Source organism: Hymenobacter guriensis (assembly GCF_015773195.1).
GTDB lineage: Bacteria > Bacteroidota > Bacteroidia > Cytophagales > Hymenobacteraceae > Hymenobacter > Hymenobacter guriensis.
In genome coordinates this window covers 112310-168886 of the sequence record NZ_JADWYK010000004.1, presented here as the reverse complement: position 1 = coordinate 168886, position 56577 = coordinate 112310, and the positions used below count along the sequence as shown (strand labels likewise).

At 60.3% G+C, this 56577-nt stretch carries 53 protein-coding genes (2 of these 53 only partly in view); 22 read left to right on the top strand and 31 right to left on the bottom strand.

What is annotated here, in order from left to right:
* Window positions 1–39, bottom strand: the beginning of a protein-coding gene (locus I5L79_RS08735) for a peptidylprolyl isomerase (RefSeq protein ID WP_196954654.1). It extends 420 nt beyond the left edge of the window; only the first 39 of its 459 coding nucleotides appear in the window; the start codon lies at window positions 37–39; the stop codon falls past the left edge of the window.
* A 186-nt stretch (window positions 40–225) separates the two neighbouring features.
* On the opposite strand from I5L79_RS08735, the gene I5L79_RS08730 reads away from it, so the two are divergent.
* Entirely contained in the window at window positions 226–846 is a 621-nt protein-coding gene (locus I5L79_RS08730) for a fasciclin domain-containing protein (protein WP_196954653.1), read from the top strand.
* Between the two features lie 97 nt (window positions 847–943).
* On the opposite strand, the gene rsgA is transcribed toward I5L79_RS08730, so the two are convergent.
* The 7 genes from rsgA to I5L79_RS08695 form a co-directional block, all read right to left on the bottom strand.
* Window positions 944–1870, bottom strand: coding sequence for a ribosome small subunit-dependent GTPase A (gene rsgA, locus I5L79_RS08725; protein WP_196954652.1), 927 nt, complete (start codon window positions 1868–1870; stop codon window positions 944–946).
* A 101-nt stretch (window positions 1871–1971) separates the two neighbouring features.
* On the bottom strand, window positions 1972–3213 hold the full coding sequence (locus I5L79_RS08720) for a 3-deoxy-D-manno-octulosonic acid transferase (protein ID WP_196954651.1): 1242 nt from the start codon (window positions 3211–3213) through the stop codon (window positions 1972–1974).
* Between the two features lie 3 nt (window positions 3214–3216).
* Complete coding sequence (locus I5L79_RS08715) at window positions 3217–3705, bottom strand: GNAT family N-acetyltransferase (protein ID WP_196954650.1); 489 nt, start codon at window positions 3703–3705, stop codon at window positions 3217–3219.
* Between the two features lie 160 nt (window positions 3706–3865).
* Entirely contained in the window at window positions 3866–4504 is a 639-nt protein-coding gene (locus I5L79_RS08710; RefSeq protein ID WP_196954649.1) for a peroxiredoxin, read from the bottom strand.
* A 113-nt stretch (window positions 4505–4617) separates the two neighbouring features.
* The gene (locus tag I5L79_RS08705; RefSeq protein ID WP_196954648.1) at window positions 4618–5088 is read right to left on the bottom strand and encodes a Fur family transcriptional regulator; all 471 of its coding nucleotides are present in this window, start codon (window positions 5086–5088) and stop codon (window positions 4618–4620) included.
* A 135-nt stretch (window positions 5089–5223) separates the two neighbouring features.
* Window positions 5224–6009, bottom strand: coding sequence for an enoyl-CoA hydratase-related protein (locus tag I5L79_RS08700; RefSeq protein ID WP_196954647.1), 786 nt, complete (start codon window positions 6007–6009; stop codon window positions 5224–5226).
* A 145-nt stretch (window positions 6010–6154) separates the two neighbouring features.
* Complete coding sequence (locus tag I5L79_RS08695) at window positions 6155–7420, bottom strand: aspartate kinase (RefSeq protein ID WP_196954646.1); 1266 nt, start codon at window positions 7418–7420, stop codon at window positions 6155–6157.
* A gap of 147 nt (window positions 7421–7567) precedes the next feature.
* On the opposite strand from I5L79_RS08695, the gene fbp reads away from it, so the two are divergent.
* Window positions 7568–8593 carry a class 1 fructose-bisphosphatase gene (fbp, locus tag I5L79_RS08690; protein WP_196954645.1) on the top strand — a complete coding sequence of 342 codons (1026 nt, stop codon included), beginning with the start codon at window positions 7568–7570 and terminating at the stop codon, window positions 8591–8593.
* Window positions 8594–8668: 75 nt separating this feature from the next.
* Here the strand turns inward: fbp and I5L79_RS08685 are convergent, their stop codons facing one another.
* From I5L79_RS08685 to yihA, 3 genes are all read right to left on the bottom strand, one after another.
* Window positions 8669–9199, bottom strand: a complete 531-nt coding sequence (locus tag I5L79_RS08685) for a DUF5606 family protein (protein ID WP_196954644.1) — start codon at window positions 9197–9199, stop codon at window positions 8669–8671.
* 28 nt (window positions 9200–9227) lie between these two features.
* Window positions 9228–9668, bottom strand: coding sequence for an energy transducer TonB (locus I5L79_RS08680; protein ID WP_196954643.1), 441 nt, complete (start codon window positions 9666–9668; stop codon window positions 9228–9230).
* 79 nt (window positions 9669–9747) lie between these two features.
* Entirely contained in the window at window positions 9748–10365 is a 618-nt protein-coding gene (gene yihA / locus I5L79_RS08675) for a ribosome biogenesis GTP-binding protein YihA/YsxC (protein WP_196954642.1), read from the bottom strand.
* A 427-nt stretch (window positions 10366–10792) separates the two neighbouring features.
* On the opposite strand from yihA, the gene I5L79_RS08670 reads away from it, so the two are divergent.
* The 4 genes from I5L79_RS08670 (at window position 10793) to I5L79_RS08655 (ending at window position 15607) form a co-directional block, all read left to right on the top strand.
* Complete coding sequence (locus I5L79_RS08670) at window positions 10793–13183, top strand: OmpA family protein (RefSeq protein ID WP_196954641.1); 2391 nt, start codon at window positions 10793–10795, stop codon at window positions 13181–13183.
* Between the two features lie 125 nt (window positions 13184–13308).
* Window positions 13309–14037 carry a bifunctional demethylmenaquinone methyltransferase/2-methoxy-6-polyprenyl-1,4-benzoquinol methylase UbiE gene (gene ubiE / locus I5L79_RS08665; protein WP_196954640.1) on the top strand — a complete coding sequence of 243 codons (729 nt, stop codon included), beginning with the start codon at window positions 13309–13311 and terminating at the stop codon, window positions 14035–14037.
* Window positions 13986–14765: a type IX secretion/gliding motility protein PorT/SprT gene (porT, locus tag I5L79_RS08660; protein WP_196954639.1), complete on the top strand. Its 780-nt coding sequence runs from the start codon at window positions 13986–13988 to the stop codon at window positions 14763–14765. Before ubiE ends, porT begins: the two co-directional genes overlap by 52 nt.
* A gap of 92 nt (window positions 14766–14857) precedes the next feature.
* A complete protein-coding gene (locus tag I5L79_RS08655) occupies window positions 14858–15607 on the top strand; it encodes an SDR family NAD(P)-dependent oxidoreductase (RefSeq protein ID WP_196954638.1) in 750 nt (249 codons plus the stop codon).
* 81 nt (window positions 15608–15688) lie between these two features.
* On the opposite strand, the gene I5L79_RS23255 is transcribed toward I5L79_RS08655, so the two are convergent.
* The 3 genes from I5L79_RS23255 to cdd all read right to left on the bottom strand — a co-directional run bounded on the left by I5L79_RS23255 (window position 15689) and on the right by cdd (window position 17197).
* A complete protein-coding gene (locus tag I5L79_RS23255) occupies window positions 15689–16066 on the bottom strand; it encodes an alpha/beta hydrolase (protein ID WP_317191370.1) in 378 nt (125 codons plus the stop codon).
* Between the two features lie 17 nt (window positions 16067–16083).
* Entirely contained in the window at window positions 16084–16350 is a 267-nt protein-coding gene (locus I5L79_RS23250; protein ID WP_231402995.1) for a hypothetical protein, read from the bottom strand.
* 352 nt (window positions 16351–16702) lie between these two features.
* On the bottom strand, window positions 16703–17197 hold the full coding sequence (cdd, locus tag I5L79_RS08645; protein ID WP_196954637.1) for a cytidine deaminase: 495 nt from the start codon (window positions 17195–17197) through the stop codon (window positions 16703–16705).
* 213 nt (window positions 17198–17410) lie between these two features.
* Here cdd and I5L79_RS08640 point away from each other — a divergent pair, with 213 nt between their 5' ends.
* Entirely contained in the window at window positions 17411–18799 is a 1389-nt protein-coding gene (locus I5L79_RS08640; protein WP_196954636.1) for a saccharopine dehydrogenase C-terminal domain-containing protein, read from the top strand.
* Here I5L79_RS08640 and I5L79_RS08635 read toward each other — a convergent pair.
* The 5 genes from I5L79_RS08635 to aroQ form a co-directional block, all read right to left on the bottom strand.
* The gene (locus tag I5L79_RS08635; protein ID WP_317191369.1) at window positions 18762–19487 is read right to left on the bottom strand and encodes a tRNA1(Val) (adenine(37)-N6)-methyltransferase; all 726 of its coding nucleotides are present in this window, start codon (window positions 19485–19487) and stop codon (window positions 18762–18764) included. The two genes, I5L79_RS08640 and I5L79_RS08635, sit on opposite strands and share 38 nt — an antisense overlap.
* Window positions 19480–19947: a ribonuclease HI gene (gene rnhA / locus I5L79_RS08630; protein WP_196954635.1), complete on the bottom strand. Its 468-nt coding sequence runs from the start codon at window positions 19945–19947 to the stop codon at window positions 19480–19482. The genes I5L79_RS08635 and rnhA overlap by 8 nt, the downstream gene beginning before the upstream one ends.
* A gap of 119 nt (window positions 19948–20066) precedes the next feature.
* Window positions 20067–20630 (bottom strand): MarC family protein, encoded by a 564-nt coding sequence (locus tag I5L79_RS08625; RefSeq protein ID WP_196954634.1) that lies wholly within the window; start codon window positions 20628–20630, stop codon window positions 20067–20069.
* Window positions 20631–20736: 106 nt separating this feature from the next.
* Window positions 20737–21801 (bottom strand): aminotransferase class V-fold PLP-dependent enzyme, encoded by a 1065-nt coding sequence (locus tag I5L79_RS08620; protein WP_196954633.1) that lies wholly within the window; start codon window positions 21799–21801, stop codon window positions 20737–20739.
* Between the two features lie 142 nt (window positions 21802–21943).
* The gene (gene aroQ / locus I5L79_RS08615; RefSeq protein WP_196954632.1) at window positions 21944–22390 is read right to left on the bottom strand and encodes a type II 3-dehydroquinate dehydratase; all 447 of its coding nucleotides are present in this window, start codon (window positions 22388–22390) and stop codon (window positions 21944–21946) included.
* A gap of 279 nt (window positions 22391–22669) precedes the next feature.
* On the opposite strand from aroQ, the gene xerD reads away from it, so the two are divergent.
* The 9 genes from xerD (at window position 22670) to I5L79_RS08570 (ending at window position 34940) form a co-directional block, all read left to right on the top strand.
* Complete coding sequence (gene xerD, locus I5L79_RS08610; protein WP_196954631.1) at window positions 22670–23572, top strand: site-specific tyrosine recombinase XerD; 903 nt, start codon at window positions 22670–22672, stop codon at window positions 23570–23572.
* A gap of 91 nt (window positions 23573–23663) precedes the next feature.
* Complete coding sequence (locus I5L79_RS08605; RefSeq protein WP_196954630.1) at window positions 23664–25382, top strand: DUF6044 family protein; 1719 nt, start codon at window positions 23664–23666, stop codon at window positions 25380–25382.
* Window positions 25383–25485: 103 nt separating this feature from the next.
* Window positions 25486–28404 carry an FtsK/SpoIIIE family DNA translocase gene (locus I5L79_RS08600; protein ID WP_196954629.1) on the top strand — a complete coding sequence of 973 codons (2919 nt, stop codon included), beginning with the start codon at window positions 25486–25488 and terminating at the stop codon, window positions 28402–28404.
* Window positions 28405–28540: 136 nt separating this feature from the next.
* A complete protein-coding gene (locus I5L79_RS08595) occupies window positions 28541–29185 on the top strand; it encodes a LolA family protein (protein ID WP_196954628.1) in 645 nt (214 codons plus the stop codon).
* A 122-nt stretch (window positions 29186–29307) separates the two neighbouring features.
* Window positions 29308–30600, top strand: a complete 1293-nt coding sequence (locus tag I5L79_RS08590; RefSeq protein WP_196954627.1) for a DUF2851 family protein — start codon at window positions 29308–29310, stop codon at window positions 30598–30600.
* Entirely contained in the window at window positions 30597–31880 is a 1284-nt protein-coding gene (locus I5L79_RS08585) for a hypothetical protein (RefSeq protein ID WP_196954626.1), read from the top strand. The genes I5L79_RS08590 and I5L79_RS08585 overlap by 4 nt, the downstream gene beginning before the upstream one ends.
* Before the next feature lie 338 nt (window positions 31881–32218).
* Window positions 32219–32851, top strand: coding sequence for a NeuD/PglB/VioB family sugar acetyltransferase (locus tag I5L79_RS08580; protein ID WP_196954625.1), 633 nt, complete (start codon window positions 32219–32221; stop codon window positions 32849–32851).
* Between the two features lie 96 nt (window positions 32852–32947).
* Window positions 32948–33904 carry an oxygen-dependent tRNA uridine(34) hydroxylase TrhO gene (gene trhO, locus I5L79_RS08575; RefSeq protein ID WP_196954624.1) on the top strand — a complete coding sequence of 319 codons (957 nt, stop codon included), beginning with the start codon at window positions 32948–32950 and terminating at the stop codon, window positions 33902–33904.
* Window positions 33905–34067: 163 nt separating this feature from the next.
* Window positions 34068–34940 (top strand): nucleoside phosphorylase, encoded by an 873-nt coding sequence (locus I5L79_RS08570; RefSeq protein WP_196954623.1) that lies wholly within the window; start codon window positions 34068–34070, stop codon window positions 34938–34940.
* A gap of 157 nt (window positions 34941–35097) precedes the next feature.
* Here the strand turns inward: I5L79_RS08570 and I5L79_RS08565 are convergent, their stop codons facing one another.
* A complete protein-coding gene (locus I5L79_RS08565) occupies window positions 35098–35397 on the bottom strand; it encodes a hypothetical protein (protein ID WP_196954622.1) in 300 nt (99 codons plus the stop codon).
* A 260-nt stretch (window positions 35398–35657) separates the two neighbouring features.
* On the bottom strand, window positions 35658–36668 hold the full coding sequence (locus I5L79_RS08560) for an acyl-CoA reductase (RefSeq protein ID WP_196954621.1): 1011 nt from the start codon (window positions 36666–36668) through the stop codon (window positions 35658–35660).
* A 100-nt stretch (window positions 36669–36768) separates the two neighbouring features.
* Between I5L79_RS08560 and I5L79_RS08555 the strand changes: the two genes are divergently transcribed.
* On the top strand, window positions 36769–37170 hold the full coding sequence (locus I5L79_RS08555) for a 4Fe-4S dicluster domain-containing protein (protein WP_317191373.1): 402 nt from the start codon (window positions 36769–36771) through the stop codon (window positions 37168–37170).
* Between the two features lie 57 nt (window positions 37171–37227).
* On the opposite strand, the gene aat is transcribed toward I5L79_RS08555, so the two are convergent.
* Window positions 37228–37923, bottom strand: a complete 696-nt coding sequence (gene aat / locus I5L79_RS08550) for a leucyl/phenylalanyl-tRNA--protein transferase (protein ID WP_196954619.1) — start codon at window positions 37921–37923, stop codon at window positions 37228–37230.
* Window positions 37924–38141: 218 nt separating this feature from the next.
* Here aat and I5L79_RS08545 point away from each other — a divergent pair, with 218 nt between their 5' ends.
* The 4 genes from I5L79_RS08545 to I5L79_RS08530 all read left to right on the top strand — a co-directional run bounded on the left by I5L79_RS08545 (window position 38142) and on the right by I5L79_RS08530 (window position 46825).
* Window positions 38142–40826 carry a valine--tRNA ligase gene (locus I5L79_RS08545; protein WP_196954618.1) on the top strand — a complete coding sequence of 895 codons (2685 nt, stop codon included), beginning with the start codon at window positions 38142–38144 and terminating at the stop codon, window positions 40824–40826.
* A 194-nt stretch (window positions 40827–41020) separates the two neighbouring features.
* Window positions 41021–43147, top strand: coding sequence for a S9 family peptidase (locus I5L79_RS08540; RefSeq protein ID WP_394368792.1), 2127 nt, complete (start codon window positions 41021–41023; stop codon window positions 43145–43147).
* Between the two features lie 61 nt (window positions 43148–43208).
* Complete coding sequence (locus I5L79_RS08535; RefSeq protein WP_231402992.1) at window positions 43209–43694, top strand: hypothetical protein; 486 nt, start codon at window positions 43209–43211, stop codon at window positions 43692–43694.
* Between the two features lie 536 nt (window positions 43695–44230).
* Window positions 44231–46825, top strand: a complete 2595-nt coding sequence (locus tag I5L79_RS08530) for a TonB-dependent receptor domain-containing protein (protein ID WP_196954616.1) — start codon at window positions 44231–44233, stop codon at window positions 46823–46825.
* A gap of 272 nt (window positions 46826–47097) precedes the next feature.
* Here I5L79_RS08530 and I5L79_RS08525 read toward each other — a convergent pair whose 3' ends face one another.
* The 3 genes from I5L79_RS08525 to I5L79_RS08515 form a co-directional block, all read right to left on the bottom strand.
* Window positions 47098–47304 (bottom strand): hypothetical protein, encoded by a 207-nt coding sequence (locus I5L79_RS08525; RefSeq protein ID WP_196954615.1) that lies wholly within the window; start codon window positions 47302–47304, stop codon window positions 47098–47100.
* A gap of 85 nt (window positions 47305–47389) precedes the next feature.
* Window positions 47390–48793, bottom strand: coding sequence for a dihydrolipoamide acetyltransferase family protein (locus tag I5L79_RS08520; protein ID WP_196954614.1), 1404 nt, complete (start codon window positions 48791–48793; stop codon window positions 47390–47392).
* A gap of 155 nt (window positions 48794–48948) precedes the next feature.
* The gene (locus I5L79_RS08515) at window positions 48949–50205 is read right to left on the bottom strand and encodes a competence/damage-inducible protein A (protein WP_196954613.1); all 1257 of its coding nucleotides are present in this window, start codon (window positions 50203–50205) and stop codon (window positions 48949–48951) included.
* Between the two features lie 201 nt (window positions 50206–50406).
* Between I5L79_RS08515 and I5L79_RS08510 the strand changes: the two genes are divergently transcribed.
* Window positions 50407–51150 (top strand): DUF4197 domain-containing protein, encoded by a 744-nt coding sequence (locus I5L79_RS08510; RefSeq protein ID WP_196954612.1) that lies wholly within the window; start codon window positions 50407–50409, stop codon window positions 51148–51150.
* A 137-nt stretch (window positions 51151–51287) separates the two neighbouring features.
* Here I5L79_RS08510 and I5L79_RS08505 read toward each other — a convergent pair whose 3' ends face one another.
* The 6 genes from I5L79_RS08505 to I5L79_RS08480 all read right to left on the bottom strand — a co-directional run.
* Entirely contained in the window at window positions 51288–51647 is a 360-nt protein-coding gene (locus I5L79_RS08505) for a hypothetical protein (RefSeq protein WP_196954611.1), read from the bottom strand.
* 269 nt (window positions 51648–51916) lie between these two features.
* The gene (locus tag I5L79_RS08500; RefSeq protein ID WP_196954610.1) at window positions 51917–52549 is read right to left on the bottom strand and encodes an ABC transporter ATP-binding protein; all 633 of its coding nucleotides are present in this window, start codon (window positions 52547–52549) and stop codon (window positions 51917–51919) included.
* A gap of 19 nt (window positions 52550–52568) precedes the next feature.
* Entirely contained in the window at window positions 52569–53369 is an 801-nt protein-coding gene (gene lpxA, locus I5L79_RS08495; protein WP_196954609.1) for an acyl-ACP--UDP-N-acetylglucosamine O-acyltransferase, read from the bottom strand.
* Between the two features lie 118 nt (window positions 53370–53487).
* A complete protein-coding gene (locus I5L79_RS08490) occupies window positions 53488–54882 on the bottom strand; it encodes a bifunctional UDP-3-O-[3-hydroxymyristoyl] N-acetylglucosamine deacetylase/3-hydroxyacyl-ACP dehydratase (protein WP_196954608.1) in 1395 nt (464 codons plus the stop codon).
* Window positions 54883–54988: 106 nt separating this feature from the next.
* Window positions 54989–56029: a UDP-3-O-(3-hydroxymyristoyl)glucosamine N-acyltransferase gene (gene lpxD / locus I5L79_RS08485; RefSeq protein WP_196954607.1), complete on the bottom strand. Its 1041-nt coding sequence runs from the start codon at window positions 56027–56029 to the stop codon at window positions 54989–54991.
* Window positions 56030–56162: 133 nt separating this feature from the next.
* A protein-coding gene (locus tag I5L79_RS08480) for an HD domain-containing protein (RefSeq protein WP_196954606.1) crosses the window boundary here: on the bottom strand, window positions 56163–56577 show its final stretch. The gene runs 815 nt beyond the window's last position; the window shows 415 of its 1230 coding nt (coding positions 816–1230); its start codon lies beyond the right edge, outside the window; the stop codon is at window positions 56163–56165.

The following is a 56577-nucleotide window of genomic DNA, read 5'->3' as shown; positions in this document are numbered from 1 at the left end:
CATTACCCCTTTGCTGGTGTGGATTTCGGCGGTTTTCATGGTGCTTGAACTGGATGGTGGAGTGTGGGCCAGCCGGGCCGGCCACGTGGGGCAAAGGTAGCCAATTTGCCGGGGCCAACATCCGGCGCCCCGTGGTGGTTCGTAGGCAGCAAGGCAGTGGTATATTCGCCGCCGCTGTTCTGCTTTTCGTTTTACTTCTTTGCCTACACCCCCGTTTTTACTTCTATGAACAAGATTACGCGTAGCGCGGCCCTGGCTTTCTGCGCAGCCGGCCTGCTGCTGGCCGGCTGCGGCACCGACCAGCCCGCCACCGAAGCTAGCACCGAGCCTGAAGGCATGACTTTTCAGGACTCCGCTGCCATGAGCACCGACTCGGCCCGCATGGGCAAGCCGCAAGGGGTAGAAGTGGGGGGCGCCCGCATGACGCCGGACAAGGACCTGGTAGCCAACGCCGTCAACTCCAAGGAGCACACCACGCTGGTTTCGGCCGTGCAGGCCGCCGGGCTGGCCGAAACGCTCAAAGGCCCCGGCCCCTACACGGTTTTTGCCCCCTCCAACGCCGCCTTCAACAACCTGCCCTACGGTGCTATGGCCGGCCTGATGCGCCCCGAAAGCAAGGAAAAGCTCCAGGGCGTGCTTAAGTACCATGTCATCCCCAGCCGCATCATGGCCGCCGACCTGCGCGACGGGCAGCAGCTAACCACCCTGAGCGGCGACAAGATCAAAGTGTCGGTGAAGGATGGCAAGGTGAAAATCAACAACGCCAACGTGACCATCTCCGACGTGGTATCCAGCAACGGCATCACCCACGTCATCGACCAGGTGCTGCTGCCCCCGGCGGAGTAAGTTGAAAAGGTGATAGGTGATAGGTGACAGGTAACACGTAACAGGGCAGAAGGGAAGAAAGTACACCCTGTCACCTGTCACCTGTCACCTTTTCAACTTACTTCCGGTTGTCCTCGGCTTGCTGCATGCTCACGTAGCTGTCGTAGCGGGGAAGGGCAATGCGGCCCTGGTCTACGGCCTCGCGCACGGCGCAGCCGGGCTCGTGCAGGTGCTGGCAGTTGTGGTAGCGGCACTGGTTGAGCAGGGCGCGCATTTCGGGGAAGTAGTGCGCCAGCTCGCCGGCCTTCATGTCTACCAAGCCCAGCTCCTTGATGCCGGGCGTATCGATGAGGTAGGTGCCGGGGCGTACTTCCAGCATTTCGGCGAAAGTGGTGGTATGTACGCCTTTGTCGGAAAACGCGCTGATTTCGGCGGTTTTTAGCTCCAGGTCGGGTACCAGCGCGTTGATGAGCGTGCTTTTGCCCACGCCCGAGTGGCCCGAGAGCAACGACACTTTTCCATCGAGCAGAGCGTCTACATCGGCTATGCCCTGGCCGGTGTGGGCCGAGCTGCGCAGGCTGGGGTAGCCCACGCGCTGGTACATTTCGGCAATCTGCTCCTGGTATTCGGTCAGGTCCTCATCGTAGAGGTCTACCTTGTTGAAGATGAGCGTGACCGGAATGTGGTAGGCCTCGGCCGTGACGAGAAACCGGTCGATAAACCCAAACGAGGTAGCCGGCGACACCAGCGTGACCACCAGCAGGGCCTGGTCCAGGTTGGCGGCCACAATGTGGGCGTGCTCCGTCTTGTGCACCGAGCGGCGGATGATGTAGTTGCGGCGCGGCTCGATATGGTGAATCACGCCTGCGCCTTCGGTCTGCTCTTCCACCGTGAAGTCTACCTGGTCGCCCACCGCCAGCGGGTTGCTCACCTTCAGGCCTTTGTGCTTGAACTTGCCGCGCAGCCGGCAGCGGTGCAGCTGCCCCGTGCCGGTTTCGCGCACCAGGTACCAGGAGCCGGTAGATTTAACGATGGTTCCAGTCATAAGGTGAGGTGGTGACTTAGTGAGTTTGATGTTCTAATGGGGCAATTTGGACAGGTGACGCTAGCATAACAGCAAACTCACTAAATCACTAAGTCACCATCTCACCTTTCCGCCAACCATTGCATGATTTTGTTGGTAGCGCCGCTGTGGTCGTGCACGTAGTCGAGGCTGAGGTCCTGCACCTTTAGGCGGGCTTCTTCGCTGCGGAATAGAGGCGCGAAGGCCGTAAGCAGCTCCTGCGCCGTGTTGATGGGAAACGCGACGCCCAGCTCCACCAGGTCCTGTGCCTCCTGAAACTTGTGGTACGTAGGCCCGAAAAACAGCGGCAGCCCAAACGCGGCAGCTTCCAGGGTGTTGTGCAGCCCCTTGCCAAACGCTCCGCCGATGTAGGCAAAGTGCCCGAACCGGTACAGCTGGCTGAGCAAACCCACGTTGTCCATCAGCAGCACGCGGGCTTCGGCCACGGTAGCTTCGGTTGCCTGGGAGTAGCGCACCACCCGGCCCGGCAGAGCTTCTTCCACCAGCCGCAGGTTGGTTTCGCTGATTTCGTGCGGGGCCACGATAAACCGCAGCTGCTCCTGGTACTGCGCCAGCAGCGGCCGGAGCGCCGGCAGATCCTCAGGCCAGCTGCTGCCGATGATGAACACCGGTGCCCAGTCGTCGGTGAAGGCATCTACCAGCGGCAAGGCGCGGGGCGGGGCTGAAGCCGTACGAACCACGGTGTCAAAGCGCGTGTCGCCGGCCACGCTGGCCTGGGTGATGCCCGCACTGCGCAGCAGCTCCACGGAAGCCGCGTTCTGGGTGAAAATGTGCGTGAAAGAACCCAGGATGCGCCGGAAAAAGCCACCCCAGGGCTGAAAGAACGTTTGCTCGGGCCGGAAAATGGCCGACACGCAGATGGCCGGAATCTGCCGCTCGCGCAGCTCGTGCAGGAAGTGGTACCAGAACTCGTACTTCACAAACACCGCCAGCCGGGGCCGCACCGCGTCCAGAAACAGGCGGGCGTTATCGGCCGTGTCGAGGGGCAGGTAGAACACGTAGTCAGCCCCGGGCCAGTTTTTGCGCACTTCGTAGCCCGAGGGCGAGAAGAAGGTAAGCACCAGCTTGTGACCGGGGTGGCGGCTGGTGTAGGCCTCCATGAGCGGGCGGCCCTGCTCAAACTCGCCCAGCGAGGCGCAGTGAAACCACGCCAGCGGTGCCTTCTCCGCCCGCAGTGCCGCCTGAATGCGTGGCAGCAGCTCCTGCCGGCCCGCCAGCCACTGGGCGGCCTTGGGCACAAACGGAGCCACCAGCCGCAGCAGCAGCGCATACAAATGCAGGGCTATGGAATATAGAACAACCAAGATCTAAGAAGCGGTATCGGGTTCAGGAGTAAAAACCGGGCGCACCATGCGGTAGTTCAGCAGGGCCACGCCCCGTATTACCGGGTGCTGCTCCCGCTCCACCTCAAAACCGTAATGAGCGAAAAAAGGCCGAGCCGTGCGGCTGGCATCGGTATACACCAGCTGCAGCCCCAGCTGGGCGGCCTCGGCCAGCAGCGCATGCAGGAGCAGGCGGGCCACGCCCTGGCGCTGGTGCCGCACACTCACGAACATAAAATCCAGGTAGCCATCCGGAACCAGAGACGCAAAGCCCGCCAGGGCTCCATCGGCCTCGGCTACCAGAAAATGCTGGGCCTGGATTTTAGCTTGCCAGCCAGCCAGGTTCTGCCAGCCGCCGCGCCACGCTGCCACCTGCGCCGGCGAGTAGTCGGCGGCATTTACTTCGGTGATGGTGTCATAAAACAGCTGCCCGATGCCGGCGGCATCAGCAGCCGTGGCCCGGCGGAGTAGCATGGCGCAAAAGTACGCGGTTCCGCGGGCTGTGCGGCATGCACACTAAAAAAGCCCCAACCGCAACGGTCAGGGCTTTTTTTCAAGTTTCCAGTTGCTGGTTTTTAGTTTCTGGTTGTTGGTTTCAGAATTCCTTGACAAACCAGCAACTAGAAACTCACTATTAGTGGGCAGCGTGCTTGCCAAGGTAGCTGGCTACGCCTTCGCGGGTAGCCGACATGGCCTCTTTGCCTTCTTCCCAGTTGGCGGGGCAAACTTCGCCTTTCACCTCGAAGTACTGCAGGGCATCTACCATGCGCATCGCCTCGTCGATGCTGCGGCCCAGCGGGCCGTCGTTTACTACCTGGTGGCGCACGATGCCGTCTTTGTCAATCAGAAACAGGCCGCGGTAGGCCAGGGGCGAGCCTACGAAGGTCATTTCGCCGGCTTCGTTGTAGTCGTAGTGGCCGCCCAGCACGTCGTAGTTGGCGGCAATGGTTTTGGAGGCATCGGCCACCAGCGGGTACGTTACCCCCTGGATGCCGCCGTTGTCGCGCGGGGTCTGCAACCAGGCAAAGTGGGAGAAGTGCGTATCGGTAGAGCAACCCACGATGGCCACGCCCTTGGCCTCAAAATCGGCCAGACGGTCCTGGAACGCAATGATTTCGGTGGGGCACACGAACGTGAAGTCGGCGGGGTAGAAGTAGAAGATAACGTGCTTCTTGCCCAGGTACCGGTCGAGGGAGAAATCCTCCTCGAATTCCCCGTCGATGACGGCGGTTGCTTTGAAAGAAGGAGCGCGTTTACCTACGAGAACTGCCATTGGAAGGGGTAATGAAGTGAAAAAAGTGAAGGGGAATTAGGTGAAATGAGGTGACAGGTGAGAAGGTGACACGTTGCAGGAGCAGGAGGCTAGTCATTTAACGTGTTACCACATCACCTGTCACGTGTTACCTTATTGCCGGTAATGTGCAGCGAAAAGGAGTGGGGCTGGAAGTTCTGCAGGCCTTTGGCGGCAAAGAACCCGCGGATTAGTTCGTCCAGCTGCGGGTCGCAGTAGTCGATGATTTCCTGGGTGTCGGTGCAGAACAGGTGGTGATGCTCGGTGCAGTCGGCGTCGTAGCGGCGGGAGGCACCCTCGGCCGAGGCCACGCGCCGCGTGAGGCCGGCCTCCACGAAAGAGTCCAGCGCCTTGTACACCGTGCCCAGGGAAATAGAGGGCGCGGCCTCAGCTACGCGGCGGTGTACCTGCTCGGCCGTGGGGTGGCCCGGCAACACCAGCAGGCTCTCCAGAATAACGAGGCGCTGGCGCGTGGCCCGCAGGCCTGCCTGGGTTAGCCGCTCGCGCAGTTGCCCGGCCGTAGGCAGCGCCGTGGCGGCGTGAATGTGGTCAGAAGAATGGCTCACCAGATAAGAATGATTCTCCGCAAAGATAAGGCTATAAGCCGCCGCCAGGCAAAATTGTTTCCAATTGACCTTGCAGGTAGGGCAAGCTGACTATTTCCTGCTATAGAGGGCGTTGCTATGGAGGGCGTTTATCCTTTACCGCCCCTTGAACTCCGGTGGGCGTTTCTCGAGGAACGCGGCCATGCCTTCCTTCTGGTCTTCGGAGGCGAAAGTGAGGTAGAAGTTTTTGCGCTCGAAGTTCAGCCCCTCGTCTAAGTGCGTTTCAAACGAGCGGTTCACGGATTCCTTGGCCAGTCGTGCTGCCACCGGTGACATGCGCGCTATACCGGCCGCCAGCCGGAAGGCTTCTTCCAGGTACTGGCCCACGGGCACCACCCGGTTGATAAGGCCGTAGCGCAGGGCTTCCGGCGCCGAAATAGGTTGGCCGGTAAGCACCATTTCCATAGCCCGCGCCTTGCCCACGGCCCGCGTGAGGCGCTGGGTGCCGCCCCCGCCGGGCATGATGCCCAGCCGGATTTCGGGCTGCCCGAACTGCGCCGTTTCCGAGGCCACAATCATGTCGCACACCATAGCCAACTCGCAGCCGCCGCCCAGGGCAAACCCCGAAACGGCCGCAATAAGCGGCTTGTGCGTCCGTCGGATCTGCTCCCAGAGGCTGATTTGATCAATTTCCAGCATCTCCACCGCCGTGCGCTCCGACATAAACTTGATGTCGGCGCCGGCCGCGAAAACCCGCTCCGAGCCCGTAAGTACAATAACCCGCACGGCCGGATTGGCGCACAGCTCCTGCAGGGTCCGGGCAATTTCCTGCATCAGGTCGTAGTGCAGGGCGTTCAGCTCCTTGGGGCGGTTGAGCTGTACCAGAGCCACGTGCGGCCGGGCCTCGGGCGTGACGGTTAGAAACTGCGGGGTGGAAGACATCGGTTTTTGTTTTATGGGGAGAGAGACCGTCATGCCGAGCGCCGCCGAGGCATCTCGCGTGCTTATGTTGCAATGGTAAGATACCACGCTAGCGAGATGCCTCGGCGGCGCTCGGCATGACGGTCTTCATCTATTATTACAGCAACTACGCGCCGCGGCTCACGAACTGGAACGTCTGGCGGGTGCGCTGCTCCAGCAGCAGGTCGCGGCCCTGAGTGAGGCGCTGAATGCTGGCCGCGTCGTAGTTCTTGATGGTGTACAGCTCCAGGCCAGTATTGTAGTGGATGGTAAACTGCTCGTAGAGCATGTCTAAGAGCCGGTCGAGGCGGTAAGCCGAGAAATCGGTGCAGACGGAAAAGCTGATGGCTGAGTTCTGCATCAGGTGAATCTTGAGCCGCACCTGCGCCAGCGCCCCGAAAATCACCTCCAGGTTTTCCTCCGAAATAAACGTGAGATCTTTCGACTCGAAGGAAACCAGGCACTGGCCCGTTTTGCGGATAAAGGCCGGCGGCAGGGAGTCGTGGCGGCAGTCGTGGATGATGGTGCCCTCGGCCGTGGGGTCCAGAAACGACTTTACCAGCAGCGGAATGCGCTTGACGGCCAGCGGCTTGATGGTTTTGGGGTGAATGACGGAGGCCCCGTAGTACGCCATTTCAATGGTTTCCTGGTAGCTGATTTCCGGGTAGCGCACTGTATCGTCGAAGATCTTGGGGTCGGCGTTCAGCAGGCCCGCCACGTCCTTCCAGATGGTGACAGATGAGGCCTGCAGGCAGTGGGCAAAAATGGCGGCGGTGAAGTCGGAGCCCTCCCGGCCCAGCGTGGTGGTCTGGCCGCTGCCGGTTCCGCCCAGGAAACCCTGCGTGACTACCGGCCCGCGCGGCAACAGCGGCGGCACCGCGCTTCGGATGTTCTGCTCCGTGGTGGCCCAGTCGAGGCGGCCTTCGCGCCAGAGGTGGTCGGTGCGGACGAGGGGACGGCAGTCGAGCCACTGCGCGTCCAGGGCCCGGCTCACGATGCGCGTCGCCAGCAGCTCTCCAAAGCTCACGACCTGGTCGTACTGCCGGTCGTAGTCGCCGGGTTCGAGGGCGCCCAGTTGGTCTTCCAGCTCCTGAAACAACGCCCGCAGCGCCTCGTCGGCTGCCGCTTCGGTGGGGCCAAACAGCTCGTCGGCCACGGCGTAGTGAAACGCGCGCAGGCTGTGCAGCTGAGGGCCGTAGTCGAGGTGGGAGTGGGCGCGGTGATAAAGCTCCTCCAGGGCGTTGGTGGTTTTGCCCATAGCCGATACCACAATCAGCAGCGGGGCGCCGGCGGCGTGCTCGCGCGCAATGTGGCAGAGGTTGCGAATGGCGGCGGCGTCTTTCACCGAAGCGCCCCCGAACTTGTAGACCTTGAGTTGATGCGGCTCGTGCATGGCCCAAAGGTAGGAGGAAGGCCGGTTTCTGGCTAGCGCGGGCCGAATTTGAAGTGGCTCAAGGGGCGCCAGCGAATTTTCGTTAATGGTCAGTCAGGCAAATTGGCTACTTTTGGGGCCACCCAAACCCATCATTCCCCGCATTCTATGACTCTCCACGACAAACTGGCGCTGCCCGTCGGTACCACCCTCGACCGGTTTATCATGCGCAAGCAGGAAGACTTTCCCTACGCCACTGGGGAACTGTCGCAGCTGCTGCGCGATATTGCGCTGGCCGCCAAAATCGTGAACCGCGAAATCAACCGCTCCGGCCTTATCGACATTGCTGGCGCCTACGGTAACCGCAACGTGCAGGGCGAAGACCAGCAGAAGCTCGACGTCATTGCCAACATCCGCTTTATCCGGGCCCTGCGCAACGGGGGCGAGGTGTGCACTATCGTGTCGGAAGAAGATGAGGACATGATTCAGACCGGCAACGTGCAAGGCAAGTACGTGGTAGCCATCGACCCACTCGACGGCTCCTCCAACATCGACGTGAACGTGAGCATCGGCACCATTTTCAGCGTGTACCGGCGCGTGTCGCCCACCGGCACCGAAGGCACCGAGCAGGACTGCCTGCAGACCGGCACGCACCAGGTGGCCGCCGGCTACGTGATTTACGGCTCCAGCACCATGCTAGTGTACACCACCGGCAACGGTGTCAACGGCTTCACCTACGAGCCAAGCCTGGGTGAGTTCTTTCTCTCGCACCCGCACATCACCTCCCCCCAGACCGGCGCTATCTACTCCATCAACGAAGGGCTGTCGAACGACTTCACGGAGGGCGTGCGTGAGTTCGTGGCGTACTGCAAGCAACAGAACTACTCGGCCCGCTACATCGGCTCCCTGGTGGCCGACTTTCACCGCAACCTGCTCAAGGGCGGTATTTATATGTACCCGGCTACCCGGCGTGCGGCCAAAGGCAAGCTGCGCCTCATGTACGAATGCAATGCGCTGTCGTTCATTGTGGAGCAGGCGGGCGGCAAGGCCAGCAACGGACAGCAGCGCATCATGGAACTGCAGCCCCAGACCCTTCACGAGCGGTGCCCGTTCTTTATCGGCTCCACGGAGCTGGTGGAAAAGGCCGAGGAGTTCATGGCCCGAGAGTATGCCGAACTGGCCGAGCAGAAGTAGCCTAACGTAAAACCCAAACAAAAGCGGCCCGGAAAACTTCCGGGCCGCTTTTGTTTGGGGAGGCTGACTGCGGGGTTATTCCACCGTTTTTTTGCTGCGCGCCTTGGGTTTGGCTTCCGTCGCTTCTTCTTTTGTTTCCGCCATCGGAGCTGCCACTTCGGCGCTGGTAGCGTCCGATTCGGCTGCCGCTTCATCCGGCGTGGCGGCAGCAGCGTCGTAGGGCAGGGCTGTGCTTACGAGGCGGTACCAGGTCACCAGTTTCTTGATGTCCGACATGTACACGCGCTGGCGGTCATAGTCGGGGATGATGGTTTCCATGAACGAGGTCAGGTCCCGGTCGTCCGACTTATTGGTGAGCGAGAAACTCTCCCCGTAGTGCTGGCGGATGCGGTCAAACACCTCGGCCAGCGGCACCGTCTGGTCGTAGTCCTGGGTGTAGATGGAAATTTCGTGGAGCAAAGACACCTTGTTGCGGGCCGAGGCCACGGAGCGGGCCGCCTTCTCGTCGAGGGTTTCCACGATAACGCCGGCCCGGGTGGGGCGCACGAGGCGGTAGAGGCCGGGCATTCCGCTGATGGCGGCTACCTCCTTCAGATCATAGGGCATAAAAAAGCAGTTGGTACGAAACGCAAAGTTACTGAGTAGCGGCCTGACCCGGCGCCGACAGCTTGAACGCAATGGGCAGGTTGGTGAGAATGGCGTAGTCGGGCTTGTTGAACTTGAGCAGGCGCACGAGGCGCAGGGCCTCCTCGCCGCAGCCCCCGCCCACCTGCTTTACCAGCTTCACCCCCGACATCGTGCCGTCGGTATTCAGGGTGAAGGAAACGATGCAAGTGCCCTGAATGCGGTTGCGCCGGGCCATAATGGGATACTTCAGCTCCTGGTTGATGAAGGCATACATGGCTTCGGCCCCGCCTTCGTAGTACTTGGCGGCTGATACAATACCCGCCGGGCCAGCCTGCGCCGGGGCCGGAGCAGCCGTGGCGGGCGCCGGAGCTGCCGGAGTGCCTTGCTGCGCCAGGGCCGGCACCGTAGCCAGGAAACCAAGGGCCAGCGCGCAATAGAATTTTTTCATGGGAGAAGAAAATGGGAGGTAGGAAACAAGAGAGGAACCCCGAATTTATTTTCGGGCTATTTTATGACCCTGTTCAAATTTACGCATTATCCGGGTTTTGTGCGAGCTGTTGATTTACTTCCTCAATAAATGTCAGCACATCGTCGCGGCCGGTTTTTTCGGAGGCGGAGGTAATAAACAGCCTTGGCAATTCGTCCCAGGTTTCGCCGAGTTTTTGAGTGTAGCTGGCTACATTTTGCTGGGTGCGTGAAGCCGACTGTTTATCGGCTTTCGTAAATACCAGCACAAACGGGACTTCCATGGTGCCCAGCATTTCAATAAACTCTAGGTCGGACACCAGCGGCGGGTGGCGCGAATCGATGAGCACGAACACGCAGCTAAGGTTGGGCCGCTCCCGCAGGTAGAACCTAATCATTCGTTCCCAGGCCGTACGAGAGGTTTTGCTCACCTTCGCGTAGCCGTAGCCGGGCAAGTCTACCAGGTACCAGGTGTCGTTGATGATGAAGTGATTTATCAGCTGCGTCTTGCCGGGCTGGGCCGACGTCTTGGCCAACCCCTTATGCCCCGTCAGCATATTGATCAGGGAAGATTTGCCCACGTTGGAGCGACCAATAAATGCATATTCCGGCTTGTCGGGTACCGGGCATTGGTCGACGCGGGTGTTGCTGGTTAGGAATTTGGCCGAGCGAATCAGCATAAAGAAAAAAAACGGTTGACGGCAAAAGTAACAGAATGGCTACGGATGCTGAAGTAAATATTTTCGTGGATTTTCTTGTAGTTTACAAAGGCAGGCTATATTTGCACCGATTACTGTACTGTGTGATATGGTATTAGTACTAGAAAAATACGGGGCCGCTTCCCTTCAAGCACCTTTTTATCAAGGAGTTTGGAGAGAATATATAGGGGGCATACCGTATTGTAAAAAGTATATCTTTGTCCGTAGCGGTTGAGGTACTTCCTCGGGTTTCCCACCGCTTTCGGGCATTTTACCCTCATTCTTTTACAGGGATGCTAACCTTAAAAAGGCATTTCAGTATAAGGGTGACCTTTAAAAACCAGCCTTGCCGTCGAGGCAGGGTTATTTCTTCCTGAACTTCCGTCATATTCCCCAAATTTTCTCTCCAATGGACAACGTAGTCAGAAGGTTATTAACGGCTTCGTGCGCCTTCGCCCTTGCTACGGCAGTAAGTCAGCCAGCTCTGGCCCAAAGCACCCGTAAGCAGCTGAAGACCGCAAACAAGTTCTTCGACTTAGAAAATTACCGGGCGGCTATTCCTTACTACGAGCAGGTACTGGCCAAAGAGCCCAATAACGCCGTAGCCCTGTTCCGCGCTGGTATTGCCTACATGTCCTTTGACAAAGAAAAGGCCAGCGACTACATCTACAAGTCCCAGCGCCTGAAAAAGAACGTCTCCAAGGATGTAGAGTACTGGCTGGGCCGGGTAGACCACCTCAACTACAACTTTGATGAGGCCATTACTCACTACCAGGCCTACAATGCCACGCTGAAAAAGAAGGACACCCGCAAAGCGGAGCTGGCCCAGCTGATTCAGCACAGCAAAAACGCCAAGGTGCAGTTCAACACGCCCAAGGACATCTTTGTAAAGAACCTGGGCCCCACCATCAACACCCCATTCTCGGAGCACAGCCCCGTAATTTCGAACGACGACAAGCTGCTGCTCTTCACCTCCCGGGGTGAAAACGTGACCGGCGCCAATGCTTCGGCCGCCGACGCCAAAGAAGGCAAAGGCAATATTGCTGCCGATGGTGAGTACTACGAAGACATCTTCGAAGCCAAACGCATAGACGACGAGAACTGGGAAAAGCCCCGTTCCCTGTCCGGCGTGCTCAACGGCAAAGGCCACGATGCTTCCATTCAGGTGTTCGACAACGACACCAAGATGCTCATGTACCGGCAGGATGAAGGTGGCGACATCTTCTACTCCGAAAAAGCCGGCGGCGACTGGACGGAGCCCAAGAAGCTGAACAACAACATCAACTCGAAGCAGTTCGAGTCCGATGCGTACATCACGCCCGACGGCCGCACCATCTACTTCTCCACAGGCAAATACTCCGAGGACGGTACGCTGGACATCTACTACGCTAACCGTCAGCCGGGCGGCGACTGGGGTGAGGCCAAAACCATTGGCAACGCCATCAACACCAAGTACGACGACGACAGCCCGTTCCTGAGCAAGGATGGCAAGACGATGTATTTCTCCTCTCGCGGCCACAATACCATGGGCGGCTACGACATCTTCAAATCGGAGTGGGACTCGATTGGCAACAAGTGGGGCCGGGCTGAGAACATGGGCTACCCCATCAACACGCCCGACGATGACAGCTACTACCGTTTGTCGCCGGATGGCTCGTACGCCTACCTGTCATCGTACCGCATTGGCGGCTACGGTGAAAAGGACATCTACACCATCAACTACATCAAGAACGTCATCATCCGTGGTAAGGTCTTTTCGGCCCGCGACAGTGTGACGGTAGTTCCGGGTGCAGAACTGGTGTTCAGCGGGACTACTGCTGCGAAGGAAGTTCTCAGCTACCGCGACGTAACCAAGCCCGATTCCGGCAACTACCAGGTAACCGTGCTTTCGGGCCGTACCTATCAGGTGGCCGTGTCGAAAGACGGCAAGAGCATTGAGACGCAGGAATTTGCCGTTCCTATCGTTACCAACGACTCCACGGTTATCGAGAAGAACTTCTACGTGCCGTATGTAGATACGACGACAACTAATCCCGATCAGTTCAAGAAAATCTACTTCGATACCGACAAGTATGCTTTACGGCCGGAGTCGATTAAGGAGCTGAACAACATCACCCGTATTCTGAAAGCCAACACGGGCCTGAACCTATCTATCGAAGGCCACTGCGACTCGCGCAACACGGACGAGTACAACATCGTGCTGGGCCAGAACCGCGCCAACGCAGCATACAACTTCCTGAAGAAGAACGGTATTGCTGAAACTCGCCTCGTGACGACCAGCTACGGTGAGCGTCGCCCTGATGCTCCGAACGATTCGCCGGAGAACATGCAGCTGAACCGCCGCGTGGAGTTCCGCCCGATTCTGAAGGAAGGTGAAACCATGCCGAAGCTGAACCCCGGCACGGGTACGGGAGCTGGCACTGGCGCCGGTGGCGCTACGGGCACTGGCACGGGTACCCGCACGGGAGCAAGCAGCACTGGCACTACCCGGAGCACTGCGGCCCCGCTGCAGCCCGGCAAAAGCAAAGTGAAGATGGCCGACGGCACCAAGGTGAAAACCAAAGTAGACGAGGATAGCGACAAAGTGAAGGTGAAAACCGAAGGCCCCAACGGTCAGGAATCGAAAACCGTCTACAAAGAGGGTGAAATCGATGCCAAGACCAAAGACGAAACCGGTAAAACCAAGCTGCAGATTGAAGGTGCCGCCCCGGCAAACCTGACGACTCCGGCTACCACTACGCCTGGCACTACCACGCCGGCCACCACTACGCCGGCCGACTCGACTACGGTGAAACCGTAACGTGCACATCATCAGAAACTAAAAAGGGTCGGGCCGTGTGCCCGACCCTTTTTTTTAACATAATCCCGGCCACGGCGTTAAGTTTGAGCAATTCGGCGCCCTTTCCTTCGTTGTTTCCCTGAAGTATGTCCGTAGTTCCCTACAAAGATGATGCTGCCGGCAAGAAGTCGCAGGTGGCGCAGATGTTCAACAGCATCGCCGGCAAGTATGACTTTCTGAACCACTTTCTGAGCGCGGGTACCGACATCTACTGGCGGCGCAAGGCGGTAAGTGAGCTGAAAGAACTGCGGCCGGCCCGCATTCTGGATATTGCCACTGGCACCGCCGACTTCGCCATTGAAACCCTGCGGGCTGCTTCGGATGATGCGCAGATTACGGGCGTGGACATCTCAGAAGGCATGCTGGAAGTGGGGCGGCGCAAGCTGGCTGCCAAAGGCCTGAGCAACCGCATTCAACTGGAGCTGGGCGACTCCGAAAACCTGCCGTTTCCCGACGACCACTTCGACGCCGTAACGGCTTCCTTTGGCGTGCGCAACTTCGAAAACCTGTCGAAGGGCCTGGCCGAAATGCGGCGCGTACTGCGGCCCGGGGGTAAGCTCGTGATTCTGGAGTTTTCCAAGCCCACGGCCTTTCCTATGAAGCAGGCCTACAACTTCTACTTTCAGCACATTCTGCCGGTGTTCGGCAAGCTGATTTCCAAAGACCGCGCCGCCTACACCTACCTGCCCGAGTCGGTGCAGGCCTTTCCCGACGGCAGCGCTTTTCTGACCATTCTGGCCCAGGTGGGCTTTAAGACTACTGCATGGCAACCCCTCACGTTCGGTATCAGCTCCATTTATACCGCCACCAAGTAGCGGCCCTGCTGCTGGCCCTGGGCCTGCTGGCGGGCCACGCGGCCGAGGCGCAAAGCCCTACCCGGGCCCGGCGCGGGCGCAATGGCAACGTGAAAACCCTGTTCGTGAACAACCTGCCGGGCTACGATGACAAGTGGTTTCACGGGGGCTTTCAGCTGAACGTAAGTGCCACGCGCTTTCGGGTGGAACACTCCCCGCGCTACACCCAGAGCCGGGAGGTGTCGGCCAACGCTATTATGAGCCCGAGCTTTGGGGTGAACTTCGTGGGGGATGCCCGGCTGGCGGATTTCTTTACCTTACGTTTCACACCTGGGGTAGAATTCTCCAACCGCCGCATTGAGTACAAGCCGCTTTCCTACTCCCCGGCCGATTCCATCAAAACGCAGGAAGTAGGGGGCACGGTGCTGGAGTTTCCGTTGCTGCTCAAGTTTCACTCGGAGCGGCGCCGCAACTCACGCATGTACCTCATTGCCGGGGCCAAGGCCAGTGTGAGCGTCACCAACCGCCGCCAGGACCCCGAAACCAGCGTATTGCGCACCGCCGGCACCGATTACTCCCTGGAATATGGTGTGGGCATGGATTTGTTTTACCCGTTCTTCAAGTTTGCCCCCGAACTGCGCTTTTCCCACGGCCTGCCCAACGTGCTGCAGAATAACTCCGATGTGTACAGCCGCAACCTGCAGCGCCTGCGCACCAACGCCGTCACGCTCTACCTGAATTTTGAATAGTGGGATGGCTGAATAGTTAAATAGGTAATCGAAACCAAGCGGCCCGAAAATCATTCAACCATTCAGCCATCTAACCAGAAAACGATTCAACTATGCCTATTGCCCTGATTACGGGAGCTTCTTCGGGAATTGGCCGCGCTACGGCTGTGGTACTGGCGAAAGCCGGGTTTTCGCTGATCCTGACGGGCCGCCGCCGGGAGCGGCTGGAGGAAGTGGCCCGGCAGCTGGCTTCTACGCCCACGCACCTGCTGGTTTTTGATGTGCGCGACCAGGCCGCTACGGAAGCGGCCCTGGCCGGTCTGCCGACGGAGTTTGCCGATATCGACGTGCTCATCAACAATGCCGGCAATGCCCACGGCCTCGGGCCCATCCAGGAAGGTAGCGTGGCCGACTGGGATGCCATGCTGGATGGCAACGTGAAAGGCCTGCTCTACGTGAGCCGGGCCGTGCTGCCGGGCATGACGCAGCGCCAGCGGGGGCACGTTATCAACATCGGCTCCATTGCCGGGCACGAAGCCTACCCCAACGGGAATGTGTACTGCGCGTCCAAAGCAGCCGTGGCCATGCTCAGCAAGTCGATGCGGCTGGACTTGCTGCCCCACGGCGTTCGGGTAGCCGAGGTAAACCCCGGCGCCGTGCAAACGGAGTTTGCGCAGGTGCGCTTCAAGGGCGACGAAGAGCGCGCCGCCGCCGTGTATAAGGGCTTTCAGCCGCTAACGGCCGAGGATGTGGCCGACGTAATCGGGTTTATGGTAACGCGCCCGCCCCACGTGAACATTGCCGAGGTGCTTTTGCTGCCGGCCGCCCAGGCTTCCACCATGCACTTCCGCCGCGAGGGCTAACGGTTAGTTGAAGAAGGAATAGCGCAAAAAAACAGTAGGGAGCGGGACTTGCCCCCACCCTACGGCGTAATGGGGAAGAGACTAGGCTTCGGCGTGGAGCTGGCGCAGCACGTTGGCATTCAGCTCGTGGCCGCCATCGAAGCGCAACACGGTAGGTGTGCAGCCCAGACCGTGCAGGAAATCCTGTTGGGCGGCAAAGTCCGCTTCGGAAATGTATTGGTCGTGGGTGCCGCACACCAACGTGATAGGCACGCGCCGCGCCAGGTACGAGGCCACGGAGAAGTCGACATCGGGCGGAAAGGCGCCGGCCCAGAGTACCAGCCGGGCCGGCCGGAACCGGGCCTGGACCAGCCAGCGCCCCACCGTGGCGGAACCCTGGGAAAACCCCAGCACCGTGACGCGCACATCGGCCGACACCTGCGCCAGCAGGCTTTCCGTGAGCTGATTGAGGTAAGCCACGTAATCCTCAATTTCCGTTAGCCGGTCTTCGCGCGTATCCAGGTAGCGCCTCCCCGGCCGCTGGTGCCCTGCAGGTAGAAGCGGGAGAGGCCCTCCGGCGCCACCACTACCAAAGCCGGGTTGGCGTCGGTGAGGGCGGTGAAGTGGCGGATAAAGTACTGCGCCAGCTGCCCGTAGCCATGGCACACCACCCACAGTTGCCGGGTATGCGGCCCCAACTCGCCCGCCTGAAAGTAGCGGGCCGTGCGCGATACGGCAAGATGATGCTCCCGGGCAGCGGACATGCGGTGAGGTGGTGAAATAATGAGCACGTTCGATTCAATCCCCAAACCCGTTTGGGCCAACCGTAGCGGTAAACTGCGGCAGCACCCGGATGGTCCTCTGGGGACAACCAGATGTCCTCGAAGGACGTCCGTTCCTCCTCGGAGGATCATCGTTGCACTTCGGAAGCTCTCCTTTGGTCACTCGAGGACGTCGGATGGTCCTCCGAGGACCATCGTTGTACGTTAGAAGCTCTTCGTTGGTCCTCGGAGGACCATCATTGTACTTCGGAAGCCCTCGGGTAGTCCTCCGAGGACCAAGGCCGCACCAGCAAGCCTGTCGTTTGTTCCTTCCAGGAGCAACCGGCCGGGGGCGTCAGGGGCGGGCGGGCAGGTCGTCGGCGGTGAAGCCGAAAGGCAGCAGGTCACTGAGGCGCTGGAAACGGTGGATAGTGCCATGGGGACCGGGCAGCAGCAGCGGAATGGCCTCGCCCTGGCGGTGCTCGTACTCGGCCATTACCTGGCGGCAAGCCCCGCAGGAAGAAACCGGCACGAAGCTGCCGGCGGCGGGGCGGGCGGCCACGGCCATACCCCGGATGCGGCGCGTGGGCTGACTGGCGGCCAACCCAAACAGGGCCGTGCGCTCGGCGCAGAGGCCGGACGGGAAAGCCGCGTTTTCCTGGTTGGTGCCCCGAAAGATGGTGCCATCATCGAGCAGCAGGGCCGCGCCCACGTGGAAGTGGGAGTAGGGGGCATACGCGTGGTCGGTGGCGGCGCGGGCGGCCTGCCAAACGGCAGACTCGGCGGGCGAAAGTTCGGCTTCGGAGGTCAGCACCTCAACCGAAATAGTGAGCGTATGCAGGTAAGCCATTGGCAGCAAAAGATAAACTTACCAAGGCCAAACCGCGGCCCCGGCGCAAGAAGGGGCGGTGAATGTACAACATTTCCGGGTTTTTGCGGCCTGACTTCCTGAAATACTTTGGCCGCCTGACGGGGAGGGTTCAGGAGTTTTTTCCGATACTTGACCCCTGATTCCCACCCCGGGCGGCACCCGTACGCGCCGCCCTCACCTTCCGCCCCCTTCATGACCCGCATTCTGTTGCTCGGCGCCGGCCGCTCGGCCTCCTCCCTTATTCAGTACCTGCTGCGCCACGCCCCCCAGGAAAACTGGCAGCTGACCATTGGCGACGTCAATCCCGCCGCCCTGCATACGCTGTTGGCGCCGCACCAGGCCTATGCGCGGGCCGTGGCCTTCGAAATTGCGGATGCGGCTTTGCTGGACGCTCTAGTACTGGTGGCGGATATCGTGGTGTCGATGATGCCGGCTTTGTTTCATCCGGTAGTGGCCCAGGCCTGCGTGCGCCACGGACGGCACCTGGCCACGGCCAGCTACGTGAGTCCTGAAATCCGCGCCTTCGACGCCGAGGCCCGGGCGGCGGGCATCACCCTGCTGATGGAGTGCGGCCTCGACCCCGGCCTCGACCACATGTCGGCCATGCAGGTGATTGAACACATCCGTGCGCAGGGCGGGAAGCTTACCTCGTTTAAGTCGTACTGCGGCGGGCTGCTGGCCCCCGATTCGGAGGGCGACAATCCGTGGAAGTACAAGTTCACCTGGAACCCGCGCAACGTGGTGCTGGCCGGGCAAAGCACCGCCAAATACCTCGAAAACGGCCACCCGCGCTACATTCCCTATCAGCACCTGTTTGGCCGCACCGAGCAGCTGCAGGTGCCCGGCTACGGCGCCTTCGACGGGTACGCCAACCGTGACTCACTCAGCTACCGTCAGCCCTATGGCCTGGACGATATACCGACCATCCTGCGCGGCACCCTGCGCCGCCCTGGCTACTGCGCCGCCTGGCACGCGCTGGTGCGGCTGGGCCTCACCGACGACGCGGTGCATCTGGCCAACGCCGCCGATATGCCCTGGCAGGCGCTGATAGCGTCGTATCTGCCGACAGCTTCCACCGAAACCGACATTGCCGCCCGCTGCGCCGCCTACCTGGGCCTGGCCGCCGACGGGGAAGAAATGCAGCGCCTGCGTTGGCTGGGCATCTTCACCGACCAACCCGTGGGCCTGGCCGACGCCACGCCCGCCCAGCTGCTGGAACTGCTGCTCACGGAAAAGTGGGCTCTGCAGCCCCAGGACCACGATATGATTGTGATGCAACACCTGTTTGCCTACGAGCTGGCCGGCCAAAGCTACTGGCACACCTCGTCGTTGGTAGTGCTGGGCGATGATGCCGTGCATACGGCTATGGCCAAAACCGTAGGCCTGCCGCTGGGCATGGCTGTGCGGCGGCTGGCGCGGGGCGAGGTGCAGCACCGGGGCGTGGTCATTCCCACTCACGCCGACCTATACGAGCCCATTCTGGCAGAGCTGGCCCAGGACTACGGCATCCGCTTCGTGGAAGAAACCGGCGTGAGTGCGCCGGCTACAGTGCCAGGTAGAACGGCCGTAGCAGCGTCCTGAATTCGGCCGAGTACTCGTTGTCGTCGTGTGTAGTACGAATTATTAGTTCCGTTTCCTGCACCGGCTGGCTTGTCAAACTGAAGGCGGTGATGTGGCGTAGCGGCTTGCTGCCGGCGCGGTGGCGTAGTACCAGCCGGGTGGCAGGGTAAAGGCCAGCATGGTGAGCGAGTTGCGCAAACTCCTGCATTTCCGGGGACGGCAGCAGCACCGTGAGGCGGCCAGTGGGCGTGAGGTGGGCGGCGGCAAACCCGGCCAGCTCCGCGAAGCTGAGCGTGTCCTCGGCGGAGTGGCGGGCCGTGGTGCGCCGGGCATCGGGCGAGCGGAGCGACTGGCGGAAGAACGGCGGGTTGCAGAGAATATGGTCGAAGACGGCGGGGTGGGTGGCGGCAAAGTCGGCCAGGCTCCGGGCGTGGATGCGTATCCGGTCGGACCAGGGGCTGGCTTCTACGTTGCGGGCGGCCTGGGCGGCGGCCAGCGGCTCCAACTCCACGGCCTCAATCTGCGCGGCGGGATTGCGCTGAGCGGTCATCAAAGCCAGCAGACCGGTGCCAGTGCCAATATCCAGGATTCGTCGGGCCCCGGCCACGTCGGCCACTGCCCCCAGCACGCAGGCATCGGTACTGACTTTCATGCCGCACGCGGCCTGCTCGATGCGGAACTGCTTGAACTGGAAAAAGTCGTTAGCCACGGGCGGCTTCAATCAGCTCGTAGCCTTCGTCGATGAGCAGCCGGCCCTGGGTGGCGCTGCGCACAGCCAGCTGGTCGCACCGCTCATTTTCGGGGTGGCCGTTGTGGCCGCGCACCCAGCGAAACTGCACGTTGCGCTGGCGGTAGATTTTCAGAAAGCGCCGCCACAAGTCCTCATTGGCTTTTTTGCCGAAGTCGGGTTTCTGCGCCCAGCCAAACACCCAGCGCTTTTCCACGGCATCCACCACGTACTTGGAATCCGTGACGACGGTGATGGGCAGCTCGGGGCGCGTAATGGCTTCCAGGCCCACAATCACGGCCAGCAGCTCCATGCGGTTGTTGGTGGTGAGGCGGAAGCCCTCGGTCAGCTCTTTCTCGTGCTGGCCAAAGCGCAGGATGGCGCCGTAGCCCCCCGGTCCCGGGTTGCCCCGCGAAGAGCCATCGGTAAAAAGGTAAATCATGGTGGTTGGGGACTTGGGGACTAAGGGACTTGGGGATGTAGTTTGATGTTCCGAAAAACAACGTGTTGTTGCACGTCAAACCAAGCCCCCAAGACCCTAAGACCCCAAGTCCCGTTCAGTTAAAAGTTTTGCTTGAACAGCTTGATGGCAATGGCCAGCAGGATGACGCCGAACACGCGGCGCAGAATGTCTTCGCCGGCTTTGCCCAGCTTGCGCTCAATCCAGGCCGAGCTGCGCAGCACCAGGTACACAAACACGAGGTTGGCCACGATGCCCACCAGCACGTTGGGCAGGGAGTACACTGCCCGCAGGGACAGCAGCGTAGTCATGGTGCCGGCCCCCACGATGAGCGGGAAAGCCAGCGGCACGATGGAGCCGGTGCCGGAGGCCGTAGGATTGTGCCGAAACAGCTCCACACCCAGAATCATTTCCATGCCGATGAGGAAGATGATGATAGAGCCCGCCAGCGCAAACGACTGCAGATCCACGCTGAACAGCGCCAGAATGCTTTGCCCCAGAAACAGAAACGCCACCATCAGCACGCCCGCCACCAGCGTGGCCACCTCGGAGCGAATGCGCCCCTCGCGCTGCCGGATCTGAATGATAATCGGGATGGAGCCCAGAATATCAATGATGGCAAACAGCGTGAGCGTGACGGACGTAATTTCTTTCAGGCTGAACATGGCAAAGGTGAAGTTGTGAAAAGTGAAATTGTGAAGGAGAAAATGGAATTTTGGCCGACACTCTCAGACCTTTCACAACTTCACCTTTCACAAATTCACCCTTGGATCAGGCAAATTCCTTGGCGAAAAACTGCACCAGCTGCTCGAAGGCTTCGTCGGGAATGGCGGGGAAGTTGGCGATGCGCAGGGAGCCGGACTTCCAGCTGCCGTAGCCGTTGCCGAGCTGCAGGCCCTGGGCCAGGGCGCGGCGCTTCACCTCATCAATCAGCGCGGGCGCGCCCTGCAGGCCGATGACGGTGGTGGAGCGCGTCTCGGGGTTCATTACCAGCGGGGTAAGCTGGGTGGCTTGGTCGAAGTAGTCGTAGAGCTTGGCGGCCCGCTCCGTGAGGTGCTGGTGCACGGCCTTGATGGGCGCACGCTCCTGCAACATGCGGCTTAGTAGGTAGATGCCCAGCACGTTAGGCGTGTAGTTCGTCTGATAGTTCAGCATTTTCTCGTACTGATGCACGAGGCTGTTGTAGTGCGCCCGCTCGTTGATTTTGCGGAAACGCTCCACCGCCCGGGGCGAGAGCAGCATCACCGACAAACCCGCCGGCAGCCCGAAGCACTTCTGCACCGAGCCGTACCAGATATCGGCCTTGATGTACTTAAGCTGAATGCCGGCCAGCGAGGAAGTGGCATCCACGGCTAACAGCGCGTTGCCGGGAAGGCGGTTGAACAGGTTCAGGATGAACCCGTCGCGCAGCTGGGTGGCATTGCTGGTTTCATTCTGGGTGATGCACACTAGGTCGGTTTGCGCGTCCAGGGGCAGCTTGCTGATTTCGGGCAGCTCGTCCAGCCCGAAGGTAACGGCCGAGGAAGCCGGCCGCAGAGCCTTGGCATATTCAAACCACTTCTCGCCAAACGCGCCGTTGTAGATGTGCAGGCTTTTGGTGGGCGTGAGGCTTTGGGTGAGCACCTCCCAGCACTCGGTGGCCGAGCCCATCAGAAACAAAGTGTAGTCCTGAGGTACGTTGAGGCGGGTTTTCAGATCGGTTACCGTCTGGCGCAGCAGGGTAGTGAACCGCTCCCCGCGGTGCGGGGCCGAAAGCCAGCCCTCGTCAAAGGCATCCTGCAGATACTGGCGCACCTGCGGGTAAACGGCCGACGGCCCGGGATTGAAAGTATACATAGGTGAGGAAGTCAGAAGAAGAAAGGCAAAGGTAGGAGGTAGATAATGTGGAAAATGTGAGAAAGGTGGAAGAATGTAAGAAGTGATGGATGCAACGACCAATTAATGTCTCTGCCCATTTATCACATTTGCCACATTCATCTCACACCTTAAACCCCACGCGCTTGGGGCGCAGGCCGTCGAAGTAGTGCAGGGCTAGCTTGTAGCTTTCGAGCTTGAAGCCGGCAATGGAACCCACGCAGTTGCGGCCGATGAGGCTTTTCTGGCGGAACTCCTCGCGGGCGTGCAGGTTGCTCAAGTGTACTTCCACCACGGGCGTGTTGATGGCGGCCACGGCATCGGCCAGGGCCACGCTGGTGTGCGTGAAGCCGCCCGCGTTCAGGACCACGCCGTGGTAGGTGAAGCCCACTTCGTGCAGCTTATCGATGAGCGCGCCTTCGTGGTTGCTCTGGAAGTATTCGAGGGTGAGGTGCGGAAAGGCTTCGCGCAGCTCGGGCAGGTAGTCATCGAAGGAGCGGGAGCCGTAGATGCCCGGCTCGCGGTGGCCCAGCAGGTTGAGGTTGGGGCCGTTGAGCAGAAGAATTTGCATGGATAAATAGTGCTTAGTGCGTCGTGTCTGGTGCTTGAGTGGCGGGCAGCAGCGGGTTGAGGTAGACCAAAGACAAACTGTCTGATCATAAAACAGTCTGGTAGCCTATTCGCTTACTGCCCGCCAAAGTACGCTTCCTTACCTTGTGGCGGCAAAGTTTCCGTGGCAGAATTCTTTCGTTTGCAGGAAGTCTACGCATTGCCAGGAATCTGTCCGGAACGTGACGCTACGCCAAGCGCAGCCTGACAATTCTCCCTTAAGCACTAGGCACAAATCATTATGTCCACCTGGCCCATCTACCAAAAGCAGTTCGACGGTTACCTACGGCTGGAAAAGTCTTTGTCGGGCAACTCCGTGGAGGCGTACAGCCGCGACGTGCAGAAGCTGCGGCAGTTTCTGGCTTTGCGCCAGCTCAGTGTGCGGCCGCAGGAAATCGGGCCGGAGCTGCTGCGCGAGTTTCTGGTCTGGCTGGGTGAGCTGGAGCTGAGCGCCACCTCCCAGGCCCGCACCCTCTCGGGCCTGAAGGCATTCTTCCACTTCCTAATCATGGAAGACCAACTCAGCATCGACCCCACCGACACGCTGGAGGCCCCCAAAACCGGCCGCAAGCTGCCCGATACACTGAGCTACCAGGAGATAGTGCAGCTGCTGGAGTCAATCGACATGAGCACCAACGAAGGCACCCGCAACCGCGCCATTCTGGAAGTGCTGTATTCCTCCGGCCTTCGCGTGAGCGAGCTGACGGAGCTGCGCCTTTCCAACGTGTACGCCGAGGAAGGATTCGTGCGGGTGACGGGCAAGGGCAACAAGGAGCGGCTCGTGCCCATCGGCGGCGACGCCCTCAAGCACCTGGGCTTCTATCTGAGCGGAGTGCGCTGCCACCTCGACATTCAGCCCGGCCATGAAGACCACGTGTTCCTAAACAAGCGCGGCACGAAACTCTCGCGCGTCATGATCTTCAACATCATTAAAGCCGCGGCCGACAAAGCCGGAGTGCGCAAGAGCATCAGCCCGCACACGTTCCGCCACTCCTTCGCCACCCACCTCATCGAGGGCGGCGCCGACCTGCGTGCCGTGCAGGAAATGCTGGGCCACGAAAGCATTACCACCACCGAAATCTACACCCACCTCGACCGGGACTACCTGCGTCAGGTTATTACGGAGTTTCACCCCCGCAGCTAAGCGGGCATTACGGTCGCAGCGAGGAATAACCTGGGCCATAGGTTGGGGGCAGTGAAGCGCTATTTTTACGGCCGTGTTTCTGTCTTCAAGTTTGCTTTTTCGTCGTTTAAAATCCTCGCCGCTGCTGTGGGCGCTGGCGGCGCTGGGCGTATTGCTGCTTCCATTGCTGGTGCTTGGCCCCGAGAGCTACATCACCATCGACGACAATCTGGACGCGGAAGTCTCGGTACCTTACCTGCTGGCCCGCACCAACACAGCCCTGGATTACGGGGCGCAAACTGTGGTGCCCCAGATCATGAACGGGCTGCCGCGCAACGCCCTGCGGCCGGGCTTAAGCTTAACAGTAGCATGCTTTGAGCTGCTGCCGCCATTGCCGGCCTACCTGCTGAATATGGTGCTGGTGCGCCTGGCCGGCCTGCTTGGCATGTATGCCCTGCTGCGCCGCTGGCTGCTGCCCGCGTCAGATCAGCGTAAGCTGGCCGCTGCTGTGGCGCTGGTATGGGCGCTGCTGCCAGTTTATTCCATCTACGGAGTGTCGGTGTTGGGGCAGCCGACGGTGCTGCTGGCCCTGCGCGAGCTGCGCCTGAGCGGGCGGACGGGGTGGCCCTGGCTGGTGCTGCTCTTATTTCCGCTGTGGTCGTCGCTGGTGCTGGCGGGCGTGTTTGTGCTGGCGGGCGCGGCTGCCTATCTGGCCGGTGCCGACTGGCTCCAGCGCCGCCTGAGCTGGCGTGCCTGGATGGGGGTGGGGCTACTGGCACTGAGTTCGGCCGTGGTGGAGTTTCCGCTGCTCTACTCGCTGCTTTCCCACCAGTTCGTGCCTCACCGCGTGGAGTTTGATCTGCTGCAGCTGGCACCCGCCACGCTGGCCACGCAGGTGCGCAGCACCGTGCAGCTAGCCATGCTGGGCCAGTACCACAGCAGTTTGTTTTTTCGGGGAGTTATGCTCCTGACTCTGCCGCTGGCCTGGTGGCAGGCGCGCCGACGGGACCGGGCTTTCCCAGGGCGGTTGGTGGTGGGGCTGCTGGGTGTGTTGCTGGTACTGGCAGTATTTGGCGGGTTTTATCTGTCGTTTCTGCGCGTGGCCCAGGAGGCGGTGCCGCCGCTGCGCACCTTCAACCTCAGCCGGTTTCACTTCCTCACGCCCTTGCTTTGGCTGGTGGTGTGGGTGCTGGCCTTGCGCACGTTGCCGGCCGGCTGGCAACGTGCGGTGCTGGTAGCTGCACAACTACTCGTGGTACTGGTAATGAATCGCGAATGGACCCTGAACCTGCGGCAGCTGCTGGGCCAGCCGGTAGCTACCGAGCCGAACTACCAGCAGTTTGTAGCTCCGCGGCTGTTTTCCCGGGTAGCCCATAGCATTCAGCGCCAGAGTGGCCTACGGCCCGCGCAGTACCGTGTAGCCTGCCTGGGCTTGCCGCCCGCCGTTGCTCAGCTCAACGGCTTCAGTACCCTCGACAGCTACCAGAACAACTACCCGCTGCCTTATAAGCATCAGTTCAGGATGGTAGTAGCGGGCGAGCTGGCCAAAGATGAGCTGTTGCGCACGTACTTTGATGCCTGGGGCAACCGTTGTTACCTTATGGCCGCTGAGCTGGGTAAAAACTTTCGGGTAGGAGCTGGCCAGCATCCGCCCTTGCAAAATTTTGCCTTCGATGCGGCAGCTTTCCGCGGGCTGGGCGGACGCTACGTGGTGTCGGCGGTGGCGCTGGTCCGGCCGGCGCGCAGCGGCCTGCAACTCGTTGGAGACTTTGCCGATCCGGCCGCCTACTGGCACTTGTTTGTGTACGAAGTAGCGCCGATATGCCCGTAGAAGAGGGCAGGGGTGGGGCCGGAAAAGGCAGCTTACTCCCACGGCCGAATAGCCGGTTTAACGCCGGAAAAGCCGTAGATTTGATTTTCAGGTGTGATTTCGAATGGCTAAAAATACATACAAACAACCCGCCGCGCCGGCCCCTCCGGCGGCCAATGCTCCCCGGCCCCCGCGCAACCAGCCGCGCCCCGGCCCCGAGGCCCCCCGGGAGCCGCGCCGCCCCGAGCCCCGGCCCGCCGCTAAGGCCCCCAAGGCTCCGCGTCAGCCTGTTAAGCTGCCTTCCCTGGGCAACGTATTCGGCTTTTTGCGCGACCGGCGCTTTCAGCTGTTCCTGGGCTTCTTCTTCCTGCTCGCATCCATCTACCTCACTATTGCCTTCCTCTCGTTCCTGTTCACGGGCCAGGCCGACCAGAGCGTGGTGCAGAGCGCCGGCACTACGCCCCTGAAGGAAGCCGGCCAGGAAACCGGCAACTGGCTGGGCCTCATCGGGGCCACGCTGGCCCAGTGGCTGATTTACCGGGGCTTCGGGGTTGCGGCCTTTGCCGTAATTCCCATCGTCTTCTTCCTCGGCTACAAGATTGTATTCCGGCGCGATGATGTGTCGGTGAGCTACGTGCTGGCCTTATGCCTGTTCACGATGGGCTGGCTGAGCGTGCTGCTGGGCTACGTGGTGCTTTCCCTGGAAGCGCCCGATGCCGACCCCGCCCTGGCCCACAGCCTCGACTTTCTGAGCGGTGGTATCGGCTACGAAGCGGCCCTCTGGCTCGACAGCCTCATTGGCTGGGGTACGGTGCTGCTGCTGGCCTTCCTGCTGATTTCCTTCGTGGTGTTCTTTTTCAACGTGACCACGCTGAACCTGCGCCGCCCCGACAATGAGGAAGACGCAGCCCAACCCCTGGCGCCTGAGTACGGTCGCGCCGGCTTGGGCGTCAACCACGCCGCCAACCCTGCGGCCACGCTGGAGTCCGAGGACGACGAGCCCGCGGCCCCGGCCATGACACTCAAGCGCGTAGGCCCATTGGCTGCTCCGGCTCCAACGCCCCCCGCACCGCTAACCGCTGAGGAAGACGAAGAAGATGAGCCCGACGCCCCATTCCTGACCAGTGGCTCCGTAGCAGCTCCGGCCGTTCCGGCCGCCGTACCCCTCACGGTAGCCCCGGTAGCTGCTTCGGCTGCTACGGCGGCAGCCTCGGCTGCATTGAAGATGGGTGGCGCGGCAGCTGCCGGCCCAGCATTCTCCATTGAGGCGCCGGCTGCCGAACCGGTAGCCCCGCCCGTGCCGGCCCGTGTGCCTACCCCGCTTTCTATGGCCGACCTGGCCGACAACGACGCGCCCCTGCCGGCCGCAGTGCCCGTGGCCAAAGGCCCGTCGTTTGAAGTGGAAATACCTGTGGCCGCGCCCCCGCTGGAAATCGACCGGGATAACGGCGAACTGGACCCCGCCGCCGGCGCCGATATGGCCGCCATTGCCGATGAGGACGAGGATGCCGACGCCATGCCCAACGTGAACTACGACCCCACGCTGGACCTCTCGCGCTACCAATACCCCACGCTGGAGCTGCTCAACGACTACGGCCAGGCCAAAGCCCAGGTCAGCAAGGAAGAGCTGGAAGCCAACAAAGACCGCATTGTAGAAACGCTGGGCCACTACGGCATCAGCATCGCCAGCATCAAGGCCACCATCGGGCCTACCGTCACGCTCTACGAAATCGTGCCGGACGCCGGGGTGCGCATCAGCAAAATCAAGAGCCTGGAAGACGATATTGCTCTGAGTCTGGCCGCGCTGGGTATTCGCATCATCGCGCCTATTCCGGGCAAAGGCACCATCGGTATTGAGGTGCCGAACACGAAGAAGGAGATGGTGAGCATCCGCTCGGTTTTCGCCACCGAGAAGTTTGCGCACACCGAAATGGACCTGCCCATTGCCTTCGGGCGCACCATCACCAACGAGGTATTCGTGGCCGACCTGGCCAAAATGCCCCACCTGCTGATGGCTGGGGCCACGGGCCAGGGTAAGTCGGTAGGCTTGAACGTGATTCTGGCCTCCTTGCTCTACAAGCGCCACCCCGCCCAGCTCAAGTTCGTGCTCGTCGACCCTAAGAAGGTGGAACTGAGTATCTTCAACAAGATTGAGCGCCACTTCCTGGCCAAGCTGCCCGATACCGAGGAGGCCATCATCACCGACACCAAAAAGGTGGTGAACACGCTCAACTCCCTGTGCATGGAGATGGACAAGCGCTACGACCTGCTGAAGGACGCCGGCTGCCGCAACCTCAAGGAGTACAACCGCAAGTTCATTGAGCGCCGGCTGAACCCCAAGAAAGGCCACCGCTTCATGCCCTTTATTGTGCTGGTGATTGACGAGCTGGCCGACCTGATGATGACGGCCGGCAAAGAGGTGGAAACGCCCATTGCCCGCCTGGCCCAGTTGGCCCGCGCCATCGGCATTCACCTGATTGTGGCCACCCAGCGCCCGTCGGTCAACGTTATTACCGGTATCATCAAGGCCAACTTCCCTTGTCGGATTTCCTTTAAGGTGACGAGCAAAATCGACTCGCGCACCATCCTGGATACCGGCGGAGCCGACCAGCTGGTAGGTCAGGGCGACATGCTGTTCTCGGCGGGCTCCGACCTGATTCGGGTGCAGTGCGCCTTTATTGACACGCCGGAAGTTGACCGCGTGTGCGACTTTATCAGCGAGCAGCAGGGCTACCCCGATGCCTACCTGCTGCCCGAAGTAGCCGGGGAAAGCGGGGCCGGCAGCGGCGACGCGGAGGACTTCGACCCCGCCCAGCGCGACTCGATGTTTGAGGAGGCTGCCCGCGTCATCGTTACGCACCAGCAGGGCAGTACCTCGCTGCTGCAGCGCCGCCTCAAGCTGGGCTACAACCGCGCCGGCCGCCTCATCGACCAGCTGGAGCACGCCGGCATTGTGGGGCCGTTTGAGGGCAGTAAGGCCCGGGAAGTTTTAATTCCGGATGAGTACAGTTTGGAACAGTTGTTGAATAGCCTGCCGAAGTAAGCGCGAAACGTTGTGCTTTTTTGGTAGAACTTTGGGCTTTAGTCTGGTTTTACCCGTATGCGGAGCGAAGTCCGTATACGCCGCGCACTACGCTTCGCCCCCAATTCGCCAACAACCTCCTCTCTTACTTTTCGCAATGAAAAAGTTTCTCGCCCTGCTGGCCTTGTCCTTGTCGCTCACGTCGGCTGCCTCGGCTCAGCAGGACCCCAAAGCCACCAAGATTCTGGATCAGATGAGCGCCAAGTACCAGGCCATGAAAGCCTTTAAGGCCTCATTCACCCAGACGCTGGAAAACCCCACCGCCAAGGTAAAGGAAAACCTCTCGGGTGACATCACGGTGAGCGGCACGAAGTTCCGGCTGAAAATGAACGGCCAGGAGGTCATCAACAACGGCCAGACAATGTGGACCTACATGAAGGCCGAAAACGAGGTGAACATTTCCGACTACGAGTCGGATGACCAGGAAATTTCGCCTTCCCAGATTTACACCCTCTATAAGAAAGGCTATAAGTACTCCTACGTGGAGGAAGTGAAGGAAGCCGGCGAGGCCTTCGACGTGATTGAACTCTCGCCCGAGGACCGCAACAACTCCGTGTTCAAGGTTCGCCTGAAAGTGAGCAAGAAGGATAAGTCGGTGAAAAGCTGGCAGATGTTCAAGAAGAACGGCAACCGCTACACCTTCCGCATCAACAAGTTTACGCCCAACGTGCCTGTGGATGCCACCACCTTCACCTTCGATAAAGCCAAGTACAAAGGCGTGAAGGTGATTGACCTGCGCTAAGCTGCCACTACCGCCGAATTTCCCGGCCCGCTTCCGCCTCCAGCGGGGGCGGGCCGGTTTGGTTTTGGTCAGTTGGCGCGCTATTTTTCGTTGGTAATCAGCGTGCAGAATGTCAATAGGATATGCAGGAAGATTTTCTCCACTACGTCTGGCAGCAGCAGTATTTCGATAAAGCCAGCCTACGAACTCAGGATGGCGAGCAGTTGACGGTGCTGCGCCCCGGCTTCCGCCACCAGGATGCCGGCCCCGACTTTCCCAATGCCCGCATCCGCATAGGGGAGGTAGAATGGAACGGAGCCGTGGAAATTCACCTGCGCGCCTCCGACTGGCACCGCCACCAGCACCACCTCGACCGGCGCTACGACCAGGTAATCCTGCACGTGGTACATACCGCCGATGAGCCCGTGCGCCGCACCGACGGCACGCTCATTCCGACCCTGGAACTGGGGCCGCGCCTGGGGCCGGAACTGCTGCACACTTATCAGGCGCTGCTGGCCGCGCCGCCCGCCACGCTGCCCTGCGCCGGCCTGCTGCCGCAGGTGCCGGTTATCACGCGACTTTCGATGGTGGAGCGGGCCCTGCTTGAACGGGCGGAGCGCAAAGCTGCCACCGTACTGACTCTGCACGAGCAGCTTTTGGGCGACTGGGAAGCCACCACCTGGCACGCGCTGGCCGCTGGCTTCGGCTTTCAGAAGAACACCGAGCCGCTAACCCGGCTGGCCAAAGCCCTGTCGCTGTCCGTGCTGCGCCGCCACCGCCACCAGCTGCTGCAGGCCGAGGCGCTGCTGCTCGGGCAGGCCGGTTTTCTGACCGATATAGACGCTTCGGACGACCACACGGCCGCGCTGGTGCGTGAGTACAGCTTCCTGCGGCACAAATACGAATTGGCCGAAACGGCGCTTCAGGCCCATGAATGGAACTTCCTGCGCCTGCGGCCCGCCAACTTTCCCACCGCCCGGCTGGTGCAGCTGGCCGCACTGCTGCACGCCCGGCCCACCCTGTTTGCCGCCCTGCTGGCCGCGGCCGACGTGCCCACGCTCGAAGCGTTTTTCCGGGTGCCGCTGGCCGACTACTGGCACGCGCACAACCGGCCGGGTAGGCCCGGCAAAACCACGGAGCTGGGCCGGGACAGCGTACACCTGCTCATCAGCAACGTGGTAGTGCCGTTGCGCGTAGCCTATGCCCGCCACGTGGGGCAGCCCGAACTGGCGGAAGAAGCCGTGAACCTGCTGGCGCAGCTGCCGGCCGAACACAACCGGCTGCTGGCGCCCTATGAGGCCCTGGGATTCCAGAACAAGTCGGCAGCCGACTCCCAGGGGCTGCTTACGCTGCAGCGGGAGTACTGCCAGCCGCGTCGCTGCCTGCACTGTGCCATCGGGAATCGTATTTTGCGCCAAAATCCGTTGGTGTCTTGAAGGTATTACTGGCCCTCGGGCTAAATAGTCTGCTGCTGTTGTGGCTGGGCCGCTGGCTGTGGCAGCAGCGGCTGGATGCTGCTGTGGGGGCCTGGCTCGGACCGGCGCTGGCGTTTAAACTGCTGGCCACGGTGGCGTCGGTGATTATGCTCTCCTATGATGCGGCGCTGTATCATCAGTGGGGCAACTGGCTGAACGACCACGCCTGGCGCGAAACGCAGGACTGGCTGCGCCTGCTGGGGCAGGATAGCCTGCACCTGGGCGAGCGTACCTTCCTTACGCGCGGCCTTTCCAACACGCTCTTCTTCATCAAGCTGCTTTCCCTGCTGAATTTTGCCTCGGCTGGCATCGTCTGGCTGAATGCCCTGTACGTCTCCCTGTTCAGCTTTATAGGTAGCTGGCAGCTGGTGCGGGTGCTGGCCCGCCGGTTTCCGGCCACGACCCCCAGCGCGGCGGCCGTGGCTTTTCTCGTCTGGCCCAGCGTCGTGTTCTGGACGAGCGGCCTCACCAAGGAAGCCCTGCTGGTAGGCGCGGCGGCCTGGCTTCTGGCCCTCGTAGTAGATGCCAGCTACCAGACGGAGCGGCCTTTGCGGCCAGGGCAGTTGCTGGGCATGCTTCTGCTGACCTTCCTGGTAGTGAAGATGCGGTACTTTTTCGCAGTATTTCTGCTGCTGGCCCTGGCCGTGCTGGTGCTCATTCGAGTAGGACAGCGGCGCGGGCTCTTACAGCGCCGCTGGCTGCAGGTAGGGGTGCTGGTAGTGATACTGGGGCTAGGAGTGTTGATGGCCGGGCGCGTGAGCCATGTTTTCACCGGCGCCAAATTCTCCAGGGAGCTGATGCGCAACTACAACGGTTTGCTGACGCGCTCCGCCGGCCGCCCCCACATTGAGTATCCGGGGCTGGAGCCGACGGTGCCCAGCGTAAGCCGGTATGCTCCACTGGCTGTAGGCAACGCATTGATGCGTCCCTATCTGACCGAAAGCGTGAGCCCGCGCTATTTCCTGGCAGCCCTGGAAAACATAGTGCTGCTCGTAGTACTGGTCACGTGTGTCTGGGCCGTCGTGCGAGGCCGGGGCGGGCAGCTGCCTTTTGCGCTGGTGCTGCTGCTGCTGTTCTACTGCCTGGTGGTGGCGTTGCTCATCGGCCTTACTACGCCCAACCTGGGCACGCTCAACCGCTACCGGGTGTCGTTTCTGCCTTTTCTGCTGCTGCTGCTGCTCCAGAACGACTACGCGGCCCGGTGGCTGCGGCGCCTGCCCTGGCCCAAGAGGCAGGGGTAAACCCAGCAGCAGGAGCCAATGCTGCGTACTAGCCATTGGCTGGCCAACCAGCGGGGTGTAACCGTCAGGCAAGTCCTTTCGGGTCCGTAGGGGTTTCGCAGCGTGTCATCTATTTCCGAAGATTCCGAAATAGATGACACATTCTGCAGGCAACTTGTCATCTATTGTGAAGAACTTGAAAATAGATGACACGATTATGTGTCTGCTTTGCTGTGCGGGTGTTGCCTTGAGCCTGGCAGCAGGGGAGTTGCTACCATCACTCAGCTTGGCCGCCCTGCGAAAGGCGCGTATCTTTGCAATTCAGAAACCCGCGGCCTCGTGTCGCTGTTTGCCTCCGCATGGAAAATCCCGTAATCATTCTTGGTGCCCAAACCGTCGGCACGGCCGCCCTCGACGCTTTCCAGAGCAACGATGTAGTAGTGTACTGTCTGCTCGACGACGACAAGGCCCTCCAGAACACCGAGCTCAACGACGTGCCCGTGATGGGCAATACCGACGACGCTCAGCTCCTGAAGCTGCTGGGCAAGAAGTGCGAAGTGTTCGTGGCCACCGATGATACCGCCAGCCGCCGCAGCCTCACCAGCATGCTGCACGAGGAGTACACCGTAGCGCCCGTCAACGCCATTCACGCCCGGGCCAGTGTATCGGAGCACGCGTGGCTGGGGCATGGTATTCTGGTAGGGGCCAACGCCGTGGTTGCCAGCACCGCCAAAGTAGAAAACGGCTGCATTATCGGTCCCAATGCCGTGGTGGAAGCCAAGGTGCAGGTGGGCGAATACGCGCAACTGGGTTCCGGCTCCATCCTCAACGCGGGCGTCGAGGTGGGCGCGCAGGCCTTTATCGGCTCGGGCGTGGTGGTGGTGGCCGGAGTGAAAATTGGGGCCAAAGCCCGCGTAGGGGCCGGCTCCGTCGTAGTGGCCGATGTGCCCGCCGGCCAGACCGTGTTCGGCAACCCAGCCACTAAAGTTTAATTAGTAATTAGTAATTGGGAATTAGTAATTATCCGGTTCAGCGGGCCAGATTTTCTCAAATTCTTAATTGCTAATTCTTAATTACTAATTCAAAAAATGGACTACCGCGTTCTGCTTTATTACTGCTACACGCCCATTGAGAATCCGGAGCTGTTTCGGGAGGAGCACCATAGGCTGTGCCTGAGCCTGAACCTGCTGGGCCGTATCATTGTGGCGCCCGAGGGGCTGAATGGCACCGTTTCGGGCCGGTTGGCGGACTGTGAGGCGTACATGCAAACGGTAAAGGCTGACCCGCGCTTCGCGGCCCTGGAGTTCAAGGTAGAAGAAGCCCCGGCGCACACCTTCCAGAAGCTGCACGTGCGCGTGAAGCCCGAAATCGTGCATGTGGGGTTGCCGCACATCAAGCCTTACGAGCGCACGGGCGTGCATTTATCGCCCACCGAGTTCCGCGACCTGAAAGACCAGGACGACGTGGTAATACTGGACGTGCGCTCCGACTATGAGCACCAGCTCGGCCGCTTCAAGAATGCCCTGACGCTGGACATCGAGAACTTCCGCGAGTTTCCCGAGAAAGTAGAGGAGCTGGTGCAGTACAAGGACAAGAAAATCCTGACCTACTGCACCGGCGGCATCAAGTGCGAAAAGGCCTCGGCGTTTTTGCTGGAGCAGGGCTTCGAGAACGTGTACCAGCTGCACGGGGGCATCATCAAATACGGGCTGGAAGCCGGGGGTGAGGATTTCGATGGCAAGTGCTACGTGTTTGATGGCCGCGTAGCCGTGGACGTGAATACGGTGAACCCCACCATCATTTCCACCTGCCACCACTGCCACACGCCCTCAGCCCGCATGATCAACTGCGCCAACCCGCACTGCAACCTGCATGTGGCCATGTGCGAAGCCTGCGGCCAGCAGCTCGACGGGGCTTGCTCCACCGTCTGCCAGCAGCACCCGGAGAAGCGCCCCTACGACGGCACCGGCGCCTACCCCAAAGCCAGCAACAACTACAACCCCGAGCAGGGCCTGCTCTCGTATCGGGCTCCAGCCCTGAAATAGCGCGTCCGCTTAGGTTTTCCCGCATCTGGTGGCCCGGCTTCTGCTGGGCCATTATTTTTTACGGCTGGCTTTCAACGGCTCGGCGGAAAGAAGTACGCACATTTTGGCCGCTTGCTCCGTAATACGTAACTCGAATGTTTCCCCACTATTCCCCGCCCTCCCCATGCCTATTCCCGAATCGGAGCTGATTTTGAACCGCGACGGCAGCGTGTATCACCTGAACCTCGTGCCCGACCACATTTCCGACACCATTATCACCGTCGGCGACCCGGAGCGCGTGCCCCTGGTCAGCCAGCACTTCGATTCCATCGAAACCCAGATCCACAAGCGCGAATTTGTAACGCACGTGGGCTACTACAAGGGCAAGCGCCTTACCGTCATCAGCACGGGCATGGGCACCGATAACATTGATATCCTGCTCAATGAGTTGGATGCGCTGGTCAACATCGACTTTGTAACCCGCGAAGCCCGGCCCCTGGAGGAGCGCATTGCTTTGCGTATTGTGCGCGTAGGCACCAGCGGTGCCCTGCAGGAGGATATTCCGCTGGGCTCCCACCTGGTTTCGGAACACGGCGTAGGCCTCGATTCGCTGATGCAGTTTTATCCGCTGGTAGAAACCGGGCTGGAAGTGGAAGTGGGCGCCGGAGTACAGCAGGCTCTGCAGCTGCCGTACCGCCCGTACTGCGTACGCGGCTCCGACTTGCTGCGCGAACAGCTAGGCGCGGACATGGTAGCGGGCAACACGCTCACCTGCCCCGGCTTCTACGGCCCCCAGGGCCGCGTGCTGCGCCTCGATCTGCGCATGCCCGACCTGATTCAGCAGTTCCAGCGCTTCCGCTATCATAGTGCCGAGGGCGAATTCCGCCTCACCAACTTCGAAATGGAAACGGCCGGCTACTATGCCCTGGGTCGTATGCTGGGCCACGAGGTCGTGTCGCTGAACGCTATTGTAGCCAACCGTGCTACCGGCGAGTTTGCCACCAACGCCGACCAGGTTGTCAACGACCTGATCCAGAAAACCCTGGACCGCCTCTAAGCCCACGGATGAGCACGGATTTTGTGAACGGCTCATTTTCAGGATAACAACAAAAAGGCCCCGCACGCTGCGGGGCCTTTTGTTTTTGAACGATTGTCGTAGGGAGTCTTAACCGCCCAAAAATCCGTGTAATCCGACAAGTCCGGGGTATGTGGGGTTACAGGAAATCGATGCCGATAACGCTGCGCATGGGAAGGAAAGCGCCCGATTTGAGCGTGATATAGTCGGCATCACAGGCCCACACGGTGGTTTGCACGCGCCTGGCAGTGCCATCAGCGGTCTGGAAGTAGATATCAACCTTGCCGTGGTAACCATTGCCCAGCGTAGTAGCCCGCTCGGCTGAGTAGCGCCGCAGCTGGCGGTCAACCACCGAATCCAGTACATCAACAGCCGGAAAGCTCAACTGCTGAACATGCTCTTTTGAAATGATTTCCGGGGATTGTACAAATGTTTGCATGGTGGTGTCAGCTAGGTGTTTGCAGGTTTGGTGCTAGTAACTTACAAGTAAGTACTTACTTAGTCAAGTATTCGGGGATAAAAATTATATTAGATCTTTAAGGCTGGTCGCTGCTATTATCCTGGGCTAATGCAATTGTGTTTTTCTTTGCAACTGAACTGGCACTGCTATTTTACTGCTCCTTTATCCGCGCCTTTCCATACAAAAACCGCCGCCTGCTCCTGAAGGCAGACGGCGGTTGATGCCTGGAGAACGTCCTGTTATAGAGCCGCCAGAAAGGCCATGGTATCCACTCCATCGGCGTAGTCCGTGATGGCGGGGCACTGTGCCCGCCCGAAAGGAAAGCTACCGGGATACTGGCCGCCCGCCGATACGATACACTGCACCCGCTCACCCAGATCAGTAAGCTTATCGGCCAGATCTACCTCATGCTGATAGGTGACGTAGTGCAGCACCGAAATGGGCGACACCAGCTGCGGATTTTCGGTGAGCAGCAGAAAGCCGCTGTCGAAGTGCGGCACGCCGTTTACCAGCAGAATGCTCTTGTTGTAGTCGTAGTTGTTCTGGTATTTATGGTGGTCGGTGGCGTGGTGCCAGGGCGCCAGGGCATCGAGCAGGGGCGTGAAGCTATAGCCCTCGGGCACGTACAGGGAGCTGACGTTGCGGCAGCCCAGGCCATAGTAGCGGAAAATGTCCTCGCCCAGCAGCCCCAGGTCATGGTCAGTTTCGCGGCCCGTGAGCACGGCCAGGGAGCTGCGGTTGCGCCGGATGATGTTGGGCTTCTTGCCGAAATAAAACTCGAAGTAGCGGGCCGTGTTGTCGGAGCCGGTGGCAATGAAGGCATCGGCCGCATTCAGGCGCTCCACCAGTTTGATACGCTCGTCAAAGCGGGGCTCCAGCTGCGTCAGCTCGTCCAGCACCCAGCGCATCAGCACGGTATCGTCGGAAGAGAGCTTGGCCAGTAGCGTGTGCCCGCTCAGCAGCACGCACAACGCATCATGAAAGCCCACCAGCGGAATATTGCCCGCCATGACCACGCCCACCTGCCGGGGTGTTTCGGGCTCGGGGCGGTAGCGGGACGCCCAGGCGCGCAGCGGCTCTCCCTGCAGCAGCTCGGCTATGCCCCGAAAGGCGGAGGCCACGTTGGGCTTGTCGAACCAGGCGTTCTGGTTGCGGGCCCGGGCCGCCAGAGTGGTCAGTTCATCGTCGGAAAGCTGGTGCAGGCGCTGGCCCAGGGCTACAAAAGCGGCAAGGCGGTCGGCTTGATTCATATGGAAGAAGGGGAGAAGGCGGGAGTATTCGGCAAAAAACTCGCAAGAGTACGGGTTAGTTTCTACTTTTGCCGGGTTGGATTGCGGTAATCAGGCATCTATTGCCCGGCAATCTACGTTTACGCGTACCAAAAAGGAGGATACGGCTATGGCCATCATGATAACCGACGAGTGCATCAACTGCGGTGCCTGCGAACCGGAATGCCCCAACAATGCTATCTACGAAGGCGGCGCCAACTGGCGCTGGGCCGACGGCACGGCCCTGAGTGGCACCGTGACGGTAGATGGCGGCGAACAGGTGGGCGCTACGGCTGCCCAAAGGCCCGTCTCTGATGAGTACTACTACATCGTATCGGACAAGTGCACCGAGTGCGTGGGCTTCCACGAGGAACCCCAGTGCGCCGCTGTCTGCCCCGTAGACTGCTGTGTGGACGACCCCGACTACCGTGAGTCGCAGGACAAGCTGCTCAAGAAAAAGGAGTGGCTGCACCAGGAAGCCTAGGCTTCCGGACGGCTTATTTCAGAATGGATTCACCCATAAGCCCTGCTCCGGCAGGGCTTATGGCGTTCTAGAGGGGGCCGGGTTGGGCCCAAAGTGAAGGTGGCGGTCAGCGGCCTGCTCTTGCTTCAGCAGCTTCAAAAACTCGCGGCGGCTGACTTCTTCGGCGCCCAAGGCTGCCAGGTGAGGCGTGAGTTGCTGAATATCGAGCAAGGTTGCTCCCTGTCGGCGCAGGCTCTCTATCAGGGCCAGCAAAGCCAGCTTGGAAGCATTAGGCCGGGTATGAAACATACTCTCCCCCGCAAACACGCCCCGCACGGCCACCCCGTAGAGGCCGCCTACCAGCTCAGCGCCATCCCACACCTCCACGCTGTGGGCCCGCCCCGCCCGGTGTAGGGCCACGTAGCCGCGTATTAGCTGGGGCGTAATCCAGGTGCCCGCCTGCTCGGGGCGCAGCTGTTGCCGGCAGGCGTGCATCACCTGTTCAAAGGCTTCGTTGAAGCTGATGCGCCAGGGGCTCTGGCGCAGCGCCCGGGCCAGGGAGCGGCCCACGTGCAGGCGCTCCAGCCGCAGAATACCGCGCCGGGGTGGGCAAAACCACGGCAGCACCGGCCAGCCTTCCACCGGCCACGGAAAGATGCCCCGGCTGTAGGCGGCGGTGAGGTTTTCGACGGTCGGCTCCCCACCGAGCAGCACCAAGCCTTCCACTGAGTCGTCGGCGGCCTTGTCGGGATTGTCGGGGAAGGGCAGGAGCATAGAACTGTGCGAACAAGAGGGTAACTAGCGGAAGCGGCAAAGCAAGTTTCAAACTTAAAGAAGGCCGGGCGCTAAAGCCAGCTCGATTACCGAGGAGTGAACCGTGCCAGGCGGGCTACTCAAGGAACGCATCTTCGGCTTGGAAATGCCGAAGATTTCCCGCCCCGCCCGAAATGCCTACTTTTGCGCCCGTATTCAGACTTGAATTTCCTCCGCCGATGTCCATCGCCAAAACCTATACCCCCGCCGACGTTGAAGCCAAATGGTACCAGCGCTGGCAGGAGCAGGGCTTCTTTAAAGCCAAGGCCAACCCCCGCAAGCAGCCGTACTCGGTAGTTATTCCGCCGCCCAACGTGACGGGCGTGCTGCACATGGGCCACATGCTGAACAATACCATTCAGGATGTGCTGGTGCGCCGGGCGCGCATGCAGGGCAAGGAAGCCTGCTGGGTACCTGGCACCGACCACGCCTCCATTGCCACCGAGGCCAAGGTAGTGGCGCTGCTCAAGGAGCAGGGCATCGAGAAGAAGGACCTCACGCGGGAGCAGTTTCTAGAGCATGCTTTTGCCTGGAAGGAAAAGTACGGGGGCATCATCCTCGAGCAGCTCAAGCAGCTGGGTGCTTCCTGTGACTGGGACCGGACGCGCTTCACCATGGAGCCCGAGCTGACCGAGGCCGTACTGCGCGTGTTCGTGGATCTGCACCAGAAAGGCCTGATTTACCGTGGTATCCGCATGGTAAACTGGGACCCGCAAAGCCAGACGGCCCTGTCCGACGAGGAAGTAATTCCCAAGGACGTAATGGCCAAGATGTATCATTTGAAGTATGAAGTAGTGAGTAGTGAGTATTTAGACTCTGCCCAAGCGCAAGGGGGAAAATCTCAATATTCACTACCCAATACCCAATACTTAACCGTTGCTACGTCGCGGCCCGAAACCATCATGGCCGACGTGGCCGTAGCGGTGAACCCCAATGACCCGCGCTACACCCACCTGCACGGCGCCAAGGTGCGCATTCCGCTGCTGGGCCGCGAAATTCCGGTGATTCTGGACGAGTACGTGAGCATCGACTTTGGCACGGGCGCGCTGAAGGTAACGCCGGCCCACGACCTGAACGACTACGAGCTGGGCGTAAAGCACAACCTGCCCGTTATCGACATCCTGAACAACGACGGCTCGCTCAACGAGAAGGCCGTGCTCTACGTGGGGCAGGACCGGTTCGCCGCCCGCCGCAACATCGTGAAGGACCTGGAAGAAGCTGGCCACGTGGTGAAGGTAGACGAGTACGCCAGCATTGTGCAGACCTCGGAGCGCACCAAGGCCGTGATTGAGCCCCGCCTGAGCTTGCAGTGGTTCCTGAAAATGGAGCACCTGGCCAAGCCGGCCCTGGAAGTGGTGGAAAACGACACCGTGAAGCTTCATCCGGCCAAGTTCAAGAACACCTACCGGGTGTGGATGGAGAATGTGCGCGACTGGTGCATTTCCCGCCAGCTGTGGTGGGGTCAGCAGATACCGGCCTACTATCTGCCCGACGGCACCTACGTGGTGGCCCTCACCGCCGAGGAAGCCTTGGTGCAGGCACGGGAGCAGAGCGGCAACCAGGACCTGCAACTCACCGACCTGCGCCAGGACGAGGACGTGCTGGACACCTGGTTTTCGTCGTGGCTGTGGCCGATTTCGGTGTTCGACGGCTTCAAGGACCCCGACAACGCCGACGTCAACTATTTTTATCCCACCAATGACCTGGTGACGGGGCCTGACATCCTGTTCTTCTGGGTGGCCCGCATGATTATGGCCGGGCTGGAGTACCGCAAGGAAATACCGTTCCGCAACGTGTACCTCACCGGCATCGTGCGCGACAATCTGGGCCGCAAGATGAGCAAGCAGCTCGGCAACTCGCCCGACCCGCTGGACCTGATCAAGCAGTTCGGGGCCGACGGCGTGCGGACTGGCATGCTGTTCTCGGCGCCGGCTGGCAACGACCTGCTCTACGACGAAAAGCTGGTGGAGCAGGGCCGCAACTTCTCCAACAAGCTCTGGAACGCCTTCCGCCTCATCAAAGGCTGGGAAGTGGATACCGCCTTGCCTTTCGCCAATGAAAAGGCGGTGGAGTGGTTTTCGGCCAAGCTGAACGCCACCATCACGGAACTGGATGAGCACTTCGAGAAGTTCCGGATAAGCGACGCGCTGATGATGGTGTATAAGCTGGTGTGGGACGACTTCTGCTCCGAGTACCTGGAGATGATTAAGCCCGCCTACCAGGCACCCATCGACCCGGAGACGCTGCGCCTGACCTCGGGCTTCCTCGAAACCCTGCTCAAGCTGCTGCACCCGTTCATGCCCTTCATCACCGAGGAAATCTGGCACGAGCTGAAGGAGCGCGGTCCGAAGGAATATGTGTGCGTGGCTGCGTGGCCCAAAGCCCAGCCCGTAGCCGGTGCGCCCGAGCTGCTGGCCCGCATGGAAAAGGCCCTGGCCATTGTAGGCGGGGTACGCACCATCCGCAACCAGAAGGGCCTGGGCCCTAACAAGCCCCTTACTCTGGCCGCCAAAACCGACGATACCCAGCTGCTCCAGGACTACGACCCCATCATTCGCAAGCTGGCCGCCCTTACCGACATTTCGGTGGTGACGGAAGCGCCGGCTGCTTCGGTAAGCTTCGTGGCGGGCAGCAGTGAGTTCTTTGTGCCCCTGGAAGGCCAGATTGACCTTGGAGCTGAAAAGGAACGCCTCGGCAAAGAGCTGGAATACGCCCAGGGATTCCGCGACTCAGTGCTGAAAAAGCTGGCCAACGAGAAGTTCGTGGCCAACGCCAAGCCCGACCTGGTAGAGCGGGAGCGGCAGAAGCTGGCCGATGCCGAAGCTAAAATCACGGCCCTGGAGCAAAGCCTGGCAGCGCTCTAAGCCGGTTGCTTACAACTGACCTGTCATCCTGAGCGGAGCGAAGGACCTTAGCACGCATGGTAGAGTCCGATTGACTCGTTCATGCGTGCTAAGGTCCTTCGCTCCGCTCAGGATGACAATTTTATGGCATAGCCCGCGCCGTTCACAATTTCCTCGTTTCTTTAGTGCAGCCATTCATTTCATCTGGTTGCCCTATGAACCTTTTCTCCACCTGCCTGACGGGCCTAGGCGTGCTGCTAGGCGGCGCAGTCCTGGCCCAGACGCCCTCCGCTACCATGCCCAAACCGCCCGTGGCCGCCATTAAGGCCAAAGAACTGAAGTCGCCCTTCGGCACGCGCACCGATAACTACTACTGGCTGAATGAGCGCGAAAACCCCGAAGTCATCAGCTACCTGAACGCCGAAAACGCCTATACCGAGCAGCAGCTGGCCCCAGTGAAAGGACTGGAAGAAAAGCTGTTTCAGGAAATCAAGGGTCGCATCAAGGAGCAGGATGAGTCGGTGCCCTACCGCGACAATGGGTACTACTACTACACCCGCTACGAGGCCGGGGCCGAGTACCCGATTTACTGCCGCAAAAAGGGCAGCCTAAGCGCCAAAGAGGAAGTCCTGCTCAACGCCAACGAACTGGGCAAGGGCAAAGCCTACTACCAAATTGGCGGCTTCGAGGTGAGCGACGACAACCAGGTGCTGGCTTACTCCGAGGACGTGGTGAGCCGCCGCCTCTACACGCTGCGCTTCCGCAACCTCAAAACCGGCCAGCTCTTTCCTGAGCAAATCCCCAACACCAGCGGCAACGCCGTGTGGGCTGCCGATAACAAGACCGTTTTCTACACCCGCAAGGACCCCAGCACCCTCCTCGACTACCAGCTTTACCGCCACACCCTGGGCACCGACCCCAAGCAGGACCAGCTAGTGTACGAGGAAAAGGACAACACCTTCCGCATTGGCGTGCACCGCTCCAAGTCGCGCCGGTACGTGCTACTGGACATCGGCAGCACCATGTCGTCGGAGGTACGATACCTGGAGGCCGGCAAACCAGCCGAAGCACTGAAAGTGTTTCTGCCCCGGGAGGCCGACCACTTGTATGAGGTAGAGCACCTGGGCGACCAGTTCTACGTGCGCTCCAACGCTGGCGCGCCCAACTTCCGCCTGCTGAAAACGCCCGTCACCAATACTGCTAAAACCGCCTGGCAGGAGGTCATTGCCCACCGCCCCGATGTATTCTTGGAAAACATGGAGTTGTTCAAGGATTACCTGGTGCTGGGCGAGCGGAAAGAAGGCTTGCTACAGCTACGCGTGATTCGGTGGAAGGACAAGCAAGAGCACTACCTCAACTTCGGAGAGCCCGCCTACACGGCCGCCATCAGCATCAACCCCGAGTTTGATACCCCGGTGCTGCGCTACAGCTACTCCTCGCTCACCACCCCATCTTCCACCTACGACTACGACATGGCCGCCCGCAGCAAAAAACTGCTGAAGGAGCAGGCCGTGCTGGGCAGTTTCAAAAAGGAAGACTACGTGACCGAGCGGATGTACGCCACCGCCACCGACGGCACGAAAATTCCGATGTCCATCGTGTATAAGAAGGGCTTTAAGAAGGACGGCACGTCGCCGGTGCTGCAATACGCCTACGGCTCCTACGGCTACTCCACCAACCCCACCTTCAGCGCAGCTCGCCTGAGCTTGCTCGACCGGGGCTTTGCCTACGTGATTTGCCACATCCGGGGCGGACAGGAAATGGGCCGGCAGTGGTACGAGAACGGCAAGAAGCTCAAGAAGAAAAATACCTTCACCGACTTTACCGACTGCTCCAAGTACCTCATCGACCAGAAGTTTACCTCCGCCAATAAGCTGTTTGCCATGGGCGGCTCGGCCGGTGGCCTGTTGATGGGTGCGGTGGTGAACCTGCATCCTGAGTATTACAAGGGCGTGGTGGCAGCTGTGCCCTTCGTGGACGTGGTGACGACTATGCTGGATGAAAGCATCCCGCTGACGACCGGGGAGTACGACGAGTGGGGCAACCCCAACCAGAAGGAGTTCTACGACTACATGCTCTCGTACTCTCCCTACGACCAAGTGAAGGCCCAGCAGTACCCGAACATGCTCGTAACCACCGGCCTGCACGACTCCCAGGTGCAGTACTTCGAGCCCGCCAAGTGGGTAGCCAAGCTGCGCACCGTAAAAACCGACCAGAACCTGCTGCTGCTGCACACCGACATGGCCGCCGGCCACGGGGGCGCATCCGGCCGCTTCAAGTCCATCCACGATACGGCCAGGCAGTTTGCCTTTATGCTGATGTTGCTGGGCGTGAAGTCGTAGGGGTCGTAGCTTACAGATTTATGATATTAGTGTTGTTTGGCTTATGAGTAGGCCTTTTTCGGTGGGTTTTTTCCTGCCCTTGGTATGCTTAGGGCTTTCCAACTGTATCGGGTTTACCTTGGTTACGGACACAAGACAACTGCCTGTTAGTAGATCAAGGGCAACTATAGGTTCGCGGATTGGTAAAGACGGTGGCCGTGCGGGCGGGGTGACGACAGCAGACGCTCTACGTTTGTGGGGTAAGCCGATTCGCCGTGATACCTTAGGTGCGGAACAAAGATGGGTTTATCGTTCGCGTCAAGTGTCTTGGCGAGGTATAGAGATATATGCAATCTTGCCACTTCCCTTGTTGGTGCCCACTGGCTTCAAGAAAGTCACTCTGACGTTTGATCATGATCAGCTTCGCCATTACACCATTGATAATGGCCGTCAGCGGTTTTTTGGTTATTTCATTTGGGGATTTAGCAACGACAAACAGTGGCAATTCAACCAAGAGCAGGGCGACCCGATGGCGTGTAATGGCTACCTCGATTTTTATTGCTATTAAACAGCACGAAGGCGACCGATGTAACTACTAGCAAGGACATCTTAATGTCTTCTTGAAAGTTCTGGCTGCTGTTGCCCGGTAACCTCTGCCTGTTCCGTATAGCAACGCCCCCGCGTGGCGCCTCTTGGTTTCAAACCAAGTGCGCCACGCGGGGGCGTTGCTGTGTTGACGCTTACTCGCGAAAGTAGCCGGCTGTGTTTATAATGCGTTGGACAGAGTTTCGCCCGCATCCGAAATGGGAGGTGAAGAAGGAAAAACGGCAGCTGAGGTCTTGCAAAAGTTGCCGTGGAAGACCGGTAAACGAGTGGTGAGAAAGAACATTAGCCAGTTGTGGCGGTTTTTTAGCGGTGCGTGCCACCTCTTCACCAAACTAGTGTCTGTGGCGCGCTGCCTCTTTGGTTGGCGCGAGGCTTTAGCGGCGTCAGTCGTCAGAAGCCAAGGGTTGGTCGATATCCGGCGGAGGCCCTTCGTAGGGCGCGTATTTTTGAGGCACTGGACGGCTGACAAAGCCAGCTCCGGGGCTGTTTTTCTCTGATATGAAACGAATTGTTCTGTTGATTTTACTCACCGCCGGGGGTACGGCGGCCTTTGCCCAACAACCTGCTGCCCCTGAGCGCCCCGCTGGTGCCACCCGCCCGACCGGTGCCGGAAGGCCTGTCGGCGCACCAGCTGGTCCCGCCGCCCAGCCCCGCGAAGGCACCGGCCGCATCACCGGCACCGTACTCGATGCCACCAGCAAGCAGCCGGTTCCCTTTGCTACCATTGCCCTCTTCGACCCCGCCACCAACAAGCCCGTAGATGGCACCGCTGCCGACGACAATGGCAAGTTCGCCCTCACGCGCGTAGCCGCCGGCACCTACACCGTGCAGATCAGCTTTATTGGCTACCAGCAGATTGAAAAGCCAGGGGTGGTCATCACCGAGGATGGCAATACCGTAGCCCTGGGTACGGTCACGCTGGCCTCCACGGCCCAAAAGCTGGGCGAAGTGGTAGTGGAAGGCCAGCGCAGCCTGATTGAGGAGAAGGTAGACCGCACCGTGTACAACGCCGAGAAGGACGAAACCACCCGGGGTGGCGACGCCACCGACGTGCTGCGCCGCGTGCCCAGCCTCTCTGTAGACCTCGACGGCAACGTGACCCTGCGCGGGTCCCAGAACATCCGGGTACTCATCAACAACCGCCCCAGCACCATTGCCGCCAACTCCATTGCCGACGCCCTCAAGCAGATTCCGGCCGACCAGATTAAGAGCGTGGAGGTGATTACCGCGCCCTCGGCCAAGTACGACGCCGAAGGCTCCGGCGGCATCATCAACATCGTCACCAAGCAAAACAACCTGCAAGGCTTCACGCTGGATGGGCGCGTGAGTGGGGGCCTACGCGCCGCCGACGCGGGCGTTTCGGCTTCGTACCGCGCCGGCAAGATGGGCTTCTCCTTGAACGCGGGCGGCCGCGGCGGCTACAACACGCCGGGCTCCTTCGAAAACGAGCAAACCACCTACAGCATCACCGGCAACGACCTGAGTTCCCGCACCAAGCTCAGCACCACCACGCAGTCGGCCGAAACGCGCAACAACCAGTTTGGGGGGCGCTACTCCCTGGGCTGGGACTACGACATCAACAAGCAGAACTTCCTCACGGCCTCGGCCCAGTTGGGCATGCGCAACGGGACCACCTACCAGGATGGCCTCACCACTAGCATCCAGCGCTTCGATGGCACGGCCAACCCCGCCGCCACCGTGCGCGACGTGAAGGTGCTCGACAAGGCCAACACGCTGGACCTCAGCCTGGGCTACACCCACAACTTTGCCTTGCCCCAGCGTGAGCTAAGTTTGCAAACCCAGTATAGCCGCAACAATCGCCAGAACGACTTCACCAACGACATCCTGGAAGGCGCCCAAGCTGGTACCGAATTGCGCAACCTCAACGACAGCTACAACCAGGAAGTAACGGTACAAGCTGACTACCAGACTCCGCTGGGCGACAAGCAGTTATTGGAGCTGGGCGGCAAGAATATTTCCCGCCAAGTGGAGAGTGACTACACCACCCTCATCAACGGCCAGCCGCAGCCGGGCCTGGGCCTGTCCAACGTGTTCACCTACCGGCAGAACGTGTCGGCGGCCTACGCGTCCTATACCCTAGGCTTCGGGGAGAACTACACCCTGAAGGCCGGCACCCGCTACGAGTACACCACCATCGACGCCGACTTTGAAACCTCGGAGGTGGATAAGATTCCGAGCTACGGGGTGCTGGTGCCTAGCCTGAACTTGTCGAAGAAGCTCAAGAACGGCAACACCGTGAAGGCGGCCTACAATAAGCGTATCCAGCGCCCGTCGTTGCAGTTTCTGAACCCCAACCGCCAGGCCCAGAACCCGGTCAACATTACCGAGGGGAACCCGAAGCTGGACCCGGAGTACACCAACAACTTCGAGCTAGGCTACAACACCTTCATCAAGCAGACCTCGCTCAACTTCACGGCCTTCGCCCGCAACACCAACAAGTCCATCCAGCCCATCCGCACGGCCAGCGCCAACGGCGACACCATCCGGACCAGCTACGGCAACATCGGCACCGAAAACGCCTACGGCACCAGCGTGTTTGCCAACGTGAACCTGAACAACAAGCTCACTGTAGGGGGTGGTGTGGATGTGTACTACGCCGTGCTCGACAACAACAATACGGAGGACGTGCGCTTTTCCGCAAGCAACAAGGGTTGGGTGGCCAGTGGCCGACTCATGGGTAGCTACAACTTCACCAAGGGCTGGGGCCTGCAGTTCTTTTCCTTCTACCGGGGCCGGCAGGTGCAGCTCCAGGGCTACCAGGGCGGCATCGGCGTGTACAGCCTCAGCCTGAAAAAGGACTTTGCCGACAAGAAAGGCTCCTTCGGCATTGGTGCTGACAACTTCTTCACACCGAAGTGGCGTATCCGCAGTGAGGTAAACTCCCCGCTGCTCGATCAGAACAGCCTGAACGTACTGCACCGCACCAGCGTGCGGGCTACCCTCAGCTACCGCATCGGCAAGATGAGCATGGCCCCGCAGCGCCGCAAGAAATCCGTAAACAACGACGACCTGAAGGACGGCGGCGGTGCCCCCACTGAAGCGCCAGCCCAGCAAAGCGGCGGCCGCCCGTAGAGGTTGGAGCTTCGTGCTTGGCACAGGTAACGGGCCGGCAATTGTAGGGGCGGGGCTTGCCCCCGCCCGCCGTTGCGCAGACTGGCGGCGGCGCAGGTGCCCGGGCCAAGGCAATACCCACCCCATGTCGTGCCGCTACTACCTGCCTCACCAATCCGCAGAAGACTTAAAACAGAACGCCCCACCGATGTATGTCGGTGGGGCGTTCTGTTATTATATGAGCAGATAGGCCGGTGGCTCCAGCAATGTAAGCACCAGGAACTAAGCACTTGTTACTGCTTCACCTTCAGACTGTCAGGTATGTCCCCGCGTTTCACCAGCGTGAGTTGGTTCTGCAGTTGGAAATTGACTTGTTCACAATCGGCAAACCGCTTTTCGGCCAGCTGCAAGGCCTTTTCGGTGGCGTTAAGCTGCTGATACAGATACAGGATCAGGCCGAGGGCAATGAGCAGGGCGGCCAGGGAAAGTACTTTGTTCATGGGCAAAAAGCAGGGCGAAGCAGTTGCCTCGCCCTGTTTGGTAAGTTAGTGATGCGTCATCTTGGCGTGACGGCTCGCAAAGCTACTAGATAGCCGTGTTGGGGTCGAACTGCTCAAGGTAGTCGGCCACCTTGCGCACGAACATGCCACCCAGCGAACCATCAACCACACGGTGGTCGTAGGAGTGCGAGAGGAACATGAAGTGGCGAATGCCAATCAGGTCACCCTGAGGCGTTTCTATCACGGCCGGCTTCTTCTTGATGGCACCCACGGCCATGATGGCCACCTGGGGCTGCATGATGATTGGCGTGCCCATCACATTGCCGAAGGAGCCCACATTGGAAAGGGTATAGGTGCCACCTTCCAGGTCTTCGGGCTTGAGCTTATTGGCCCGGGCGCGGGCGGCCAGGTCGTTCACGCGCTTGGTCAGGCCGTTCAGGTTCAGCTGGTCGGCGTTGTGAATCACCGGCACAATGAGGTTGCCGGAGGGCAGCGCCACAGCCACGCCCACGTTGATGTCGCGCTTCTTGATGATGTAGTCCCCATCCACCGATACGTTGATGTTGGGGAAGTCTTGAATGGCGCGGGCAATGGCCTGCACGAAGATGGGCGTGAAGGTGAGGTTTTCGCCCTCGCGCTTTTTGTAAGCATCCTTGTGCTTGTTGCGCCAGTTCACGATTTCCGTCACGTCGGCCTCTACGAAGCTCGTCACGTGGGGCGAAATGCGCTTAGAATCCACCATGCGCTGGGCAATCATCTTGCGCATGCGGTCCATTTCCACCAGCTCCTGCCCGCCGCTCACAGAAGGCACAGGTTTGCTAGCGGGGGCTGGGGAAGCAGCAGGCTTAGCAGCGGGTGCTGCAGGAGCCGCTTGTGGTGCTGGTGCCGAGGCAGCAACGGGGGCCGAAGCTGCCGTGGAGGCTGCGGTGGGCGCAGGTGCAGCGGCCAGGGGCTTTTTACCACCAGCTACGTAGTCGAGGATGTCTTTTTTCGTGACGCGGCCCTCTGAGCCGGTGCCAGGTAGGCACTCCAGGTCCGCCATCGAAATGCCTTCCTCGCGGGCAATGCTGAGCACCAGCGGGGAGTAGAAACGGCCGGGTTGGGGCTGGGCTGCAGCAGTTTGCTGCTGTGCCTGCGGGTCGTGCGGCTCGGGCAGGTAAGGTACCTCGGGAGCGGATGTGCCAGTGCTGGCAGCAGGCTCGGCAGCGGGAGCCGCGGCGGTGGGTGCCACTGCGCCGGCGCTGGCCGCGTCGGTTTCGATGATGGCAATGGGCGCGCCCACAGCCACTACCTGGCCTTCCTGAACCAGGATTTCCTGCAGCACGCCGGCGTGAATGGCGGGTACCTCGGTATCTACCTTGTCGGTAGCTACTTCCAGCACCGACTCGTCCTGCTCAATGGCTTCACCTACTTGTTTGAGCCATTTCAGGACGGTGCCTTCCATAATGCTTTCGCCCATTTTGGGCATCACCATTTCCACTCGTGCCATGCGTAATCAGAAAATGTAAAGTTGGGGGATTGGGTTGGGGGCAGATCAGCGGCTGCGGCCCACTATAACAGGGTGGGTGGGCCGAAAAACCGGTCAAAGGTAGCCTTTTTGGCCGGGCACGCCAATGCCGATTCCAACCCAGCCTTGGCAGACTGCTACTCGGCGGCGGGTACGCTGAGGCGCAGCAGGTTGAGCAAGGCGTGCGTTACGTACTCGATGTTGAGCTGGCGGCTGCGGTTGAACACGATTTTGCGGGCCACCGTCCGGTGCGCGTCGGCGTAGGCCAGCCAGAAGGTGCCCACGGGCTTTTCCTCCGAGCCGCCGTCGGGGCCGGCAATGCCACTGGTGGCCAGGGCCACGTCGGTGCCCAGGCGCTGGCGCGCGCCTTCTGCCATCTGGCGCACCACTTCCTCGCTCACGGCCCCATGTGCAGCCAGGGTTTCAGGCAACACCCCCAGCTGGTTGATTTTTATGTCATTATGATAGGCAATAAAGCTGCCCCGGAAATACCGGGAGCTGCCCGCCACGCTGGTGAGCTTGTGGGCCAGATAGCCGCCTGTGCAGCTCTCGGCGGTGCCCACCGTGAGGCCGCGCGCCGCCAGGAGCTGGCCCACGGCCTGCTCCAGCGGAATGTCGGTTTCGGCGAAGATGTGCTGGCCGAGCTTCTCGCGCAAAGCCGGCAGCAAGGCTTCCATGCGGCCGCGCAGGTTGGGCTGGCCGTCGTCGGTGCCGGTGAGGCGCAGGCGCACGGCTCCCAGCGAAGGCAGGTAAGCCAGCTTCACGTTAGCCGGTAGGGCATCTTCCCAGTCGGCAATCTGCTCGGCCAGCATCGACTCGCCCAAGCCGGCGGTCTGCACCACGATGTGCTCGATGGGCGGCACCTGGAAGTGCGCGGCCAGGCGCGGGAGTACGGTGTCGGTCATCATGCGCTTCATCTCGAACGGTACGCCGGGCATGCTCACAAACACGGTGCCCTGGTCCTCGAACCACATGCCCGGCGCGGTACCCATAGCGTTGGGTACGGGCACGCAGGAAGCGGGCAGAAACGCCTGCTGGCGGTTGACTTCCGTGACGGGCCGGTTGAAGCGGGCGAAGATGGCCTCCACATTGCGCAAGGAGGGCTCATCAAGGACCAGTTCGGTGTTGAAGTAGCGGGTGAGGATGTGCTTGGTCAGATCGTCCTTGGTGGGGCCGAGGCCGCCGGTGGTCAGCACCACGTTGGCGCGGGTGCGGGCCAGATCCAGCGCCGTCACGATTTCGTCGGCGCGGTCCGAGACGCTGGTAATCTGCCGCACCCGGATGCCGAGCTTGCCCAGCTCCTGGCCCAGAAAGGCCGAGTTGGTGTCGATAACCTGGCCGTAAAGAAGTTCGTCGCCGATGGTAATGATTTCGGCCGTGGGGACTGACTGCATGAGTACGTGACGTGGGGTGTGGGGAAAGGTTGTCGGGGTTTCGGGGCTTGTAGTCGGCGGTAAGCGGCCGGTAGTCGGTTGCCGGGCCTGGTTTCGACTGGCAACTCGTAACTAGCAGCAAACAACAAAAAACTGGTCCGGTTTATGCGAACGGGCGGCCGAGGCTGCCGTACAGCCAACCGACCTTTGCCGCTCCGATTTATGAAAAACTTTCGCTATTCGCTGATTTTGGCCCTGGGTTCCAGCCTAAGCCTCACGGCCTGCGCCCAAACCATTACGCTGCCCCGGGTAGGCAGCATTACCCTGCCCAAGCCAACCTCCACCACCCAAACCGGCGCCGTTACGCAGCAGGAAGCCGCCAGCGGCTTGAAGGAAGCGTTGGTGCAGGGCATCAGCAAAGGCGCCGACCAGGCCTCCCAGCAGGATGGCTTCTACCTCAACAACCTGATTCGTATTCCTTTCCCAGCCGATGCCCAGCGCGTGGCTACCACGCTCCGCAAAATTGGCCTGGGGGCGGAAGTCGACAAGTTTGAGCTGAGCCTGAACCGGGGCGCCGAAGACGCGGCCAAGAGTGCCAAGCCCATCTTCATTTCCGCCATCAAGAGCCTCACCTTTTCCGACGTGTGGAATATTCTCACGGGTGAGAAGGATGCGGCCACGCAGTACCTCAAGCGCACCACCACCGCGCAGCTCACCACGGCCTTCCAGCCCATCATCCAGCAGAGCCTCGATAAAGTAGGGGCCACCCGCTACTACACCAGTCTTACCACGCGCTACAACCAGATTCCGCTGGTGAAACCCGTGCAAACCGACCTGAACCAGTACGCTACCGGCAAGGCCATCGACGGGCTGTTCACGCTCATTGCCCAGGAAGAAGCCAACATCCGCGAAAACCCCATTGCCCGCACCACCGAGCTGCTCAAGCGCGTGTTCGGCCGCAAATAGAAATAGGGGTAGTGCCTCGTGCTTATGCTTGAAGTGAGCAACAAGCAGCCAAAAAAAGACAAAAGAGAAAGGCCCCGCGACAACCGTTGCGGGGCCTTTGTCATACATTCTAAGCTCTAAGCTCTAAGCTCTAAGCTCTAATAGTCGTCATCGTCGTAGCGACCTTTGCTTTTGCTGCGGCTGCTGCCGAAGCTGTCGTCATCGTCGAGGTCGTCAAAGGCATCTTCATCATCGTCGTCCAAGGAGCTGAAGCCGCGGCTGCTGTCGGGGTCTTCGGCCGCTTCGGCGGCGGTGTATTCTTCTTCGGTCATGCTGGCCAGGTCCAGGGCCTCGTCGTGGGAGGAGCCCGTGTCGCGCCACATCAGGTAGTCGGCGTACTTGGCCGAAAGCTGGTCCTCGGAGGAGCCGCGGGTTTTACTGCCGCCGGTTTTGGCGAAGCTATCCAGCTCGTCGTCATCATCGAGGAAATCGTCGTCGAGGTTGTCGTATTGTCTCATGGCCTTGCTAAGGCAGTAAAGAGTGAAAAATCGAAGAAGAAAATGCGGTGCACGGGCGGCAAAGATACGGGCGCAGGGGTTGCGAAGGTTGCGTTGGCCAGCAAAGTCAGCTGTTGCCAGGGCAAATCAGCGCGGTGTTTCCGGTAATTCATGGCATCGTCGTTGCCAACTCCGGTAAGCTAATCTTGATGTCCAGTTGGGCATACAGCGGAGATTGGGCAGGCATGACGAAGGGGCATTTACCCAAAAATACGAGAGTACTTGGAAACTCAACGGGCGGCCTGGGCCCCGAAATCGGTGATATTGAGTTGTTCCTGGCAGAAGTCATACTCCTCCGGCACGTTGCTCGATACCAGCACCAGCCGGCCCGCCAGCGTGGCGCGCACGTGCTCCTGGTACCAGGCCACCCCGGCGCGGTCGAGGTTGGTGGTGGGCTCGTCCAGGAGCAGGAGCGGAGCGTGGGAGTAGAGCGCCAACGCCAGCTTAAGGCGCTGCTTCATACCGGAGGAAAAGTCCCGTACCAGCTTGTGGCGCGACTTATCCAGATACATCAACTCGATAAGCCGCGCCGGGGAAAAACCGGGCCGTAGCGGCTTAAAACGGATGTGAAACTGCAGCAGCTCCGTGAGCGTCAATTCCTCAATCAGCTCCAGGTAGGGCGCGGCGTAGGCCAGCAATGGTGGTACATTTTCCACGGCCACTTTCTGCCCATCCCGCGAGTACGCCAGCGTGCCTTCCGAGGCCAGCAGCTGGCCCGATAAGGTGTTGAGCAGGGTGCTTTTGCCCGCGCCGTTCGGGCCCAGAATGGCCGTGGCCGTACCCGGCCGGAAAGTGTGCGTCAGGCCCCGGAAAATCCACTCGCGCACGAAGCGCTTTCCCAGCCCGTGGGCCTCAATCTGCATAGCGGTTGGTTGCTGACGATTACTCCCCGCTGCCGTTGCCGTTACGCGAATAGCCTTTGATGACGCCCCGGCCGGAGTTGCGGATGAAGTTCACCACTTCGTCGCGCTCGGGCGAGGGCGCCAGCTCCAGCTCAATCTGGTCGAGGGCGGCGTTGTTGTTCAGGCCGCTCAGAAACAGCAGGCGGTAGAGCTGCTGGATTTCGGCAATCTTCTGATCGGAGAAGCCCCGGCGGCGTAGCCCGATGGAGTTGATGCCGGCGTAGCTGAGTGGCTCCCGTCCGGCCTTTACAAACGGTGGCACGTCCTTGCGAATCAGGGAGCCGCCCGAAATCATGGCGTGGGCCCCGATGTGCACGAACTGATGGATAGACGAGGAGCCACCAATAATGGCGTAGTCGCCGATTTCGACGTGGCCGGCCACCTGCACCGTATTGGCCAGAATACAGTTGTTGCCGATTACGCAGTCGTGGGCTACGTGCACGTAGGCCATAATCAGGCAGTTGGCGCCTACCACGGTCTTGAGCTTGTCTACGGTGCCGCGGTTTATCGTCACACACTCCCGAATCACGGTGTTGTCGCCTATATGGGCCGTGGTTTTCTCGCCGGCAAACTTCAGGTCCTGGGGCATGGCGGAAATTACCGCGCCGGGGAAGATCTTGCAGTTTTTGCCAATGCGGGCCCCGGCCATAATGGTTACGTTGGGGCCAATCCAGGTGCCTTCCCCAATTTCCACGTCCTTGTCAATCGTGGTAAACGGCTCTACTACGACGTTCTGCGCAATAATGGCCTCGGGGTGGATGTAGGCGAGCGGCTGGTTCATTCGGGGGAAGGGGGGTAATTAGTAATTAAGAATTAATAATTAAGAATTGCCTCAACGACGCCACGCAACGGGTGGTATGAGCATTATTCATTCTTAATTATTAATTACTAATTGGAAATCAGGCGTCTTTGCGGACGATGCTGGCGGTCATTTCGGCCTCCATCACCACTTTGCCATTCACGAAAGCCTTGCCGCTCATCTTGGCAATGCCCCGTTTGATAGGAGCTAACAAATGGCACTTGAAAATGATGGTGTCGCCGGGCAATACTTTGCGGCGGAAGCGGCAGCTTTCAATGCCCATGAAGTACGTCCAGTAGTTCTCGGGGTCAGGCACCGTGTTCAGCACCAGAATGCCGCCGGTCTGGGCCATAGCTTCAATCTGCAGCACGCCGGGCATAATGGGGTTGCCGGGGAAGTGGCCGGGGAAGAACGGCTCGTTCATCGTCACGTTCTTCACGCCCGTTACCGTGCTGGCATCCAGGTGAATAATCTTGTCGATGAGCAGGAAAGGGTAGCGGTGGGGCAGAATCTGGCTGATGCGGTTGATGTCCATCACCGGCTCCCGCGAAGGGTCGTAGGTGGGCACCGGTGAGGTGTTGGCCTCCAGCATCTTCTTCTTGATTTTCTTGGCGAAGGCTACGTTGGCGGCGTGGCCCGGCCGGGCAGCCAGAATCTGGCCTTTCAGCGGGCGCCCCACCAGGGCCAAATCCCCAATCAAATCGAGGAGCTTGTGGCGGGCGGGCTCGTTTTTGTGGCGCAAATCCACGTTGTTGAGGATGCCTTCCTTTTTTACGGCCACTTTGGGCTTGCCCAGCATAGTGGCCAGTTCGCTCAGCTCATCCTCGCTCACCACGCGGTCTACCACCACAATAGCATTGCTCAGGTCGCCGCCTTTGATGAGGTTCTGCTTGTAGAGAGCTTCCAGCTCGTGCAAAAAGCAGAAGGTACGCGAGGAAGCAATTTCGGAGGCAAACTGGGTGATGTCGGTAAGGGACGCGTGCTGGGAGCCGAGCACCGGGGAATTGTAGTCCACCATCACCGTCACGCGGTAGTCGTTCAGGGGAAGGCCGGCAATTTCCACGGCGCGGGCATTGTCCACAAACCGCACCTCGTCGGGGATTTCGAAGTAGTTGCGCAGGGCGTTCTGCTCTTCCAGGCCCACTTCCTGCAGGGGCTTAATGAACTCGTAGCTGCTGCCATCCATAATGGGCGGCTCGGGGCCATCCAGCTGAATCAGCACGTTGTCAATCTGCAACCCTACCAGCGCGGCCAGCGTGTGCTCCACGGTATTTACGCGGGCCCCGTTCTGCTCGATGGTGGTACCGCGGCTCAGGTCTACCACATTGTCCACGTCGGCGTCCACGAGGGGCTGACCGGGCAAATCGATGCGCTGAAACTTGTAGCCGTGGTTGATGGGGGCCGGGCAGAAAGTCATGGTGGCCACCACACCGGTGTGCAGCCCAATGCCGCTTACCGTCACCGGAGCCTTAATGGTATGTTGCTTGTCGTTCATGTAGTTAAGTTTCTGGTTTCTGGTTTCTGGTTGCTGGTTTCTCCGTTAGTTGAACGACAACTAAAAACCAGAAACGAGCAACCAGAAACAGAAACCGGCTGCAAAGCTAGGGCTTTTCCTGTTCGGATTGGTTGCGCTCCAGCGCAGTAACGCGGCGCTCCAGCTCGGGCAGGTGCCGGAAGATGGCGTTGGCCCGCAGACTGTCGCGCAGGGCGAAGGCCGGGGACCCTTGCAGCAGCACGCCTTCCTCCTTGATGGACTTGCCAACACCCGACTGGGCCGTAACGGTGGTGCGGTTGGCCAGCGTGAGGTGCCCGGCCAACCCGGCCTGCCCGGCCAGCACGCAGAAGTCCCCGATTTTAGTAGAGCCCGAAATACCGGTTTGCGAAGCCACCACGGTATGGCGCCCGATTTCCACGTTGTGAGCAATCTGCACCAGGTTATCGATTTTGCTGCCTTCCCGGATGATGGTGGACCCCAGCGTAGCGCAGTCGATAGTAGCGTTGGCCCCAATGCTCACGTTGTCTTCCAGCACCACGTTGCCAATCTGCGGAATGGGACGGTAGGAGCCATCCGGCTGGGGGGCAAATCCAAACCCATCGGAGCCGATAACGGCGCCGGCGTGCACCACGCAGCGGGCCCCGATAACGGTGTCGGCGTAAATCTTGGCGCCGGCGTAAATCACGGTGCCGTCGCCGATGCGGCACCGGTCGCCGATGGTGGCGTTGGGGAAAATCAGCACGTCGCGGCCAATCACGCAGTTCTCGCCGATGTAGGAGAAGGCCCCGCGGTAGGGGTTGTCGCCGATGGTGGAGCCGGGGCCCATAAAGGCGGGCTCTTCCACGCCGCGCCGGCCGGTGCGGGCATTCTGCTGGTAGAATTCCAGCAAAGCCGTAAAGCAGGAATAGGGGTCATCTACGCGGATAAGCGTGGCCGCCACTGGCTGGCGCAGCTCCAGCGTGCGGCTCACAATGACGGCCGTGGCGTGGGTGGTATAAAGCTGGGGCTCGTACTTGGGGTTGGCCAGAAACGTAATGGCGCCCGCCTGGGCCTCTTCGATTTTTGCCAGCCGATTAATGCGCAGCTCGGCGTCGCCTTCGACTGTGCCGTGCAATACTTCCGCTACCTGGGCTACCGTAAATTCCATAGGAGGACAAAAGTAGGAAATTGTTGGGGTCTTGGAGGCTTGGGGACTTAGGGTCTTGGTTGATGTTCCACTAAACAACGGCCAGTCAAATCGTTGGCCATCATCCAAGCCCCTAAGTCCTCAAGACCCTGATTTACAGAATCTCCTTGGGGTAGCATATGTAGTGCTTTTCCACGCGCTGGCCCAGGGCTTTGATGTTGGGCAGGTCAGAGGCTTCGGCCACGTTTACTACCCGGCCTCGCTTGGTCAGCACGTCGATGGTGTCCTGACCGTCGGCATCGTAGGCGTTGTTGCTGATGCGGCCGGTAAGCATCAGCTGGGCGGCATCGGTGGGCGGCAGTTGGAAATGCTCGGCAATCAGCTCCACGATGCCCAGCTGGAAGTCTTCCTCAAACGGCTCGGCCTGCAGCTGAATCTTGAACAAGTGCCGGTCGAGCATGCTTTGGGCCAGGTAGTTCAGCACTTTGTCGGGGTGGTCGGCCCAGAGCTTCACCGCCCCCCACACGTCAGTATCGTCGAGGCGGGTGAAGCGGCGCAGGATCTGGTCG

What these genes read in the sequence shown, in the direction of transcription:
- I5L79_RS08730 (WP_196954653.1), top strand. Translation starts at nt 226, where the DNA reads ATGAACAAGATTACGCGTAGCGCGGCCCTGGCTTTCTGCGCAGCCGGC.
- rsgA (WP_196954652.1), bottom strand. Translation starts at nt 1,870, where the DNA reads ATGACTGGAACCATCGTTAAATCTACCGGCTCCTGGTACCTGGTGCGC.
- I5L79_RS08715 (WP_196954650.1), bottom strand. Translation starts at nt 3,705, where the DNA reads ATGCTACTCCGCCGGGCCACGGCTGCTGATGCCGCCGGCATCGGGCAG.
- I5L79_RS08710 (WP_196954649.1), bottom strand. Translation starts at nt 4,504, where the DNA reads ATGGCAGTTCTCGTAGGTAAACGCGCTCCTTCTTTCAAAGCAACCGCC.
- I5L79_RS08700 (WP_196954647.1), bottom strand. Translation starts at nt 6,009, where the DNA reads ATGTCTTCCACCCCGCAGTTTCTAACCGTCACGCCCGAGGCCCGGCCG.
- I5L79_RS08695 (WP_196954646.1), bottom strand. Translation starts at nt 7,420, where the DNA reads ATGCACGAGCCGCATCAACTCAAGGTCTACAAGTTCGGGGGCGCTTCG.
- fbp (WP_196954645.1), top strand. Translation starts at nt 7,568, where the DNA reads ATGACTCTCCACGACAAACTGGCGCTGCCCGTCGGTACCACCCTCGAC.
- I5L79_RS08685 (WP_196954644.1), bottom strand. Translation starts at nt 9,199, where the DNA reads ATGCCCTATGATCTGAAGGAGGTAGCCGCCATCAGCGGAATGCCCGGC.
- I5L79_RS08680 (WP_196954643.1), bottom strand. Translation starts at nt 9,668, where the DNA reads ATGAAAAAATTCTATTGCGCGCTGGCCCTTGGTTTCCTGGCTACGGTG.
- yihA (WP_196954642.1), bottom strand. Translation starts at nt 10,365, where the DNA reads ATGCTGATTCGCTCGGCCAAATTCCTAACCAGCAACACCCGCGTCGAC.
- I5L79_RS08670 (WP_196954641.1), top strand. Translation starts at nt 10,793, where the DNA reads ATGGACAACGTAGTCAGAAGGTTATTAACGGCTTCGTGCGCCTTCGCC.
- ubiE (WP_196954640.1), top strand. Translation starts at nt 13,309, where the DNA reads ATGTCCGTAGTTCCCTACAAAGATGATGCTGCCGGCAAGAAGTCGCAG.
- porT (WP_196954639.1), top strand. Translation starts at nt 13,986, where the DNA reads ATGGCAACCCCTCACGTTCGGTATCAGCTCCATTTATACCGCCACCAA.
- I5L79_RS08655 (WP_196954638.1), top strand. Translation starts at nt 14,858, where the DNA reads ATGCCTATTGCCCTGATTACGGGAGCTTCTTCGGGAATTGGCCGCGCT.
- I5L79_RS23250 (WP_231402995.1), bottom strand. Translation starts at nt 16,350, where the DNA reads ATGTCCGCTGCCCGGGAGCATCATCTTGCCGTATCGCGCACGGCCCGC.
- cdd (WP_196954637.1), bottom strand. Translation starts at nt 17,197, where the DNA reads ATGGCTTACCTGCATACGCTCACTATTTCGGTTGAGGTGCTGACCTCC.
- I5L79_RS08640 (WP_196954636.1), top strand. Translation starts at nt 17,411, where the DNA reads ATGACCCGCATTCTGTTGCTCGGCGCCGGCCGCTCGGCCTCCTCCCTT.
- rnhA (WP_196954635.1), bottom strand. Translation starts at nt 19,947, where the DNA reads ATGATTTACCTTTTTACCGATGGCTCTTCGCGGGGCAACCCGGGACCG.
- I5L79_RS08625 (WP_196954634.1), bottom strand. Translation starts at nt 20,630, where the DNA reads ATGTTCAGCCTGAAAGAAATTACGTCCGTCACGCTCACGCTGTTTGCC.
- I5L79_RS08620 (WP_196954633.1), bottom strand. Translation starts at nt 21,801, where the DNA reads ATGTATACTTTCAATCCCGGGCCGTCGGCCGTTTACCCGCAGGTGCGC.
- aroQ (WP_196954632.1), bottom strand. Translation starts at nt 22,390, where the DNA reads ATGCAAATTCTTCTGCTCAACGGCCCCAACCTCAACCTGCTGGGCCAC.
- xerD (WP_196954631.1), top strand. Translation starts at nt 22,670, where the DNA reads ATGTCCACCTGGCCCATCTACCAAAAGCAGTTCGACGGTTACCTACGG.
- I5L79_RS08600 (WP_196954629.1), top strand. Translation starts at nt 25,486, where the DNA reads ATGGCTAAAAATACATACAAACAACCCGCCGCGCCGGCCCCTCCGGCG.
- I5L79_RS08595 (WP_196954628.1), top strand. Translation starts at nt 28,541, where the DNA reads ATGAAAAAGTTTCTCGCCCTGCTGGCCTTGTCCTTGTCGCTCACGTCG.
- I5L79_RS08590 (WP_196954627.1), top strand. Translation starts at nt 29,308, where the DNA reads ATGCAGGAAGATTTTCTCCACTACGTCTGGCAGCAGCAGTATTTCGAT.
- I5L79_RS08580 (WP_196954625.1), top strand. Translation starts at nt 32,219, where the DNA reads ATGGAAAATCCCGTAATCATTCTTGGTGCCCAAACCGTCGGCACGGCC.
- trhO (WP_196954624.1), top strand. Translation starts at nt 32,948, where the DNA reads ATGGACTACCGCGTTCTGCTTTATTACTGCTACACGCCCATTGAGAAT.
- I5L79_RS08570 (WP_196954623.1), top strand. Translation starts at nt 34,068, where the DNA reads ATGCCTATTCCCGAATCGGAGCTGATTTTGAACCGCGACGGCAGCGTG.
- I5L79_RS08565 (WP_196954622.1), bottom strand. Translation starts at nt 35,397, where the DNA reads ATGCAAACATTTGTACAATCCCCGGAAATCATTTCAAAAGAGCATGTT.
- I5L79_RS08560 (WP_196954621.1), bottom strand. Translation starts at nt 36,668, where the DNA reads ATGAATCAAGCCGACCGCCTTGCCGCTTTTGTAGCCCTGGGCCAGCGC.
- aat (WP_196954619.1), bottom strand. Translation starts at nt 37,923, where the DNA reads ATGCTCCTGCCCTTCCCCGACAATCCCGACAAGGCCGCCGACGACTCA.
- I5L79_RS08545 (WP_196954618.1), top strand. Translation starts at nt 38,142, where the DNA reads ATGTCCATCGCCAAAACCTATACCCCCGCCGACGTTGAAGCCAAATGG.
- I5L79_RS08540 (WP_394368792.1), top strand. Translation starts at nt 41,021, where the DNA reads ATGAACCTTTTCTCCACCTGCCTGACGGGCCTAGGCGTGCTGCTAGGC.
- I5L79_RS08530 (WP_196954616.1), top strand. Translation starts at nt 44,231, where the DNA reads ATGAAACGAATTGTTCTGTTGATTTTACTCACCGCCGGGGGTACGGCG.
- I5L79_RS08525 (WP_196954615.1), bottom strand. Translation starts at nt 47,304, where the DNA reads ATGAACAAAGTACTTTCCCTGGCCGCCCTGCTCATTGCCCTCGGCCTG.
- I5L79_RS08520 (WP_196954614.1), bottom strand. Translation starts at nt 48,793, where the DNA reads ATGGCACGAGTGGAAATGGTGATGCCCAAAATGGGCGAAAGCATTATG.
- I5L79_RS08515 (WP_196954613.1), bottom strand. Translation starts at nt 50,205, where the DNA reads ATGCAGTCAGTCCCCACGGCCGAAATCATTACCATCGGCGACGAACTT.
- I5L79_RS08510 (WP_196954612.1), top strand. Translation starts at nt 50,407, where the DNA reads ATGAAAAACTTTCGCTATTCGCTGATTTTGGCCCTGGGTTCCAGCCTA.
- I5L79_RS08505 (WP_196954611.1), bottom strand. Translation starts at nt 51,647, where the DNA reads ATGAGACAATACGACAACCTCGACGACGATTTCCTCGATGATGACGAC.
- I5L79_RS08500 (WP_196954610.1), bottom strand. Translation starts at nt 52,549, where the DNA reads ATGCAGATTGAGGCCCACGGGCTGGGAAAGCGCTTCGTGCGCGAGTGG.
- lpxA (WP_196954609.1), bottom strand. Translation starts at nt 53,369, where the DNA reads ATGAACCAGCCGCTCGCCTACATCCACCCCGAGGCCATTATTGCGCAG.
- I5L79_RS08490 (WP_196954608.1), bottom strand. Translation starts at nt 54,882, where the DNA reads ATGAACGACAAGCAACATACCATTAAGGCTCCGGTGACGGTAAGCGGC.
- lpxD (WP_196954607.1), bottom strand. Translation starts at nt 56,029, where the DNA reads ATGGAATTTACGGTAGCCCAGGTAGCGGAAGTATTGCACGGCACAGTC.